The 57,671-nt window shown below is 45.5% G+C and carries 53 protein-coding genes (1 of these 53 only partly in view); 39 read left to right on the plus strand and 14 right to left on the minus strand.

Translation table 11 applies throughout. From position 1 onward, the window contains the following. Positions 1-59: 59 nt before the first annotated feature. From C0033_RS18470 to C0033_RS18480, 3 genes are read left to right on the plus strand one after another with little or no spacing between them, the layout of a single operon-like run. Positions 60-1,586, plus strand: a complete 1,527-nt coding sequence (locus C0033_RS18470; RefSeq protein WP_103229376.1) for a hypothetical protein — start codon at positions 60-62, stop codon at positions 1,584-1,586. Positions 1,587-1,600: 14 nt separating this feature from the next. Next, entirely contained in the window at positions 1,601-2,101 is a 501-nt protein-coding gene (locus C0033_RS18475) for a signal peptidase I (RefSeq protein ID WP_103229377.1), read from the plus strand. A gap of 24 nt (positions 2,102-2,125) precedes the next feature. Continuing rightward, complete coding sequence (locus C0033_RS18480; RefSeq protein WP_103229378.1) at positions 2,126-3,334, plus strand: hypothetical protein; 1,209 nt, start codon at positions 2,126-2,128, stop codon at positions 3,332-3,334. A 43-nt stretch (positions 3,335-3,377) separates the two neighbouring features. Here the strand turns inward: C0033_RS18480 and C0033_RS18485 are convergent, their stop codons facing one another. Continuing rightward, entirely contained in the window at positions 3,378-4,001 is a 624-nt protein-coding gene (locus tag C0033_RS18485; protein ID WP_103229379.1) for an undecaprenyl diphosphate synthase family protein, read from the minus strand. A 238-nt stretch (positions 4,002-4,239) separates the two neighbouring features. Here C0033_RS18485 and C0033_RS18490 point away from each other — a divergent pair, with 238 nt between their 5' ends. Both C0033_RS18490 and C0033_RS18495 read left to right on the plus strand, forming a co-directional pair. Next, entirely contained in the window at positions 4,240-7,542 is a 3,303-nt protein-coding gene (locus C0033_RS18490) for a leucine-rich repeat protein (RefSeq protein WP_180994811.1), read from the plus strand. A 72-nt stretch (positions 7,543-7,614) separates the two neighbouring features. After that, entirely contained in the window at positions 7,615-8,520 is a 906-nt protein-coding gene (locus C0033_RS18495) for a sugar phosphate nucleotidyltransferase (protein ID WP_103229381.1), read from the plus strand. A 115-nt stretch (positions 8,521-8,635) separates the two neighbouring features. On the opposite strand, the gene C0033_RS18500 is transcribed toward C0033_RS18495, so the two are convergent. Further along, a complete protein-coding gene (locus tag C0033_RS18500; protein ID WP_103229382.1) occupies positions 8,636-8,968 on the minus strand; it encodes a hypothetical protein in 333 nt (110 codons plus the stop codon). Positions 8,969-9,222: 254 nt separating this feature from the next. On the opposite strand from C0033_RS18500, the gene C0033_RS18505 reads away from it, so the two are divergent. Continuing rightward, the gene (locus C0033_RS18505) at positions 9,223-9,873 is read left to right on the plus strand and encodes a helix-turn-helix domain-containing protein (RefSeq protein WP_103229383.1); all 651 of its coding nucleotides are present in this window, start codon (positions 9,223-9,225) and stop codon (positions 9,871-9,873) included. Between the two features lie 11 nt (positions 9,874-9,884). Here the strand turns inward: C0033_RS18505 and C0033_RS18510 are convergent, their stop codons facing one another. Genes C0033_RS18510 through C0033_RS18515 form a run of 3 tightly spaced genes read right to left on the minus strand, consistent with a single transcriptional unit; the run spans position 9,885 to position 10,980 of the window. Further along, positions 9,885-10,604: a gamma-glutamyl-gamma-aminobutyrate hydrolase family protein gene (locus C0033_RS18510; RefSeq protein ID WP_103229384.1), complete on the minus strand. Its 720-nt coding sequence runs from the start codon at positions 10,602-10,604 to the stop codon at positions 9,885-9,887. 51 nt (positions 10,605-10,655) lie between these two features. Next, positions 10,656-10,880 (minus strand): hypothetical protein, encoded by a 225-nt coding sequence (locus C0033_RS27165; RefSeq protein ID WP_180994816.1) that lies wholly within the window; start codon positions 10,878-10,880, stop codon positions 10,656-10,658. Beyond that, entirely contained in the window at positions 10,810-10,980 is a 171-nt protein-coding gene (locus C0033_RS18515) for a 4Fe-4S binding protein (RefSeq protein ID WP_103229385.1), read from the minus strand. The genes C0033_RS27165 and C0033_RS18515 overlap by 71 nt, the downstream gene beginning before the upstream one ends. A 283-nt stretch (positions 10,981-11,263) precedes the next feature. Between C0033_RS18515 and C0033_RS18520 the strand changes: the two genes are divergently transcribed. The 17 genes from C0033_RS18520 (at position 11,264) to C0033_RS18600 (ending at position 28,183) form a co-directional block, all read left to right on the plus strand. Further along, on the plus strand, positions 11,264-12,019 hold the full coding sequence (locus tag C0033_RS18520; protein ID WP_103229386.1) for an IclR family transcriptional regulator: 756 nt from the start codon (positions 11,264-11,266) through the stop codon (positions 12,017-12,019). Positions 12,020-12,257: 238 nt separating this feature from the next. After that, on the plus strand, positions 12,258-12,833 hold the full coding sequence (locus C0033_RS18525) for a hypothetical protein (RefSeq protein WP_103229387.1): 576 nt from the start codon (positions 12,258-12,260) through the stop codon (positions 12,831-12,833). Beyond that, positions 12,814-13,779 carry an ABC transporter permease subunit gene (locus C0033_RS18530; protein WP_103229388.1) on the plus strand — a complete coding sequence of 322 codons (966 nt, stop codon included), beginning with the start codon at positions 12,814-12,816 and terminating at the stop codon, positions 13,777-13,779. The genes C0033_RS18525 and C0033_RS18530 overlap by 20 nt, the downstream gene beginning before the upstream one ends. 19 nt (positions 13,780-13,798) lie before the next feature. Then, positions 13,799-14,662: a carbohydrate ABC transporter permease gene (locus C0033_RS18535; protein WP_103229389.1), complete on the plus strand. Its 864-nt coding sequence runs from the start codon at positions 13,799-13,801 to the stop codon at positions 14,660-14,662. Between the two features lie 41 nt (positions 14,663-14,703). Continuing rightward, entirely contained in the window at positions 14,704-16,839 is a 2,136-nt protein-coding gene (locus C0033_RS18540; RefSeq protein WP_103229390.1) for a hypothetical protein, read from the plus strand. A 64-nt stretch (positions 16,840-16,903) separates the two neighbouring features. Next, positions 16,904-17,455 (plus strand): hypothetical protein, encoded by a 552-nt coding sequence (locus C0033_RS18545; RefSeq protein ID WP_103229391.1) that lies wholly within the window; start codon positions 16,904-16,906, stop codon positions 17,453-17,455. Beyond that, entirely contained in the window at positions 17,445-17,906 is a 462-nt protein-coding gene (locus C0033_RS18550; protein WP_103229392.1) for a hypothetical protein, read from the plus strand. Before C0033_RS18545 ends, C0033_RS18550 begins: the two co-directional genes overlap by 11 nt. Positions 17,907-17,910: 4 nt before the next feature. Next, positions 17,911-19,014, plus strand: coding sequence for an ABC transporter ATP-binding protein (locus C0033_RS18555; RefSeq protein ID WP_103229393.1), 1,104 nt, complete (start codon positions 17,911-17,913; stop codon positions 19,012-19,014). Beyond that, the gene (locus tag C0033_RS18560; protein WP_103229394.1) at positions 19,007-19,426 is read left to right on the plus strand and encodes a hypothetical protein; all 420 of its coding nucleotides are present in this window, start codon (positions 19,007-19,009) and stop codon (positions 19,424-19,426) included. Before C0033_RS18555 ends, C0033_RS18560 begins: the two co-directional genes overlap by 8 nt. 15 nt (positions 19,427-19,441) lie before the next feature. Beyond that, positions 19,442-19,960: a hypothetical protein gene (locus C0033_RS18565; RefSeq protein ID WP_103229395.1), complete on the plus strand. Its 519-nt coding sequence runs from the start codon at positions 19,442-19,444 to the stop codon at positions 19,958-19,960. After that, positions 19,953-21,947, plus strand: coding sequence for a DUF4962 domain-containing protein (locus C0033_RS18570; RefSeq protein WP_103229396.1), 1,995 nt, complete (start codon positions 19,953-19,955; stop codon positions 21,945-21,947). The genes C0033_RS18565 and C0033_RS18570 overlap by 8 nt, the downstream gene beginning before the upstream one ends. A gap of 31 nt (positions 21,948-21,978) precedes the next feature. Beyond that, positions 21,979-23,886: a heparinase II/III family protein gene (locus C0033_RS18575; RefSeq protein WP_146043791.1), complete on the plus strand. Its 1,908-nt coding sequence runs from the start codon at positions 21,979-21,981 to the stop codon at positions 23,884-23,886. A gap of 29 nt (positions 23,887-23,915) precedes the next feature. Next, positions 23,916-24,650 carry an SDR family NAD(P)-dependent oxidoreductase gene (locus tag C0033_RS18580; RefSeq protein WP_103229398.1) on the plus strand — a complete coding sequence of 245 codons (735 nt, stop codon included), beginning with the start codon at positions 23,916-23,918 and terminating at the stop codon, positions 24,648-24,650. Positions 24,651-24,765: 115 nt separating this feature from the next. Then, positions 24,766-25,086, plus strand: a complete 321-nt coding sequence (locus C0033_RS18585) for a cupin domain-containing protein (protein ID WP_103229399.1) — start codon at positions 24,766-24,768, stop codon at positions 25,084-25,086. A gap of 102 nt (positions 25,087-25,188) precedes the next feature. Further along, a complete protein-coding gene (locus C0033_RS18590) occupies positions 25,189-26,319 on the plus strand; it encodes a glycoside hydrolase family 88 protein (RefSeq protein ID WP_103229400.1) in 1,131 nt (376 codons plus the stop codon). Positions 26,320-26,355: 36 nt separating this feature from the next. Then, the gene (locus C0033_RS18595; RefSeq protein ID WP_103229401.1) at positions 26,356-27,360 is read left to right on the plus strand and encodes a hydroxyacid dehydrogenase; all 1,005 of its coding nucleotides are present in this window, start codon (positions 26,356-26,358) and stop codon (positions 27,358-27,360) included. Position 27,361: 1 nt separating this feature from the next. Next, a complete protein-coding gene (locus tag C0033_RS18600; RefSeq protein WP_103229402.1) occupies positions 27,362-28,183 on the plus strand; it encodes a sugar phosphate isomerase/epimerase in 822 nt (273 codons plus the stop codon). A gap of 908 nt (positions 28,184-29,091) precedes the next feature. On the opposite strand, the gene pflA is transcribed toward C0033_RS18600, so the two are convergent. From pflA to pflB, 3 genes are all read right to left on the minus strand, one after another. Further along, the gene (pflA, locus tag C0033_RS18610) at positions 29,092-29,844 is read right to left on the minus strand and encodes a pyruvate formate-lyase-activating protein (RefSeq protein WP_103229404.1); all 753 of its coding nucleotides are present in this window, start codon (positions 29,842-29,844) and stop codon (positions 29,092-29,094) included. Positions 29,845-29,979: 135 nt separating this feature from the next. Further along, positions 29,980-30,234, minus strand: a complete 255-nt coding sequence (gene grcA3, locus C0033_RS18615; protein ID WP_103229405.1) for an autonomous glycyl radical cofactor GrcA3 — start codon at positions 30,232-30,234, stop codon at positions 29,980-29,982. A gap of 54 nt (positions 30,235-30,288) precedes the next feature. Further along, entirely contained in the window at positions 30,289-32,409 is a 2,121-nt protein-coding gene (gene pflB / locus C0033_RS18620) for a formate C-acetyltransferase (RefSeq protein WP_103229406.1), read from the minus strand. A gap of 414 nt (positions 32,410-32,823) precedes the next feature. On the opposite strand from pflB, the gene C0033_RS18625 reads away from it, so the two are divergent. Next, positions 32,824-33,024: a DUF1858 domain-containing protein gene (locus C0033_RS18625; RefSeq protein ID WP_103229407.1), complete on the plus strand. Its 201-nt coding sequence runs from the start codon at positions 32,824-32,826 to the stop codon at positions 33,022-33,024. A gap of 193 nt (positions 33,025-33,217) precedes the next feature. Here C0033_RS18625 and C0033_RS18630 read toward each other — a convergent pair whose 3' ends face one another. After that, positions 33,218-33,949, minus strand: coding sequence for an adaptor protein MecA (locus C0033_RS18630; RefSeq protein WP_103229408.1), 732 nt, complete (start codon positions 33,947-33,949; stop codon positions 33,218-33,220). A gap of 161 nt (positions 33,950-34,110) precedes the next feature. Between C0033_RS18630 and C0033_RS18635 the strand changes: the two genes are divergently transcribed. From C0033_RS18635 to C0033_RS18655, 5 genes are all read left to right on the plus strand, one after another. After that, the gene (locus C0033_RS18635; RefSeq protein WP_103229409.1) at positions 34,111-35,586 is read left to right on the plus strand and encodes a serine/threonine-protein kinase; all 1,476 of its coding nucleotides are present in this window, start codon (positions 34,111-34,113) and stop codon (positions 35,584-35,586) included. Continuing rightward, a complete protein-coding gene (locus C0033_RS18640; RefSeq protein WP_146043792.1) occupies positions 35,520-36,137 on the plus strand; it encodes a hypothetical protein in 618 nt (205 codons plus the stop codon). The genes C0033_RS18635 and C0033_RS18640 overlap by 67 nt, the downstream gene beginning before the upstream one ends. A gap of 102 nt (positions 36,138-36,239) precedes the next feature. Further along, complete coding sequence (locus C0033_RS18645) at positions 36,240-36,485, plus strand: hypothetical protein (RefSeq protein ID WP_103229411.1); 246 nt, start codon at positions 36,240-36,242, stop codon at positions 36,483-36,485. 190 nt (positions 36,486-36,675) lie between these two features. Continuing rightward, the gene (locus C0033_RS18650; protein WP_103229412.1) at positions 36,676-38,346 is read left to right on the plus strand and encodes a glycosyl hydrolase family 18 protein; all 1,671 of its coding nucleotides are present in this window, start codon (positions 36,676-36,678) and stop codon (positions 38,344-38,346) included. Further along, positions 38,339-39,778 (plus strand): metallophosphoesterase, encoded by a 1,440-nt coding sequence (locus C0033_RS18655; RefSeq protein WP_103229413.1) that lies wholly within the window; start codon positions 38,339-38,341, stop codon positions 39,776-39,778. The genes C0033_RS18650 and C0033_RS18655 overlap by 8 nt, the downstream gene beginning before the upstream one ends. 10 nt (positions 39,779-39,788) lie before the next feature. Here the strand turns inward: C0033_RS18655 and C0033_RS18660 are convergent, their stop codons facing one another. Further along, entirely contained in the window at positions 39,789-40,214 is a 426-nt protein-coding gene (locus tag C0033_RS18660) for a MarR family transcriptional regulator (protein WP_103229414.1), read from the minus strand. 173 nt (positions 40,215-40,387) lie between these two features. Here C0033_RS18660 and C0033_RS18665 point away from each other — a divergent pair, with 173 nt between their 5' ends. Both C0033_RS18665 and C0033_RS18670 read left to right on the plus strand, forming a co-directional pair. After that, complete coding sequence (locus tag C0033_RS18665; RefSeq protein WP_103229415.1) at positions 40,388-41,383, plus strand: FUSC family protein; 996 nt, start codon at positions 40,388-40,390, stop codon at positions 41,381-41,383. A gap of 65 nt (positions 41,384-41,448) precedes the next feature. Further along, on the plus strand, positions 41,449-42,153 hold the full coding sequence (locus C0033_RS18670) for an N-acetylmuramoyl-L-alanine amidase (protein WP_347501196.1): 705 nt from the start codon (positions 41,449-41,451) through the stop codon (positions 42,151-42,153). 43 nt (positions 42,154-42,196) lie between these two features. Here C0033_RS18670 and C0033_RS18675 read toward each other — a convergent pair whose 3' ends face one another. Together C0033_RS18675 and C0033_RS18680 are read right to left on the minus strand one after the other, a co-directional pair. Beyond that, positions 42,197-43,825 carry a response regulator gene (locus tag C0033_RS18675; protein WP_103229416.1) on the minus strand — a complete coding sequence of 543 codons (1,629 nt, stop codon included), beginning with the start codon at positions 43,823-43,825 and terminating at the stop codon, positions 42,197-42,199. A 12-nt stretch (positions 43,826-43,837) separates the two neighbouring features. Next, positions 43,838-45,523, minus strand: coding sequence for a sensor histidine kinase (locus C0033_RS18680; protein WP_180994812.1), 1,686 nt, complete (start codon positions 45,521-45,523; stop codon positions 43,838-43,840). A gap of 323 nt (positions 45,524-45,846) precedes the next feature. On the opposite strand from C0033_RS18680, the gene C0033_RS18685 reads away from it, so the two are divergent. Genes C0033_RS18685 through C0033_RS18700 form a run of 4 tightly spaced genes read left to right on the plus strand, consistent with a single transcriptional unit; the run spans position 45,847 to position 50,464 of the window. Continuing rightward, a complete protein-coding gene (locus C0033_RS18685; protein WP_103229418.1) occupies positions 45,847-47,247 on the plus strand; it encodes a family 43 glycosylhydrolase in 1,401 nt (466 codons plus the stop codon). Positions 47,248-47,261: 14 nt separating this feature from the next. Continuing rightward, positions 47,262-48,665: an extracellular solute-binding protein gene (locus tag C0033_RS18690; protein WP_103229419.1), complete on the plus strand. Its 1,404-nt coding sequence runs from the start codon at positions 47,262-47,264 to the stop codon at positions 48,663-48,665. A 20-nt stretch (positions 48,666-48,685) separates the two neighbouring features. Next, a complete protein-coding gene (locus C0033_RS18695; RefSeq protein ID WP_103229420.1) occupies positions 48,686-49,564 on the plus strand; it encodes a sugar ABC transporter permease in 879 nt (292 codons plus the stop codon). 48 nt (positions 49,565-49,612) lie between these two features. Then, positions 49,613-50,464, plus strand: coding sequence for a carbohydrate ABC transporter permease (locus tag C0033_RS18700; RefSeq protein ID WP_103229421.1), 852 nt, complete (start codon positions 49,613-49,615; stop codon positions 50,462-50,464). Between the two features lie 174 nt (positions 50,465-50,638). Here C0033_RS18700 and C0033_RS18705 read toward each other — a convergent pair whose 3' ends face one another. After that, the gene (locus C0033_RS18705; RefSeq protein ID WP_103229422.1) at positions 50,639-51,397 is read right to left on the minus strand and encodes an alpha/beta hydrolase family protein; all 759 of its coding nucleotides are present in this window, start codon (positions 51,395-51,397) and stop codon (positions 50,639-50,641) included. A 1-nt stretch (position 51,398) separates the two neighbouring features. Beyond that, positions 51,399-52,928, minus strand: a complete 1,530-nt coding sequence (locus C0033_RS18710; protein ID WP_180994813.1) for an extracellular solute-binding protein — start codon at positions 52,926-52,928, stop codon at positions 51,399-51,401. A gap of 402 nt (positions 52,929-53,330) precedes the next feature. Here C0033_RS18710 and C0033_RS18715 point away from each other — a divergent pair, with 402 nt between their 5' ends. The 4 genes in view from C0033_RS18715 to C0033_RS18730 are tightly spaced (at most 36 nt apart) and all read left to right on the plus strand, a layout consistent with a single transcriptional unit that may run on beyond the window. Next, positions 53,331-54,245 carry an ABC transporter permease subunit gene (locus C0033_RS18715; RefSeq protein WP_242984546.1) on the plus strand — a complete coding sequence of 305 codons (915 nt, stop codon included), beginning with the start codon at positions 53,331-53,333 and terminating at the stop codon, positions 54,243-54,245. Beyond that, positions 54,242-55,123, plus strand: a complete 882-nt coding sequence (locus tag C0033_RS18720; RefSeq protein ID WP_103229425.1) for a carbohydrate ABC transporter permease — start codon at positions 54,242-54,244, stop codon at positions 55,121-55,123. The genes C0033_RS18715 and C0033_RS18720 overlap by 4 nt, the downstream gene beginning before the upstream one ends. Positions 55,124-55,159: 36 nt before the next feature. Then, positions 55,160-57,403: an AraC family transcriptional regulator gene (locus C0033_RS18725; protein WP_103229426.1), complete on the plus strand. Its 2,244-nt coding sequence runs from the start codon at positions 55,160-55,162 to the stop codon at positions 57,401-57,403. Position 57,404: 1 nt separating this feature from the next. After that, positions 57,405-57,671: the beginning of a Gfo/Idh/MocA family oxidoreductase gene (locus tag C0033_RS18730; RefSeq protein ID WP_103229427.1), read on the plus strand. 1,023 nt of this gene lie beyond the right edge of the window; 267 of the gene's 1,290 nt are visible here — the first part of the coding sequence; its start codon is at positions 57,405-57,407; its stop codon lies beyond the right edge, outside the window.

A 57,671-nucleotide genomic window follows, 5' to 3' on the forward strand; every position in this document is an offset into this window, starting at 1 on the left:
GAACAACCTAAACTGCATCAACCACCACAAAGCCAAACAAACAGAGGGGGCAGATTCACATGTCGGAGGACAATAAAAGACCATACGATGCCAATTCCAGTTATGGCCGCCGTAATAGAAAGTTGTGGATATTTCTGCCGATACTTCTGGTATTTGTGTCCATCACATCATTTATAGCAGGAACCCGGATCGGCCAGGACAGCGGCCACAGGCGGGGGCAGATGCTGGATACCATAATCTTGTCGCCCAATGGGGAAACGGTAGATGAAACCCATATTCAATTCAGCGGCCGGATTCTGAATGCAGATGGCACTCCATGTGCGAATCAGCTGCTGGAACTGCATAGTGACCCCATGCGAACCACAACAGATTCGGATGGGATTTTTCATTTTCAAGGAGTGGATATTGGAAATCACCAGCTGATCATGCTGGATGAGTCGGAACAGGTTCTCAGCCAGATTGCGGTCAGCATTAACCGGGATAATGCCGTTTCTTTTGGACAGTTGGAAAATGTTCCTGGTTCCGTCCATCTGGCTGTGTCAGAAAACACCGTAGAACTGCATATTCAGATTCAGCTGAGCGATGACAAAGAGATGAAAGTAGAGCCGGTAGTATATACCAGAAAGCCGGGAGAATCATTTCGGGACAGTTCAGGAGAAGAAAAGGAAGTCCTCGTTTCCCAGGAACCTAAGAATGAGCCGGCAGTGCCGGAATCAGGAGAAGGTCTGGTTAACCAGGAAAATGTATCCGTTCAGACTCAGCCGGAGATAAAGCAGCCGGAACAAAGCCGGGCGGAAGAATCTCATCCAATGGAACTGCAGACAGATCCCAACAACAGGAAACCTTCTGAAACCCAGGCCACAGAGCCGGAAACCGCCCCGACTCAGGAAAGCCAACAGCCGGAAACTGCTGAAAGCCGGAAAAATACGGAAAGCGGCCGGGAAGATAATTCAGGAGGCTCTTCCAACACACGTCCATCCCAATCAGAAACCACAAAAGCGGAGGAACCGACAGAACCGGAGCCGACAGAAACGGAACCGACGAAACCAGAGATAACACCTCCCGAAACAACGGAGCCCGAGACTACACCTCCGGAACCGACAGAGACCCAGCCTACAAAACCGGAAGCCCCTTTAGATGTCAGCGTTCAGGAGAAGGGCGGACCGGTTTGGGCTCAGAATACAACTATCAGCTTATTCGCAGACAGGACGGGAGTCGGCGAAGACCGGAAGCTGGCGCCGGGATCGAAAGGGACCTATGAATTTCTGGTAAGCAATAAAAATACTTACGGAATCATTTATCAGATGAAAATCATGGCGGATAAGGAACAGCTTTTGCTTCCTTTGCATTACCGGCTGAAATCCGGAGGGAAGTATTTGTGCGGAGACAGTAAAACATGGCTGACGGCGGAGCAGCTGGCCTCAGCGTCCGTGAAATTAGATCCGGGAATGGAAAAGGAATATCTTTTAGAGTGGTATTGGCCCTATGAGGGTGGCGATGACGCTTATGATACTTTAATTGGTACTGCCGATAATTTGGAATACCGGCTGATTGTAAATATCGTGATTGAACAGGTTGTATCGTAAGGAGACAGAATATAATGAAACGAGTTGGAGCGATTCTGCGGGGAACCGTGCTTATTTTCCTCGTGGCTGTGATAGCGATGAACGGAATATTATTGATAAAGCGTCTGGTCTATAAAGAAGACCTTCCATCGCTGTTTGGTTATTCCATCGTCACGGTTTTGTCCGGCAGTATGGAACCGGAATTTTCACCTGGAGATATGCTTTTAATAAAGACGCAGAAAAATTATGAGGTGAGCGATATTGTAACCTATGAGGATCAATCCTCCTACGTTACACACCGAATCATTGAAGAGGATCAGGATTCTTACCTGACCAAAGGCGATGCCAATAATGCGCCGGACGGCAAGCGGATTCCCAAGGAAAATATATATGGAGCGGTTCATTTGGTAATACCGGGTGTGGGAAATCTTGTTTTGTTTTTAAAATCGCCATTTGGCATTTTGGTTATGATTATAATATTTTTAGTTTTGACGGAATTGTCTTTCTGGTGGGAGAAAAGAAGGGCAAAGGAATAAAGACACGGGGAAAGAGGGAGCGGCATGTTGAATTCATTTAAGAAAAAACATGAAAAAACAAGCCATCAGACGCGAAAAATGCGTCTGCCTCTGCCTCTGTGGCTTTTTTATATTGGAATATTGAGCATGAGCCTGACCGGCGTGACATTTTCCAAATATTCCACCATCATACATGGAACAATCAGCGTACAGGTAGCCGATTCCTATAACGTGACATTTCTCGACGCGGACGGTGTTACGGAACTTGCTTCTGTCAGAGTATATGACGGCCAAAATATCGAAAATGCACCGGACATGGGCGGCGAAGCGGTTATGCTGTGCTCTGAAGATGAGCTGATCAACGACTTAGAACCGATATTCATCGGCTGGAGCCTGGATGGAGAGATAATCTTGGATTTAGCCGACCTGGTGGTTGACCGGGAGATGCAGCTGATTGCCGTATATGAAAATCCGTTGGATTTGATCGGTGAAGCGACACCGTCAAATGCATTGGAAGAGGTACTGGTAGAAGAACCTAAAGCAGGAGGCGTACAGTCAGGATCATCCGGCCAAAACGGCGGTGGGGCTCAAATACCGGCGGCAGATCAGAATACCGTATTAAATCAAAACGGGACTTCAAATTCAGGCGGAGATACGGCACCACCAGACGCGTTAGATAAACCAGGAGAGAATGTCCAGCCGGACGCTTCCATTCAGCCGGAAGAAAATGGCCAGCCAGGCGGTTCCGGCCAAACCGAGGGCACAGCTGAAGGCACAGACCAGGCCGGATCACAAGACCAGACAGGAACCGGAGATCAGACCGGTTCGTCAGACCAGTCCGAAGCGGCGGGTCAAACAAATCAGGGTGGACAGACAGATACATCCGGCTTAACTGAAGAAAGCGGTCAAACCGATTCTTCCGGTTTATCAGGAGAAAGCGATCAGACCGGTTCCTCCGGATCAGCAGCAGAAGCGGATCAGTCCAGTGGCTCCAATCAGGCAGGAGAGGAGCAGAATAATTCTTCGGATCAGGCGGGAGAAGCAAATCCGTCAGATTCCACGGACCAAACAGGAAGCGGCAGCCAGACTGGTGATGCGGACTTATCGGGAGAATCGGATCTGACAGGTGGATCGGATCTGGCAGATGGATCGGATCAGACGGAGGATTCCGCCTCAACGGATTCATCTTCCCAATCAGAAAGCGGACAGAATGAAAGTACCAATATGTCAGATGGTTCGGGCTTAACAGAATAATCAAATTGTATTAAAAATGCGGTCATTTACAGACCGCATTTTTTTATCCCCCCAACGTCACATCCTGTTTTGCATACCACTCAAGCGCATCCGTCAGATGCTTTGGAGTAAAATCCGGCCAATATTCATCCACCACATAAAAATCCGAATAAACGGACTGAATGGGCAGAAAACCGGACAGCCTTCTTCGTCCGCCCCACCGTATGACCAGATCAATTCTGGATACATCCCGGGAAGCCAGCTCAGCGCCCAGCTTTCCGTTGCGATAGCCAAGATCCCATTCCCAACTGTAATTGATCAAAAAATTGATTTTCATGCCGCCTTTGCCAAAGACATGCCTTGTGGTATAAGGAAGAAGGGCTTCCGGAAACATGGGGGAGTTCGTATTGCCCAGAACCAGCAGCTCCGCATGTTCCTTTGACAGAACCTTCACTGCGTCGATACATGCGTTTGAAAATGCAACCCTTTGCTTAGAAGGGCGTTTCGTGTTGTCCACTGTGAAGCCGTAAAATGTCATTTCTTCAATTCCCATTTCCCTGCACATCCGGTAAAGCGTCATGCCGGGGGCGATTCCATGGATGTAACCGTCCTCTTTCTCCATGTTTTGTCCTAAAGCCCACCGGCGGTTTCCGTCAGGGATAATTCCAATATGTTTTGGTAGTCGCATTTTGCCTCCAATTAGCCGGAATAACCGGCTGATAATGAAATGTATTAATCTTTACCAAGTATTGCCGCATTAAAGCATCTGTAAACCGGAAACATCGAAATTTCCTGATAAAGTCATTCATTTGTTCAGCTTGTTAGTTACAAAAAAATGACTGAAAATATAATAGATAAATAGATTGTAATCATAAAAATACGATAGTATAATGAAAGAAATAAATCGTTTATCAGGGGGATTTGAAGTGAAAAAGAGACTTTTTACAGTTGTGTTAGCCGGAATGGTTGCTGCTTCTTCCTTATATTTTCCGATGCCTCGGCCGTCATTTGCCCAGACAGGCGGAACAGGGGAACGGATCGGCACTGCATCCAATGCAGAATATCCGGAAGAAGATGGGGAAGAGGATAGTGAATTGGAAGATGACGTCAATTTAGCGACGGACAGCGATGCAGAAGAGGAAGAACTTGAAAATGATATCGCAGCTAATGAGGAACTGAAGGATGTACCGGAAAAAACTAAAGTTCAGGTGTATTCGGCCGATGATCTGACTGCCGATGATATGTTTTCTTTCAGTAGGGGAGAGATACAAGGATTTTCAAAAGCATACTTGGAGCAGTTGGAAGAGGATGAAGAAGGATTTTTGTCGGTCGATTTAGTGATTCCGGATGAGATTAACGGGGCAGCTGTAACGGAGATTGGATCACAGGCATTTGACGGCAGTCAATATAAGGACTATAAAAATCTTCGGATACGTTCTATCGATTTGAGCCAGGCATCTGAGCTGACACAGATAAAGAAGTTTGCTTTTGATGCATATAGCTCTTCCACTACTTTATATGCAGATATGGAAGAATGCGAACTGAATTTGCCGGACAGTCTTACTGAAATAGGTGAATGTGCATTCCGGCTTCAAAAAAATTTAAAAGGAGATTTGGATTTAACTACAATTACTAAAATAGGAAGCAGCGCTTTTGAGAAGTGCGGATTTGACGGCAATCTGATGTTGCCGGACAATGAAATATATACTGCGGTAGAGGGTCAGACATTTTATGGATGTTCATTTACTGGAACATTAGAAATTCCGGATCATATAACGGAGATAAAAGGAAATTATGCCTTTTCAGGAAATCATTTTGACAGGGTTATTTTGAATAATAATATAACGCTTATAGGAGGTTCCGCCTTTCAAGATTGTACCCTATTGGAGTCAATATCTGTAAAGGGGAAAAGTTCAATAGAACATGGCGTTACATTACCGGACAATCTAATCACATTGGAAAACCGTATTATTGAAAATTGCGCCCAATTAACTACCAGTTTTGTAATACCGGATGCGACTGTTAAAGTAGGAAGCACTTTATTTGCCGGATCTAATATTAAGACAGTATATGGCGGAAATAATGTCGATACTAAATATGGAGGCAATTTTTTATTTGATTGTAAAGTAACTGCCTTCATATTGCCGTCAAAGGAAGTCTATGATTTAGTTTCGCCCCAGATGACCAGCAGTAAAAAAAGTTTATGCGCTTATCCAATGACCGTAACGTTTACAGGTGAGGAAGGAAACTCTGTTTCAACAATAGAGGCGCTGTATAATCGTCCTATCAATTATAGAAAAAATGAAGAAACACTGGTTTGGGAAGCAGATAATACCTATGTACTGCCTGAGCGAGAGGACAAAAAGATAGGTTTTGATGTGGGCTGGGGCTTTTCCCCGGACGGAACTGCGATAAAAGAGAGCAGTCTTGTAAGCGGTTTAAACCTGTATCCTGTCATTTCACTATCTACACCAACAGTGGTGTTCCAAAAAGATATAGATAAAACATATGATGGAAAGACGTCCTATTTGGAGGTGGAGGCGTTCCAGCCCATTACGAAAGTCGACAGCAGCTATTACCTCTATTATTTCCTTGGATCAGAAGGGGGATTTACTAATATTGTCTATAAGGGAACTGCTCCAATTCATTATGGAATTACCGATGTGGCAGACTCAGGAGTTTATCCGGTACAAATACAATTTCTCCATAAGGAAAATGGCTCCTCTGTAAGAAAGTGGCTTTATAGCGGTGTAGCCTTCATGCCCAGGATAAAAAAAGCAGATGCTACATTGCTGATTCCCGTAACTGTGGATACAGCCGAGTGTCCAACATCTCTTTCCGACATCTCCATCGCCCTCCCGGAAGAATTTCCTTCCGGCAAAATCGAATGGGAAGAGCCCGATCAGCAGCTCACGATCGGAAGCAATCAGTGCGGCTGGATCTATACTCCTGACAACGCCGAGAATTTCACTCAGAGCAGTTACCGCGGAACCACGGAAATTATAGGCGTAAAACGCCCTGAAGTGACAAATGTGACGGTTACTCCCGGACATACGGAAGCAGAACCGGGCCAGTCTATCCGGTTCACAGCCCGGGTGGAAGGCGTGGAAGTCAGCTTACAAGGCGTAAACTGGTCGGTTCAGGGATCATCTTCTGTCGGTACGGTAATCGACTCCGATGGAGTGCTGAAGATCGCTGACAATGAGACTGCCGGACGTTTAACGGTTACCGCTGCTTCAACATATGATTCTACCAAAATAGGAACAGCGGATGTGACTGTCAACCCCAAGGTGATTTTGTACACCCTTACGTTTGACAGCCGCGGCGGCAGCGCCATTGCACCCATATCCGATTTAATACAGGGAACCGTTATAGAACTGCCGGCTCCGTTAAGAGAAGGTTATCAGTTTGACGGTTGGTACTCGGAACCGGATGGAGGAACCAAGTTTGATAAATCTATTACTGTAAGCAGCGATATCACCGTTTATGCTCACTGGACTCTTATAAAAGTACCGGATAACAGCGGCAGTGACGATTCCGACGAAACCGGAGAAATGCAGTCATCCACAGTTTCAATCGGCGTTACGGAAGAAATTGTTTCCGGAAAGGTCAATACCGTGACCGTTCAGGACGGAGGAGTAAAGGCGGTTGTAACGGCGGATGATGTGGATAAGATGATTCAGTCCGTAAAAGCAGGCCAGGATTTGAAAAAAGATGTGATACACATAGCGGTTGCATCCGGTATCCGGAATGCGAATGAGACAGCGGTGTCTCTGCCTCATGAGTTAGACCGTAAAATGCAGGAAAATAATGTCTCCACATTGAAATTGTCCTTTGAAAACCAGGGTTTAGAGATGAACTTAACTCAGAATAAAATACAGGAGATGAACCAGCACGCAAGTGCGGGAATCCGCATATCGGCGCAGAAAATAGACTCTGCAGCGGCATTAACTGCGGATCAGAACATTTTACAGCAGCATTCCTATCATATTGAAGCATTTTATGAAGCCACTGGAAAACCAGTCGTTCTATCCGGCAACGAAGTGGCGGAAATCGCAATCCCTTACGTGTTAAAAGAGGGTGAAACGGCTGATAAGATCATAGCGGTTCAGATTAAAGATGACGGCACGATTCTTTATTTGGAAAACTCCAGATATGACCCGGCAACCAGGAAAATGATCTTTGGAATCACTGAATTTGGAACCTATTCAATCGCCGTAAAACCATAGCCGGAATTTGATTTTTTAATCCGGGTATGCTATATTATACTCAGATTAAATGAACATAGGAGAGCGGCAATTATGAAAGATACGGCATTGGTGATTATGGCGGCCGGCATTGGCAGCCGGTTTGGCGGCGGAATCAAACAGTTGGAGCCGGTTGGGCCAAATGGGGAGATTATCATGGACTATTCCATCCATGATGCATTGGAAGCGGGATTTAATAAGATTGTATTTATAATCCGTAAAGATTTGGAGAAGGATTTTAAAGAGATTATCGGACAGCGGATCGAAAAGATCGCGCCGGTTGAGTATGTATTCCAGGAGTTAGATGATTTGCCGGAAGGTTATAAAAAGCCGGAAGGAAGAACAAAACCATGGGGAACCGGCCAGGCGGTGCTGTGCGTGAAAGGTGTTGTTAAAGATCCGTTCCTCGTTATTAATGCGGATGATTACTACGGTAAAGAAGGATTTAAGAAGATTCATCAGTATTTATCCGAAGAGATGAACGAAGACAGCGATATCTATGATATCTGCATGGGCGGATTCATCCTTTCCAATACTCTGAGTGAAAATGGCGGAGTGACACGGGGAGTTTGTGTATTGAATGAAGACGGTACCTTAAAAGATGTTACGGAGACCTATAATATCGAGATGAAGGGGAACGGATTATTTGCCACGGATGTGGACGGCAATCCGGTAGCAATCAGCCCGAAACAGCATGTTTCCATGAACATGTGGGGACTTCCGCCTAAATTCCTGGATGAACTGGAAGATGGGTTCAAGGAATTTTTGGATAACCAGAAAGAAGGAGATTTGAAATCTGAGTATCTTCTTCCAAGCATTATCGACGGAATGGTGAAATCAGGCCGCGCAAAGGTCGCTGTATTGGAGACTTTGGATAAGTGGTTTGGGGTTACTTATAAAGAAGATAAAGAAGCGGTTGTGAATGCGATTAAGAAATTGATTGCGGATGGGGTTTATTAAAAGAGTTGAATAGGATTTATGTAAAGGACCTGGTCTTTTACATTAAAACGTGAAGGCATTTTTCAAAATGCCTTCACGTTTTACTTTAAATGCATGATTTCACGCGCCCCGTCACCTAAAAATTAAAATCCGAAATCAATATCTTGGCAAACGGATCTGCCAATTCCATATTAAGCACTTCTCTTTCCCCTGACGAAACCGGCATCAGATCGATGGCGCTGACTCTTTTGCTGATCTTTTCCAGCTCACAGCCTTCAGCAACGATTCTGGCCTTCAATTCATCGATCATGGAGCGGAGCAGGGACTCCTTAGCCAGCGCTCCCGGTTCAAAGGACATGATATCACAGAGATTGTGAAGATCTTCCAATGTATATTCATTTTCATTCAAAGACTGAAGAAAGTGGATTCTTTCCATAGTATTGCCGCATTTTGCAAAAGTTCTGATCATAATAATTCCCCTCTTATTCTGCCGTATTAACGGCGTGCTAATGATTATATTATGCCATCCTATGCTGTCAACAGGAATTTTAAGGTTTCAGCGTAAAAAAGTCAATTTGCTAATAACACAAAAAAATTATTGAATTAAGTAAGGTTTTCAGCATAATCTTAATTATTAAGGCATATGATATAAGTAAACAAGTATATTTCAGTGGTAATGATCATTTTTGCCATCTGGATAGGAGCAAGAGGAGAGGATTAGCTATGGATGAGATACATTATTTAATATCAGATGCATCAAAAAAAGTGGATGTAGAGGCGCACGTGCTTCGTTACTGGGAAGATGAATTGGGACTTGAGATTCCGAGAAATGATATGGGACACCGCTATTATACGGAATTACATATTCGCCTGTTCCGCCAGATTAAGGAGTTAAAGGAAAAAGGATATCAGCTGAAAGCGATTAAAACTGCTCTTGACCGGATTATGGACGAGCATAAAGATAGTCAGATAACTGACTGTATACTGGAACAGGATATGACCGAAGTTTTAAAGGAAACTGCGATGGAGACAAGCCTCAGCACTCAAAGCGAAAGCGGAATTTCCGGCATGACGGCGGAAGAGAAGATGGAACAATTCCAGCAGATTATGAACCAGGTGATCGGACGGGCGATAGAAGCCAATAACGAGAAGCTTTCCCAGGACGTGAGCTGTATGGTGGGGGACAAGGTTTTAAAAGAGCTGGAATATCTGATGAGGGTTAAGGATGAAAAAGAGGACGAGCGTTTCAAACAGCTGGACGAGATCATCCGGATCTATCAGAAGGACAACCGCGGGCGCAGCGAAGCGGCGGCATCCAAGATTCCTTTCTTTAAGAAGAAACACTTTGGCCGGAATGTGAAAAAGCTGATCTGAGGGAACTCAGATCAGCTTTTACGGCATGCATCCACAAATGAAGTGAACAGATTTTTAGCTGCCTCATTAAATGGATACAGATATTCAGGGTGCCATTGAACCGCTACAAAATAAGGATAATCCTTCATTTCCACGGCCTCCACCAGTCCGTCGGGGGCATAGCCGGTTACGGTAAGGGACGGCGCCGTTTTTTTAATCGCCTGATGATGCATGCTGTTCACCTGAATGGTGGTGCAGCCGCAGATGGATTCCAATACAGAACCTTTTTCCACTTCAACCGAATGGGAATAGTTTGTATAGTAGAATGGCTGGCGGTGGGCAATCGGGAATTCCGGCGAGGTCTGGCTTGGAATGTCCTGATAGATGGTTCCGCCCAAAGCGATATTTAAAAGCTGGATTCCGCGGCAGATGCCCAGAACCGGCTTTTTTGCGTCTAAGACTTTGGGAAGAAGCGCTATTTCCAGTTTATCTCTGAGAGGGGACACATCGCCGCAGTGAAGATGGGTGGGTTCACCGAAGTAAGACGGATGAACATCAGGTCCGCCTGTGAAGAGAACTCCGTCCACCAGGCCGAGCAGCTGATCTAAATCTTCATCGGCTGCTTCTAATGGAAATACCAGAGGAATTGCTCCTGCATCCCGGATCGCTCTTAAATAAGTAGGGCGCACGGTCAAATCATCTTTTTCCGTATCATGAGAAGGAGTGATACCGATTATTGGTTTTTTCGCCATATTAAAAACCTCATTTCTTTTTTTATTATATGGGATTTCCGTTCAAAGAGTTTATGTAAAGATAATTTCTGTAAAAGAAGAAAATCCTGCAAACAGGAGTTTTTGCCTGCGTAGGACTTTTATATCATAGACACGAGTTCCTATGATATAAAAAATAAATGCCTCTTCCCGTATGGAAGAGGCATTTATGTATTCTAATATCTTATTAGCCTTCGCTAATAGCGCCTGTTGGGCAAGTACCTGCACAAGTACCGCAGTCGATACAGGAATCAGCATCGATAACGTACTGTCCATCTCCTTCAGAAATAGCGCCTACTGGACATTCGCCAGCACAAGCACCACAGCTAACGCAAGAATCACTAATTACATATGCCATAATAAATTACCTCCTTATATTCTATACATTTGTGTTTATTTTATACTATAAATGAGAAATATTCAAGTGGAAAATCTTGTTTATCATGTACCTGGTTAGGAACAATTTCGCGGCGCCGGGAATGGGTTCTGTTTTAGAGAAAAAGAAGAAAAAATCCTGCAATTATGGCCTGAAAATATTTTAAAAGGCCTAAAAACGATTGACAGATCCGGGAGAACGCAATAAAATTATAAGTATAAAACTATGAATCTGGTTTATATATATAAACCATGGAGGGCGTAAAATGAACAGAACAGTGGAACGAACATTTGCAATCCTGCAGTTAATTGCGGATTGTAAAGACGGGATTACGTTACAGGAGATTGCTAATGAGATGGGGATGGCGAAAAGCAGCGCTTTTGTAATTGTTCAGACGCTTTTGGAATTAAACTATATTTCAACGGTAACGAACAATAACAAGAAGTACTGTCTTGGAATCGAAACCTATTCTCTTGGCATGAAATATGTCAATGATATGAGCCTTATCGAACAGTGCGCCATCTATATTCCTCCCATCGCAGAGCGGTATAATAAAACTGCATTTGTAGCGGTGCTGAATGGAACGAAGGTTGTGTATGTATATAAATATGTAGCACATGACGCAAAGCTGGCCTCCTGTGCGCTGGGAACCAGGAAGGATGCATATGCCACATCTCTTGGAAAGGCGATCATCGCATTTTTGCCGGAGGAAGAGCGGAATGCTTTGGTGGATAAGATTGAGTTTAAAGCGCTGACCAATTTCACCATAACGTCTAAGGAACGGTTTATAGAAGAGATCGAGCGGACAAAAGAGCGGGGGTATTCTCTGGATGCGCGGGAATTAGAGAATATTACCAGCTGTTGCGGCGCGCCTATTTTTAACTACAGCGGCGAGGTTATTGCGGCGGTTTCCTTATCCGATATCTATAATGAGGATCTGGATGATGAGAAAGTGGCTGAAGATCTGAAGGAAGTTGCTTTACAGATATCAAAATGCCTGGGATATTTTCCAAAACCGTAAGGTTTTGGAAGAAAGGCGGGTAAATGTAGTGAAATTACAGAGGCGGGATGAAAATAATTGGATAAAAGTGCACAAAAATATTGACAAGCAGTTAACAGAGGTATATACTATAGATAAATTATGAACCTAGTTTATAATTAAGAACTGTAAACGGGCAACACCAGCCGCACAATTTTAGAAGACCTATATTCAACGGGTCTTTAAAAATTACATTGAATCGTGAACGGAGTTCATAAATATGAATAATGGAAAGATTAAGCAGTTTATGTGGTTTGATTTAGCGCTTTTGTCGGCGTTGGCCGCTGTTTCCGAATTCATGGGGAGCGGGTTGCTGAGCGTATGGAACAGCGATTTCTACTTCAGCTTTACGATAGCGGTCAGCCTGATCGCTATGATACGCTGGGGTGCAGTCGGTGTGACAGCCGGTATGATCGGGGGAATCCCCGGAATTATCTTTTCAGACATGACGGTTTGGGGCGGGATTTTGTTTTACGTTCTGGCCAATGCATTTTTAGCGGTTCCGATCCTTTTGTATGGGAGCAGAAACCGGGATATGATTGCTGAGAGCCCGGTGCTTTTGATGCTTTATGTACTGGTCTCCCATATCTGCCTTTCGATCGGCAAGGGAATTGCAATCTTCTTTTTAACAGGGGAGATGACAGGGGCGGTTGATTATTTCGGAGCCACGTTTTTAATTACTGTGATTGATTTAATCGTATGTCTGGTTTTGAGAATGCGCGATGGCCTGATCTGCGATATGAGATTTTATTTTAATCAGGGGGAAGGAGAACGGAATGAAGAATACGGAAATTGAGATGAGAAAACCGCATACCAAACAGCTATGGAGAGCGGTGATAAAGGATTGGCGGCTATATGTGCTGCTGCTTCCGCTGATCCTGTGGTTTGCGGTATGGGCGTACAAACCGATGGGCGGGCTGCTGATTGCGTTCAAGCGCTTTGATCCTCAGTTTGGCGTATGGGGAAGTGAGTTTAAGGGAATTGACAACTTCATCAATCTTGTAACGGGAGTGAATAAGGTGGAGTTTTGGCAGGCGTTTCGAAATACATTTATCATAAGCGCCTACAGCCTGATCTTCGGATTCCCGGTGCCAATTATCCTGGCTCTTCTGTTTGCGGAGATTGGTAATGAAACGGTGAGGAAGTTAGCACAGACAGCTACCTACCTGCCTCATTTCCTTTCGGAAGTTACGATTACCGGCATTACGCTGATGTTAGTGTACAGCGGTGTTCGTTCCAGCGGCGTGATTGCATCCGTGTTCCAGCAGTTAGGGCTGATAGAGCCGGGGGTTTCGATGATGCAGAAGGCCAATTATTTCCGGCCTCTCTATATTCTAGTGGGAATCTGGAAGGAGAGCGGATATAACTCCATTGTTTATTTTGCGGCGATCATGGGGATTTCACCTTCCCTGTATGAAGCGTTGAAAGTGGACGGAGGCAACAAGTTCCAGGAAATCCGTTTTGTCACATTTCCGGGCATGGCGCCTACATTGATAATCATGATTATCATGAGAATCGGCAACATGCTCACCATCGGATATGAAAGAGTTCTGCTTTTGTATAACGCCAATATTTACGTAACCGCAGATGTGCTTTCCACCTTTGAACAGAGAATCGGTATTCTTTCGGGCAATTACGGCGTCGGGGCGGCGGTCAGTTTGTTTAACTCGCTGATTGCATTTGCGTTGGTAATTGGGGCCAACACCATAAGCCGGAATATATCGGATACATCATTATGGTAGAAAAAGAAAGGGTGAAAAGATGGAACGGTTAGATAAAAGCGAAAAGATATTTAAAGTGTTTTCCTATACCATGGTCATTATCTTCGCTCTGCTCGCGCTGTATCCGGTGCTGTATGCGTTCAGCGTGTCCATCAGCGGCAAGGTGGCATATGAGAGCGGCCAGATTGTGCTGCTGCCCAAGGATGTGACGTTTCAGGCTTATGACATGGTGCTTCATAACAAGGGATTCTGGATCGCTTATACCAATACGCTGTTTTATACGGTGCTTGGAACGGCGTGGAGTATGGGCATTTCATTAACAGGCGCTTATGCGCTTCAAAAGTCTAAACTGGTGTTCAGAAGACAATGGAATTTCCTTTTAGTATTTACCATGTGGTTCAGCGCAGGCATGATTCCACTGTATCTGAACTACAAGAATATGGGCGTAGACAACCGCTGGGGCATGATAGTGGCCTTTGGCGTCCAGGCTTATAACATCATTCTTTTGAGGAATTACTTCAGCAGCATTCCTAAGGAGATTGAAGAGGCGGCGATTGTGGACGGAGCCAATGAGTTCCAGCTGTTTGGAAAGATTTACATACCGATGTCAACTGCCAGTATCGCGACCGTAACATTATTCTATGCGATTTCCCGCTGGAATGCATACTACTGGTCCAGAATGCTGCTGGCTGATCCATATGAACAGCCGTTACAGGTGTATTTGCGGCAGTTGATTGAGAATTACCAGAAATTATATGATGAATCGCCGGTGAACCTGACCTATTCGGCGGACAGCCTGGCTTATGCGATCATCATCTGTTCGATTGTACCAGTACTGGTCATTTACCCGTACATTCAGAAATACTTTGCAAAAGGTGTTAACATGGGCGGGGTAAAAGGATAAATGCAATATAGCCAAATAAGGCAGAAGGAGGAAGTTATTTTATGAGAAAGAAAGCATTAAGCTGTTTGATGGCAGCTGTGATGGCAGCATCGGCGTTGACGGGGTGCGGATCTTCAGTTGTAGACCAGGCGGCGTCTCAGCAGGCGTCCCAGCAGAGCACAACGGAAGCCCCTAAGGCAACAACGGAAGCTGCCGGGGAAACAAAAGAGGAAGAGAAAACCGGCCCGGATCTGACGGATACGGTGGAACTCAAGTTTAACTTTGCATTGGGGAATAAATCCAGAACTATGACCTATAACCAGGAGTCACCGCTGACCCTTCCGGACGGCACCGTAGTATCAGCCGGAATGCTGAAACCTATGTGGTCCTATGTGGAGAAAGAGCTGAACAGCAAGTTTACCGACGTAACGGTACAGGATATTAAGGCTACCGATATGATCCAGACAGAATCTACCTCAAACTTTGCGGGCGCTAACATTTTTGGCGGCGAATCCATTGCGGAACGTCTCATGTTCTACGGAACAGAGGGCAAGTTTGTTAACATCTCTGAGAAGATGGAAGAAGGATATATGCCGAACTTTAAGGCATATCTGGAAGCCAATCCGGCAGTGAAATCTGCGATCACCGCATATGACGGAAGCATTTACCATGTTCCTTATATTGCTGAATTAAACCAATTTGCAAGAACATTTAACATCAGGGAAACCTGGGTGACAAAACTGCTGGATGATGAAAACGCTGCTTATGATAAAGCTGATTTTACCGTACATTATGACGGCTTTTACGTAGGGGATAACAAGAGAACGGGCGATAACGGCGGCACTGTTACTCCGAAAGAGGGCGTTGATGTGGTGAAAAAGACAGATCAGAGCATCATCGAGATTCAGAACGGGCTGGATGTGAAGAACGGTGAAACACTCACCAATGCGCTGATCCAGTATATCAAAGACAACTATGATTATGATAATGCGTCTGAACTGTATCTGGGCGAAAAAGCAGCTTATGATATTGACGAGATGATCGCTTTAATGCGGTGTATCAAGGCGAATCCCACACTGCTGACAGACGGAAAGGCAGAAGCGGTATGGCCGCTGTTCGTAAGACAGTCCAGCTACCGTGAAGACCTGATCAGGCTTTCCACCTACTTTGGCGGAATTAAGGCTCATGGCGCCGATTCCTATCTCTCCAGATGGTATATCGATGGGGATGGAAAAATCCAGTATACATACTCGGAAGAAGACATTTACAATGTGCTCAGCTACTTATCAGATATGGAAGCGGAAGGACTGATCTATTCCGATTGCTATGAACTGACCGATAAGACGAATTTCCGTTCTACTTTATGGGGAACTGACGAAGGCGACGCTCCTTCTTATGGATTTATGACATATGACTGGATCGCTTCTTCCACATCTGATTCACTGAATAAGGATACCGTTGTTATTCTTCCTCCTGTAGCGAAGGTGAACGGCGTATGGCAGTATTACATCGACAACGGCAGAGCGATTAAGCCTGACGGATGGGCGATTTCCGTAGCCGGTTCCACAGACGAGCAGATTCAGAGAGCATGTGCGGTAATGGATTACTTCTTCACGGAAGAAGGCGCTGTTGTTCAGAACTATGGCCTTCCGATGACTTTGGAAGAGGGCGAGAAATACCAAGGACCTGACGGAATCCAGTATCCGAAATTCACACCATGGGTTGTTGAGACTGCAGGCGCAGTTGCCAAGGGCGATTTATCCACATTCCTCAGAGACTGGATGGGCTGTCTGATGCCGATCGGATATCAGAAGGAAATTGGTTTTGAATACCAGTATACATCAGAAAGAGGATTTGACGGATGGGCGCTGCTTCAGAATTCCACAACGAACTTTGCGACCTATGCCGGAGAGGGAATGAAAGGGGATAATCCTAATTACTACAAGATGATTCCTCCTGTATTCTCACTGACATCCAGACAGAAAGAAGCAGTTTCTGATTCCACATCCCTTGATTCACAGGATATCGTAGAATTTATGTTCAATGTTGTACGTTACAAAACAAAAGGAAATGCTCCTTCCGGAACTGTAGTGGCTCAGAATTATGAGGAATACCTTGCAGAGTTTGAGAAGAGAGGCCTTGGACTTTATGAAGAAACTTATCAGGCCGCATATGAAGTGATGACATCCGGCAACTGATACAATTAATTTGAGGGAGGGGGATTCCTCCTCCTCCCTTATTAGATAAAGGCGGGAGCTGATTATGCAGAAAATATTTAAAACTCAGAAAATTACTGCCGGGATATATCTGGTTATGGCAGTCGTTGTATTTATCTTTACATTGGTATTCATGACTGAGTATAAGGATCTGTTTGGCCTGAAGTTAAAGCAGAACAGCCAGATTTCATTTTTCCATGATTCCGTACTTCAGACATTTAACAGGCAGATATTTCTGCTTGCGCTGATCGGCATACTTATCGTTTTGTTTTCATTTTTACTTGAAATTTACAGCAAGGTGCCGGACCGGTTTGCCTTGATTATTATGGAAGTTTTACTTTTGGCCTGCTGCGCGGGAGCTGTATATGCGATGACCAATATACAGGCAGTTCAGGCATTTTACAGAACTCTTGATTTCCAGTATTTAAAGCTGGAGGGAATGGTAGACTATAAACCACATTTTACCACATTTCAGATTGGACTTTTAATTTACCTGCTGCAGATCGTTGCCTGCGTCGGTTATGGAATCGCGATGGCTATGAGTCACATAACATTTGTTAAAAATGAGAAGAAGGGGCGCATGGAAAATGAGCAGTAAAATGGATGAAAAAGAAAAAAAGGCATACGTGTCATTATATAAAAAAGACGGATTATCGTATTCGCTGACCTTATTGGCAATTGTAGCTGAACTGGTCTATGTAATCAGCATTTTGGACGTGATAGAAGTCAGCTTTTGGATGGGGCCTGCTGTTATGATCAACATCGTCATGCTGTTTGCCTTATTTACCTGTGCGGTTAAAATGAATATTTACGAGAAAAAACTGGCATTTGCTGCGGTCGGCCTGGGAATTTATATGATCCTGCGCCAGGCGGTATTTGTACCGTTTATTCTGAAGCCTTACAGCAGGCAGATGATAATCATGGCGGCAAATGCGGCAGGAACCTGTCTTTTGGTGGCGGCGGGATTTATCAGTATCCACAGAACCAACAGAAGGCAGAAGCTGCAGGAGAAACTGGACAGTATGGGCGAAGGCCTGGAGATGAGGTGATAAGATGGGCAGCTTGCAGTTTAAGAATGTGAATAAAATATACTCCAATGGGTTCCATGCGGTTCATGACTTCAGCCTGGATGTGAAAGACGGAGAATTTATCGTATTTGTAGGGCCGTCCGGCTGCGGAAAATCTACCGTCCTCAGAATGATTGCAGGTCTGGAAGCCATATCCGGCGGAGAACTGGTTCTGGATGGAAAGGTGATCAACAAATGCCCTCCGGTGGAGCGGGATATCGCAGTGGTATTCCAGGATTATGCGCTATACGGCAACATGTCGGTATATGATAATGTGGGAATGAGCCTCAGGGTCAGACATGAAAAGGATACGGTGATCTATGATAAAGTTCAGGAAGCGTCCGGGATTTTAGGGCTGAAGCCCTTGTTAAAACGTCTTCCGGGCCAGTTGTCGGGAGGCCAGAAACAGAGGGTGGCCTTAGGGCGGTCCGTGGTAAGACAGCCTCAGGTCTTCCTGATGGACGAACCGCTGTCCAATCTGGATGCCAAGTTGAGGACCAGCACCAGGGCCGAGATTGTTAAGCTGCAGCGGGACCTGGGGGTTACGACGATCTATGTAACCCATGACCAGACGGAGGCCATGACCATGGCGGACCGGATGGTGGTCATGAAAGACGGAATTATTCAGCAGGTGGGAACGCCTAAAGAGATCTATTATGAACCGTCCAATATGTTTGTAGCCGGATTTATCGGTTCTCCGCAGATGAATTTCCTGGAAGGAACCATTGAAAACGGAAATTTCATATTCGAAGGAAACCGGCTGAACCTGCCGCCTGATGCGGCTGAGAAACTGAAAGCGTATCACGGTAAGGAACTGGTTATGGGAATCAGGCCGGAACAGTTTTCCGTAGCGAAGGGGCCGGGGGAGAACGTGATTGCGGCTGCGTTGGAAAACCAGGAATTTCTTGGAAATTACTGCATTTTATATGTGACCGCAGGACAATCCGAACTGGTCTGCCGTGTGGACGTGCCGGAATATGAGTTGAAACAGCAGGTTTACATAAAGTTTGAAATGGAAAATATCTATTTCTTTGATAAAGAAACTACACAATTAGTGCTGTATGCAAAAGTGGGCGAAGAAGATGAATAGAAAAAAAGTAGAAGGTTTGGAATTAACGACAATAGCGAATATCATGATCCGAATTATTTCCATTGTGCAATTGATTTTTACCGGCGTTCATGTAAAAGCTCTGCTTTTGCTGGAAAATGAGCTCTGCGGTTTTGGAATGTTTCTGTTTATCCTGTTCGGGCTGGTTACCATGTTCGAAACCACCAGAATCAGGAGCGATAGGATGATGGAAAAGATTTTTACCGCAGTTTTATGTGTTGTGACCTCGGGATTTGGATGTTATCTGACGTCTATTTACCGCTATGCCATAGCGAATCAGAGGTCTTTGGAAACGGCGGCGGTCAGCAAAGCGGCCGGATTCAGCACGGCTGTTATCGCGGTATATCTCATATCATGTGTTTTACTGGTAGTTGACCTTATAAAGCATCGGTAGAGGAATGGAGAGACTATGGGCGGAAAGACTGGACAGAAGAAAAAAATATTTACTGACAACGTAAAAGCCGGGCTTCTCAGATGGTGGATCGCCGGGATGTGCTATTTTTTCATCGGTTTCGGCACCCAGGCGGGACTGTTTCGTGACCCCATCGACCTGATCTTTTTTCTGGGCGTGGGAATCGGGCTGGTTACCATCGTTGTCTATAATCCAATCGCATATGGAATGTTTGACATTGTGAAAAGAGGACAGATTTCCAACAAAGCCTATTATGAACGAAAAGGGTGGCAGAACGCCATATACAGGCTGGCGGAGATATTTAAAAGCATGATTCTCGTAGGTCTTGTTTATCTGACCTATCAGGGGTTCAATCTGCTTTTGAACCAGATCTGCGGACTTCCGGCGGAAACGGTTCTGATTCCGGGAGAGCCGTTTGGGTTTGCCACATTGTATTTAATTTATTACCAGATGGTATCAGGACTGGCGGATACGGTCCGGGAAGCAAGAGGGAAAGGCGGGCAGCAGCATGAATGAGCTGGTTTTTATCGGGGATTTAGCCCCGTATCAGGCGGAAATCGCCGGAAAGAGAAAGAAGCAGTATGAGCGTCTGCTCACACAGGCGGATAGGTATCAGACCGTGGAGCTGCCTGAGGTTCATCCGAAGGAGAGCACCACTTATATGGGTATCGCGATTGTGAATCTGGCGCTGGCCTACCGTCTCTCCGGAGAGGAAAGATACCTTCTGGAGGCGAAACGTTTTATGAATGCGGTATTATCCTATGAGAAATGGGGAAATGCCCATCTGGTAAATGTGGATTTATCGGCATCCTGGATTCTGTTTGGCCTTTCTTTAGGATATGACTGGCTGAAGCCGTATCTGGATGAGGAAGAGAAAAAACGGATATCCCATAAGATCAGCCATCATGCTGAGATTATCTATCAATATAAAAAGGATACATACGGCCACGGCTGGTCAACTAATTTCTATCAGAATCACAACTGGATCAACATGACCGGGCTGGCTGCGGCCGGCTATGCGCTGGCGGGAGAGGACCCGGCGGCGGAAACCTATACAAAAGAGGCCAAAGATAATTTTTCCAGGGTATTTTCCTACCTGGCAAACGACGGTTCCAACTATGAAGGCGTGCCTTACTGGAGATATGGGGGGATGTGGCTGTTCGTATATGCCCATCTGCTGAAAACACAGGAAGGAATTGATTATTTTAAGATCAGCGGTTATCTGAAAAATACATTCTACTACCGTCTGTACCAGTCCGGCGGAGATTTGAAGCAGCAGCTGAATTTCGGCGATTCCCATGACAGGCACAGCGGCCATGCGGCCTGCGTTTATTATAAAACGGCGGCCGAATATGGCGATGGATTCGCTCAGACCTTTGGAAATCTGGTGGTAAATGAATTTCTGATGGAGGAAGCCGCAGAGAGCAAGATCAAACCAGGAATTCTGCCGGAGGCCGCATTCGAATTTTTGTGGTATGATCCGGAAGTTAAAGAAAAAGACTTATCCCAGCTGCCGAAAGTCCGGTACTTTGAAGACTTGGGGCTGCTTTCCATCCGTGAGAATTGGAATCGGGACAGCAAAGTCCTGACCATCAAATGCGGATACCCGGGAGGGAAAAAGCAGTGGATGACCGGTTTTAAACTGCTGAGGGAAGAAGGGCTTGACTGCCTTTCCCTGTCGCATCATCACCCGGATAATCTGTCCTATCTCTTTGCCAGAGGAAGCGAATATCTGACCTGCGAAGACGGATATAACCGGAACATCATGCCGGATAACCACAATGTGATTCTGGTGGACGGCTCATTCACCGATGCAGTGGATGTGAACGATGTATACGTAAAAAGTGTGAAGATGCGCATGGAGCAAGTTGGGGAGTCCTTTGATGAGATGGAGTACGGCGGAAATGTCTCAGCTATGGAAAAGGACGGCTCAATCGTTGTTTACCGCGGAGAAACTACGGGAATCTACCCCAAAGCGCTGAATATGAAGGAAGTGAGCCGTTTGATGTTCACCGACGGACTGGCGTTCTGGATCTTTGTGGACGTGTGCAGGAGCGGGAAACCGCATAAGTATCAACTGATCTCCAACACGGATCAGAGAGCTGTGGAAGTGGAAAAAGGCAGTTATATCTATCCCATGGACACAGGGAATATCCGCTATACGGTATTTTCCGATACGGAGATGGAAACCAGGCAGTATCAGCAGGAAGTGGTCAGCGTGATGACAACTCAGGAACCGGATAAGGTATGTAAAACTGAGATTGAGACTTTAGCATTTGAATCCGGCTCTGCGGTTCAGGAGCAGATATTCTTTGAGTGCTTTACCTTTGAGGAAGAAGAGACCAAGCTTCAGTGGAAGGACAGGACGCTGACGGTGACACACGGGGATAAAACGTATGCCTTCACCTGCGGATCATATCCTGAAGGGGAAGATAAAGCGCTGACGCCGGTTGGAATTATTGTCGGCGGAGAATCAGGAGCTGTTAAAGAGTATCGGTTATAAATGGCATAGAGAGGGCGAAAAGGGCAGTCTTATGAATTATGTAAATGAAAACTTTGACCGGCTTATCAATTCGGTGGAAGAGAACCGGAAGATTATAGAAGCGATGAGAGCGGATGTGGACGGTTTTATGCCGGGCTTTACGGATTCTCCCGAACGGTTAAGCAGGTGGGGACATTATTATTTTTGTGATGACGACGGAGGAAGGCTGATCTTTGACCTGAATTCGCCGAAGAAGCACCGGTGCGAGGTCTGCGGCAAGGTGTATGAAAATGAGATCCTGGACGGAGTGTGGACTTATTTTTACAGAAACCGGGCGGTGGTTATGGCTTTAGTTTCCGCAGTGGTTTATAAAGCGACGAAGGAAAAGAGATATTTTGATTATGCGGTTCAGGTAATGGATTTTTATGCTTCCCATTACCAGGAATTCGTATTACATAACAAAGAAAATGACATCTGTGATTCCTACGATACGATGTCCTGGGGCTGCGGTAAGATGATGCCACAGGGGTTAAATGAATCCATCGTAGCCATCCGTTTTGTGCAGACCATCGAGATTCTGAAAGACGAACTGAGCGCGGAATGGCTGGATATGGTACACCGGAAGATGTTTAAAGAGATGTTTCATCTGCTGGCGCCTCAGGCCACCCGCATCCACAACATCAGCTGCTGGAATCTGTCGGCTATCGGAGTGATGGGTCTGGCCTTTGGGGATCAGGAAATGATCGATTTCACATTTAATAGTGAATACAATATACATGAGCAGCTAAAACGTGGCGTAACTTCCGACTATTTCTGGTATGAAGGTTCCATCCATTATAATTTCTTCCTATTAGAAGGGATCTCCTATCTGTATTTATTCAGCCGGATTTATGATTATGATTTCGGTGAGGAAAGCGGCCGGATCTTGACCAATATGTTCGTACAGGCATATTTCTACGCCTTTGACAACCAGTATCTGCCAAACCCCAACGACGGATGGCCGAACCTGAATCTGAAAACGTTCAGCTATATCTATCACACGGCGGCCCGGGCGGCAGGAGAAGACAGCGAGATCGGCAATATAACGAAGATCATCGAGTCTTCTGAGGAACCGAGGACGATTTTACCTCTGTCGGAACCATACTACTGTCAAAATAAGGTCTGCTTGGAGCAGCTTTTATTCAACATTGACTTTGACTACAGCAGGTTTATCCCGGTTAAAAAGGGTTCCTGTAATTTCCCGAAATCCAATTTCGCGATGTTGAGAAATAAGAACTGGAACGTATTCATGAAGTACGGGCTTAACGGAAAATCTCATGCTCATCCCGATATCATGACCGTGGAAATGATGTACAAGGATCACAGAGTTTCCAGAGATCTTTCCAATGCGGGCTACCGATCCAAACTCTGCAATGAATGGCACCGGAAAACTTTGTCACATAACACGGTTTGTTTTAACGGCACGGATATCACTTCTGTCAGTCCGGGAGAATGCCTGTATTTTGATGACAGCAAGGTGACGGCCAGGGCGAAAGATGTATACGAAGGAATCGATTATACAAGAACCATTGAGCTGGGGGAAAATTGTGTGGAAGACACGTTTTCAGTCAGTGGAGGAAAAGACGGAATTTATGATTATATCTTCCATTTTGAATCCGATTTCAGCTTTGAACATGAATTAGAGCTGGAAGACGGGGATCTTGGGTTTGATAAAAATGGATATCAGCATGTACTTGAGGTGAAAAAAGCCAAAGCCTGCGGGGACAGCGCGGTGCTTTACGGCAGCGCAGGCGACAATAAGTTTAAAGTAACTGTGGACTTAAAGGGACACCAGTTGTATCTATTGAAAACCATGGACAATCCTGTTAATAAAATCAGGTACAGTATTTTAGTAAGGCATGCCGGAGCAGACCCTCAGTATCATCTGAGTATTAAAGAAGCAGGGAATGAAGCGGTGTAATATATAACAGCATAAAGGAGAAATGAATTATGAGAGCAGTAGTGACAGGCGGAACAAGAGGAATCGGTCTCAGCGCAGCAGTAGCGCTTGGTAAAGCCGGATATGACATTATCATCACAGGGATTGATGAGGAGGCGGCGAAAACCGCATTGGAGGAGTTGAAAGCGGAGGGAATCAACAGCGAATTTATCTATGCGGATTCCATGAATGAGGACGACGTAAACAAATGCTTCGAGACAATCGCACAGAAATATGATTCTTTAGATGTTTTAGTTAACAATGTAGGCGGTTTGGGCGGCAGACAGCGTTTTGAGGAAATGGAGACTTCTTTCATGAGACGGGTTATGGCCCTTAACTTTGACAGCGCATTCTTTGCAAGCCGCGCCGCAATCCCGCTTTTAAAAAAGGGAAGCCATCCTTCCATCATCAACTACAGCACCATCGCAGTGACCTCAGGCGGCGGCCCCGGCGCAGGTATCTATGCATCCGCAAAAGCGGCAATTGAAGGTTTGACACGCGCTCTGGCAAAAGACTTAGCAGAATACGGAATCCGTGTAAACGCAGTATCTCCCGGAACCATTGACACTGAATTCCATGCAGCTACCAAACGTGAGATCATGGAAACCTGGAAGGGCGGAATCGTTATGAAACGATTTGGCGAAGCTTCTGAAGTGGCTTCTGTCATCGAATTTTTGGCTTCTGAGAAAGCGTCATTCCTGACAGGCGAGATTATCCAGATTAACGGCGGACAGGCATTTATCTAATATTAACTGTTCAGAGGGAGGAACCTCCGATGCTTCTTTTATGGCCGCAGGCCATGCAGGAAGATGTTATTACTTTGGATAGTTAGTTACATTAAAAACGTGAGGAGAACAGGCTATGGTTTTAAAATATGAAGATATCATCCCAACCAATCCGGAACCGGGCGTTACGAGACGAATCCTGGCCCGCGGCGGCAATATGATGGGAGTGGAAGCGTCATTTGAAAAGGGCGCGGTGGGAAGCGTTCACCGGCATGTGCATGAGCAGGTGAGCTACATTGTGTCAGGTTCCTTTGAATATGTGGCGGATGGAGTGAAATACCATCTGAAAGCGGGAGACAGCTACTATGTGGAACCAAATGTAGCTCATGGAGCCACCGCTTTGGAAGACGCAGTGATTTTAGACATTTTCTCACCACAGAGAGAAGATTTTCTGTAACTGTCAAAACAACTGACCGCAGGGGGTATCTTCTTGTATGGCCGCAGGCCATGCAAGAAGATGCCCCCTCTGAATAGCTACGATTAAGGAAAGGAATTGATTATGGATCAGGAGCTGAAACGATTTGCTGACGAAGTTTTTGAAAAAATTTCGGACAAAATGCGCCTTACGGCAGAGCGGAACCCGGAAAACATTCCCTATACCAGCATCGATGGAAAATTTAATGATTACAGAAACAATATCTGCAAATGGACTAATGGGTTTTGGCCCGGAATGCTCTGGCTGATGTATATGGACACCGGAGAATCCATCTATAAAGAGGTGGCGGAAAGAGCGGAGCAGACCTTGGATAATGCGTTCAGAGAATACGACGGTCTTCACCATGACGTCGGCTTTATGTGGCATATTTCCAGCGGTCTTGATTACCGCCTGACCGGAAACCGCCAGTCCAGAGTCAGAACCCTGTTAGCCGCCAATATGCTGATGGGACGATATAATGTCTCAGGCGAATACATCCGGGCATGGAACGACAGAGGAAACGAAAAAAATATCGGCTGGGCGATTATTGACTGCATGATGAATCTGTCCATTCTCTACTGGGCTTCTGAAGAGATAAAGGACCCAAGGTTTGCATCTTTGGCAAAACGCCATGCGGACAAGACCCTGGCTCATCATGTCAGGGAAGACGGAAGCGTGAAACATATCGTGGTCTATGACAATAATAATGGAGAAGAGCTGGACAATCTGGGCGGCCAGGGCTATGCCGCCGGTTCTTCCTGGAGCAGGGGGCAGGCGTGGGGACTTTACGGTTTCGTGATCAGCTATGAATACACCAAAGACGTCCGCTATCTGAATGCTGCCAAGAGAATCGCCAATTATTTTATCAACTGCGTAAGCTACAGCGGCTGGCTCCCCTTCTGTGATTTCAGAAGTCCGAAAAAGCCTGTGATTTACGATTCTACGGCCGGAGCGATCGCGTCCAGCGGCTTGATCGAGCTGTCCCGCTGTGTTGCGGCGGAAGAAAAGGACATCTATGAATCGGCGGCGGGCAAGATATTGAAGGCCATGGAAAAAGAGTTCTGCAACTGGAAGGAAGAGGAAGACGGCATTTTAATGATGGGAACAGAGCGGTATCACGGTGAAGTTGGACGCCATATTCCAATCATTTACGGGGACTATTTTTTCATTGAAGCAATCAGTAAGCTGAGGGGAAATACATTTCAGATTTGGTAATGGGGATAATAAAACGCTTAGAAAAGGAGTGGTATCATGAAGATTCTGGTAACAGTGGGCGACGGGGAAGTAAAAGAAAGCTTTTTCACCCCGAAAGCAAAAGCGGCCTTGGAAGCGCTGGGCGACGTGGAGTATAACGACACGGGGCGTCAGGCGTATACAAAGGAAGAATTGATCGAACACATCAAAGATGTGGATATTTTAGTGACAGGCTGGAAAACACCAAGAATTGACGAGGATGTCTTAAAGGCGGCCAACCGCCTGAAAATCCATGCTCATACCGGCGGTACGGTGGCCACCATGATCTGTAAGGAAGAATACGACCGTGGAATCATCGTGCTGAGCGGAAATGACCTGTTTGCCAAAAGCGTTGCGGAGGGCTGTCTGGCTTATACGCTCATGTCCCTGAGATGCCTGTATGATGAAGTTAATTCTATCAAAAACAACGGCTGGCGAAGAGTACCTGGAACTAATTCCGGGATAATCGGGAAAAAGATAGGCATTGTCGGATACGGAGCCATTGCAAAATACTATATCGATCTGCTGAAATGGTTTCAGCCCGAGATATTGGTGGCGTCCAGATATATCACTAAAGAAGATGCCAAACAGCGGGGCGTAAGGATCGCATCAGCAGAGGAAATATTTGAAACCTGTGATGTCATATCTCTTCATGCCGCCCTTAACAAGGAAAACAGAGGGATGATCACCGGAGAATTAATGAAGAAAATCAAACCCGGCGCTCTGTTCGTCAACACCGCCCGGGCCGGAATCGTGGAGGAAGAGGCCATGATCCAGGAACTGAAAACCGGAAGGTTCCGCGCAGTTTTAGACGTTTACCACCAGGAACCGCTCCCGGCCGACAGCCAGCTGAGAAATCTGGACAATGTTCTCTTATTCCCGCACATGGCAGGCCCTACCTTCGATATGAGGGAAAAGGTGACCTTAAAGCTGGCCGAAGACATCCGCGCGATTTTGGAGGGCAGGCCGTATGAAGACGGCATTTCCTATGAATATGCGGTCAGAATGACGTCAGGAGGATGAGATGAAACGTAAACTTGCAGTCAGCACTCTGGCATTCCAGGACTGGTCCCTGGAAGATGTAGTAAAAGTATGTAAGGAAAATGGAATTGAGGCCATGGAAATCCGCATGAATTTCCATCCATGGTCCGATACAGCCCTTTCAGACGGAACATACAGAGAGATGTATGAATACTTATGTAAAAATCAAATGAAAGTATCCGATTTAGGCACGAGTATCAGAATCAACCGTTACGATGAACAGGCATTTGAAGAACTCAGACGCTGCTCCCAAATCGCCAATATCCTCCATTGCCGCGGCCTCAGAATCATGATGGGCTTTAAAAAGAAACGCTGGTCAGACGATGTCCCGGAAGTGGACTACGCCGGAGCGGTAAAATGGCTGATTGAAGCGGATGAGATTCTTCAGCAGTACCAAATGGAGATTTGGATAGAAACACACGATGAATTTGCAAAAGGCGAGGTTTTAAGAGAACTGCTGAACCAGCATGAGTTTAAGAATATTAGGCTGCTATGGGATATCATGCATCCGTTAGAAGCCGGAGAACAGCCGCAGGAAACATTGGATTATGTAAAGGACGATCTGGTTCATGTACATATTAAGGATGGTCTGCCATGGGATGACCCGGACCGGAGCAGCTGGAAGTATACCAGAATCGGAGAAGGGGAAGTGCCCATAAAAGAAATTGTGGATATGATCACAGCATCAGGGTATGACGGGTATTTTTCCTTGGAATGGGAAAGAGCCTGGAGGACGGAGCTGAGAGGGGCTGGGTTTGAAGTAGACAAAATGATCCGCCAGTATGCACAATTTATGGACTATTGATATCTTTATTTAATCGACTAAGGTACGCCGGAAAGAAGGGGAAACCTGGGGAGGCGGCGGTAATAGAGAAAGACGGGGGATTCGGGTTACGACCCTAAGTGATACTAGGCCGCCAAGAGCGGAAAAAGGCAGCGCGGCGCCATTCACGATGAACTCTTTATGACTCCATCGTTCAGTGGCGCCTCAAATACTGATTCGGAATTCAGTATTTGTCTGCCTTTTTCCGCTCTTACCGGCCAAGTATCACTAAGGATCTGCACACGATCCCCTGTCTTTCTCTATTACCGCCGCCTCCCCAGCTTTCCCCTTCTTTCCGGCTGTTGCTTGGCTGGCTGAGGATAATAAAGATTTGGTGGATTGCGAGTAAGTTTTTACATCGAGGGTGGGGTCTTTTTGCGAAATGCCTTAATGTTTAAAGTAAAACATGAAGACATTTCTGAAAATACCTTCATGATCTATGCAAATTTAGCCTTACGTAAATACCATTGCATAACATTGTTTTTAACTGGGCTAGCGAAAACCAGCACAGAACCAGGAGGCGGGGCCGGAAGGAATCGACCGGAGGGGGGAACCGGACCGGGGAAGAAAGATACGGACGAATGGGATCGTATGGAACCCCTTTAGAACTACTTAGGCCCGTAAGGGCAGAACGAGGCAGGTAAAAACTGATTTCCGTCTCAGTTTTTAAAGCGCCGCTGAGCAGCGAAGTCATCAAGAGTTCACTGCGAATGGCGCTGGCCTGCCTCGTTCTGTCCTTACGGGCCTTAGTAGTTCTTAGGGGCGAATCCCGAATCCCATTCGTCCGTATCTTTCTTCCCCGGTCCGGTTCCCCCCTCCGGTCGATTCCTTCCGGCCCCGCCTCCTGGTTCTGTGCGTACCTTCCGCCAACTCAGTTAAATAGCAATTTATCATTTCTGCATCAGTCTTTTGTCGTGTATTCCCTTTAGGATATATTTTCGGGCCTCCACCGCCTGATCTTTCGTAGCGGGCGAAACACCCTTTAGAGGATAGGGGATTCCAAGCTTTTCGTATTTCATTTCTCCCATGTTGTGATAGGGAAGCACGTCTAAGGCCTTCACATGCTTTAAGGTGCCGATAAAAAGCCCCAGCTGATAAAGATACCGGTGATCATCCGTAATCCCCGGAACGATCACGTGGCGTATCCACATGGTGATGCCTTTTTCATCCAGATAGCGGGCGAAATCCAGGATATTTTCATTGGGCTGGGCGCAGAGCTTTTCATGTTCGGCCGGATCGATGTGTTTGATATCCAGCATGACCAGATCGGTAACAGCTAAAAGGCGGTCTATTTTTGCGCAGATATCTGCATTGCTGCGGCGGAAGGTGACGCCGGAGGTGTCGAGACAGGTGTGAATGCCTTTTTTATGGGCGGCTTCGAATAATTCGGTGACAAAGCCGATCTGCATTAACGGCTCTCCGCCGGTTACGGTGATTCCGCCCTTGGAATAGAATTCCTTGGACTGATCATATTGGTTCAGGATTTCTTCCACAGTCATGTCCGTACCGCCTGACATGTCCCAAGTGTCCGGGTTGTGGCAGTATTGACAGCGCATGGGACAGCCTTTCGTAAAGACTACCATGCGGATACCGGGACCGTCTACGGTTCCGAAGCTTTCAATGGAATGTATGTGACCTACCATAATTCTCTCCTTTTTAGATGAAGAATTTACATGAAGGGTGAAGGCATTTTTAAAAATGCCTTGAGGTTTTACATTAAAGGGTGAAGGCATTTTCGAAAATGCCTTCACCCTTCATGTAAATCCTCGCGATAATAATTAGATTGACTGATGGAAGGTACGTGAGATAACCTCGTCCTGCTGTTCCTTCGTCAGTTTAATAAAATTAACAGCATATCCGGATACTCTTACTGTCAGCTGTGGATACTGCTCCGGATGAGCCTGAGCATCTAAAAGCGTCTCCTTCGTAAAGACATTAACATTCAGATGATGTCCGCCCTTTTCTGCATATCCATCCAATAAAGCCACTAAGTTATCTACCTGTGCATCACTTGCATGTGTTGTATGTGCCATAAGTTTCCTCCGTTCCGCCGCAGTCTGCGGCTGTAAATGTGTTAATCAGGTTATCTATTCTCTGTCCAATGATTCAAAAATTGTCGGTGAGCTGCATGCTCCGCCGCAGTCGTCATATTCAGGCAGATCTTTTGTATCGATGTCAAGCTCTACGTCGATATCACCCATGAAGATCTGATCCTCTTTACCAAGCGCTCCCGGGATGATGGAGAAGGTATTGGAAATACCGTCCTGGGCATCTTTAAATGGAAGCTTCGCAACGGATGCCAAAGATGCGACAGCGCCGTGGGTATCACGTCTGTGCATTGGGTTTGCGCCCGGTGCAAATGGTTCGCCTGCCTTACGTCCGTCAGGAGTTGACCCTGTAGCTTTACCATAAACGACATTCGAGGTGATTGTCAAGATGGAAGTTGTAGGGATACCTCCGCGGTAGCAGTGGTTGCGTTTGATATAGTTCATAAAGGTGTGTACGATATCGCTTGCGATCTCATCCACGCGGTCGTCGTTGTTGCCGTATTTCGGGAAGTCGCCTTCCACTTCATAGTCGATGACAATGCCATTTTCATCACGGATTGTCTTAACCTTTGCATATTTGATTGCGGATAAAGAATCGGCTACTACGGATAATCCGGCAATACCGGTTGCAAACCAGCGGGTTACTTTATGGTCGTGAAGAGCCATCTGGACTCTTTCATAAGAGTATTTGTCATGCATATAGTGGATGATGTTCAGGCTGTTCACATAAACGCCGGCCAGCCACTGCATCATATCCTGGTAAGCTTCCAGAACCTCGTCGTAATCCAGATATTCGGATGTGATCGGTCTGTATTTCGGTCCAACCTGCTTCTTGCTGACTTCGTCGATACCGCCGTTGATCGCGTACAGAAGACATTTTGCAAGGTTTGCACGTGCACCGAAGAACTGCATCTCCTTGCCCACTCTCATGGAAGATACGCAGCAGGCGATGGCATAGTCGTCTCCGTGGGTTACGCGCATCAGATCGTCATTCTCATACTGAATGGATGAAGATTCGATAGAGGTCTTAGCGCAGAAACGTTTAAAGTTCTGTGGAAGACGTGTGGACCAAAGCACAGTAAGGTTTGGCTCAGGAGCGGTTCCCAAGTTCTGCAGAGTGTGCAGATAACGATAGGACATCTTTGTTACCATATGGCGTCCGTCGATGCCGATACCGCCGATGGATTCCGTTACCCAGGTAGGATCGCCTGAGAACAGGGAATTGTATTCCGGAGTGCGGGCGAATTTTACAAGGCGTAGTTTCATGATGAAATGATCCACGAATTCCTGAATCTGCTCCTCCGTATATCTGCCTTCCTTTAAATCTCTTGCAGAGTAGATATCAATAAATGTAGAAGTACGTCCCAAAGACATAGCCGCGCCGTTCTGCTCCTTAACAGCAGCCAGGTAGCCGAAATAAGTCCACTGAATCGCTTCCTTTACATCGGATGCAGGTTTGGAAATGTCATAGCCGTAGATTTCACCCAGCTTTTTCAGTTCCTTTAAAGCGCGGATCTGCTCTGATAATTCCTCGCGGTCACGGATGATCTCTGAATACATGGTGCTGCGGGTGGTAGCTTTCTGCTCTTCCTTGTCCTCGATCAGACGGTCCACTCCGTAAAGAGCGATACGGCGGTAGTCGCCGATAATACGTCCGCGGCCATAGGCGTCAGGAAGTCCGGTAATGATGTGGCTGGAACGGCAGGCTCTCATCTCAGGTGTATAAGCGTCGAATACGCCTGCATTGTGGGTTTTTCTGTGTGCGGTAAAGAACTCGCTGATCTCAGGGTCAACCTGATAGCCGTTGTCAAGACAGGCTTTTTCCGCCATGCGGATTCCGCCGTAAGGCTGCAGCGAACGTTTAAAAGGCTTGTCTGTCTGGAAACCGACGATGGTTTCTTTTTCTTTATTTAAATAACCTGCATCATGGGAAGTAATGGTTGAAATAATCTTGGTGTCCATATCAAGGACTCCGCCGGCTTCCCGTTCCTCTTTGCTCAGTTCCATAACCTGATCCCAAAGATCTTTGGTATTCTGGGTAGGTCCTGCGAGGAAAGAATCATCACCGTCGTATGGAGTATAGTTCTTCTGGATAAAATCTCTGACGTTGATCTCTTTTTCCCATACGCCGCCGTTAAAATCGCGCCACTCTGTTTTCATTAAGAGTACCTCCTGTTTTTATCTATGGATTATTAGTTAAATTAGTAACGTTCTGTAGTGTTTATTATAGATGCACATTGTATACACGTCAATAGCTATAATTGAGAATTTTTTTAAATAAACCAGTAAATACTTGGTAAAAATAGGGATTCATAGTAAAATACTATGAAAATGAGAAAAAATAATTCTTTACATACTTTTACCACTCCGTATATCCGGAAAAATGAAAGCCTGCTTCCAGAAACCGGAAAGTTCCTGCATACTGCCAAAACCGGCACGGACGGCATAGATCGCCGGGACTGGGAATCGTAACGAACTGCTGCCCAAAATGCAAAACTCGGACAAAATTACCTTGTAAAAATGTTTGAATCGTATTATAGTAAAAATAGTATGTGCAAAAAGGAGGTTATTATCATGACAATCAGTAAAGATATGTTGATCGGTCAGTTAGTTGGTATGGATGAATTAATTCCCCAGATGTTAATGGGAGCAGGTATGCATTGTCTCGGATGCCCATCCGCACAGGGTGAGTCATTAGAAGAAGCATGCTTCGTTCATGGAATTGACTGTGATGATTTAGTGAGCAAGATGAATGAAATTTTAGCTGACAGATAAATCAGAAGATAACAGGTGAGGAGATCGAAAGTCTCCTCACCTGTTTTTTTGTATCATAGGAAGGTACTTCTATGATATAAAAAAGCTCTCCAATACCAACTTTGTTGGCTATGGGAGCGCACTGCGGCGGTAAGGTATAATGCCGTTTACGCGGCCCGCCGCAGGCGAAGAATCCCGCAAGCGGGATTCTTTCTTAAAGATCGGCCAGTTTCTGAAGTGCACTGTTTTTTATGATGACTTCATAATGTTCTTTGTAATAGGCCTCGCTGGCGTATTCCTGCCTGATCTTTGTGCCGTATTCAGCGAGAATATTGCACAGACGGCTGAAACTGAGGGAATTGCTGTCCTTTGTTTTTACCACCAGATAATATTGACGGCTGTCCGGCTTTTTGTAGAGGGTATTGGTTCCGTCGTAGACATGTCCAACAATATGGGCCACTTCACATATACGGTCAAGGCTGTCAAAACTGTAGATGCGGGAAGCCGGAACCGGTGCCTGAGGAGCAGGCGCAACATCATGTGCAGGCGGTTCTTCCAGCGTTTCCTTGATCTCATCCGATAAGAGATTCAACAGCCCATCGGCTCCTTCCAACAATTCATGAGCCAGATCATTCAATCCGTCCTGATCTTCGTCGGACATGGGTGTGAATTTTGAAAAACGAGTGTCCAGCTCTTCCGGGTCTTCTATTTTAGTGATGACTAACATTACGCTTTCATTCGACAGTGGTATCGCTTCTACCATAAGTGGGATATCTTCGGCTTCAAAACCGACTTCGTTGGATGCTTTCTGGATCATCTCGCGAAAAAGACTGCGCGCCTTTTCGCTTCCGTATGCCAGTTCACCCAGGTTCAGATTACGGACGCTTAAATCAAAACTGCTCAGCGTACAACGAATCTGATTTTCATTGATACGTTCTATCTTCATAGGATCACTTCCTTTTCTTTAAAGTCTGCTTCCTCAATCTAACTATACTATATATTATAGCGAAAAGGCAATTCCTATGTGAAATTTTTAGGAATTTTTTAGAGATTTTTTAAATAAAGATTGTAAAAAAGGCATTTATGTATTAGAATGGGCTTCAAGAGATGATATTTACAAAGGAGGTGCGTGTCGTAGAGGACACCGTTTTGTTTGGTAAATATCAGATAAAGGGGATTTTAGGGACAGGACATGCCGGTACCGTGTTTTTGGCGGTGCATATGGAGCTGGAGGAATTCAGGGCCATCAAGCGGGTTTCCAAGTCTTATGTGGATTACCGGCGCTTTAAGAAAGAGGCATTGATCCTCAAGGAACTGCGCCATCCCGGAATACCCATCGTTTATGATTTAGAAGAAGATTCTGAGTACAGCTACCTGATCGAGGAGTACTTGGAAGGCGAATCATTCTATGACTTGATCCACAATCAAGGTCATCTGACTGCGGCAATGACAATCCGATATGGGATTCAGATCTGCCGGTTAGTCAATTACCTGCATTCTGCAGGGGAAATTCCCATTTTATATTTAGATCTTCAGCCCAAGAATTTATTGTTGTGCAATGAAACTGTGAAACTGGTGGATTTTGACCATTCCGCAACCATGATCCAGGCAAATGCTTCCTCAAAGCGCTATGGGACCATCGGATGTGCGGCGCCGGAACAATACAGAACGGACATGAAACTGGATGAACGGACCGACATTTATGCCATTGGTGTTACCTTAATCTACCTGGGAACCGGAAGATATCCTGAAGAATCCCCATCGCCGGGATTGTGCGGATGGACTCCGGAACTGAGGAAAATCGTCAAAACATGTCTGCATTCTGATCCGGATAAACGGTACCAGTCAACAGAAGAATTATGCCGGGATTTAATCCGGCTGGACCAGAAGACAAACGGTGTTTCAAAATTATTTCAAAAAAATCAGATATCATCTCTTACCATTGCTTTCGCGGGAAGCAAATCCGGGGTCGGTACGACTCATCTGGCAATCGGCTTATCAACTTATCTGCGTTTATCAGGCTATCCCAATCTCTATGAAGAACAGAATGACTCAGGTGCAGTACGGCGGCTGGCGCTTTCTTTTGGCGCGCAGTCAGACCGGTTTGGCCGGGTCCGTATCAGGGGATGCAGCATGAAGCCTAAGTACGGGGAAGCCGTGGTTCTGGAAGAAAGCAAAAACCGGATTGTGATCCGGGATTATGGAAATGACCTTAACAGGCTAAAGGAATCCATGGATGTGGACTGCGTCTTTCTCGTCTGTGACGGCAGCCTTTGGGAAGCCGGCGGGGCTGAGAAAGCTGTCCTTGAATTGGAGTCCTGCGCCTGTTTGAGGGTTATCTTCAATCATGTGGCGGCCGGGCTGAGAATCAGGAAAGGCGGGGGTCTGAACCCGGAATACTGTTATAAAGCGCCCTGGCAGCCGGATTCATTTTTACCGGAAAGAAGCCATATGAGATTTTATCAGGCGCTGATGGACAGCCTTGAGATCAGGCCGAAAGGAGGATGGCCGCTGCGATGTTTGAGAAGAGCCGCCGTAAGCGCGGCAGAAAAACTGCTTCGCCCGGGATTAAGGAGCCGGTAGTGACCGGAATCCTGGGAACGTCCAGAGGGGCGGGCACTACTCATTATGCCATATTGCTGGCCAATTATATGGTCGGCGTCTGCGGCTGCAAGTGTGCGGTTTTGGAATGGAATGACCATGGTGATTTTGAGCGGATCGAACGGGTCTGCAAAGGGGCATCCTCGGATAACCGCAGCTTTTCCGTTTTAAAAGCGGACTATTATAAGCGGTCCGGAACAAAAGAACTGCTTTCTTGTATGGCTGCAGGTTATGAGCAGATTATTATTGATTTCGGAAGTGATTTTTTTAACCAAAAAATCGAATTTTTACGATGCCATGAAAAATGCGTCGTTGCAGCGCTGAGCGAATGGCAGGCAGAGGGATTCTTGGAATTTGTACGGGAGATGAAGGGAGAAGCCGGATATAAGAGCTGGAATTATGTCATTTCCTTTGGAAGTGAGGACGCCAGAAGACAGATAAAAAAGAAGCTGGGCCTTCCTGTCGAACGAATTCCTCTTTCAGAAGATCCTTTTGCACTGAACCGCCAGCTGATTGCATATTTTGAAAGATAAAGAAGAATAAGGCGGAGCCGGGAATGATATGTCACGAATACCTTCCGGTCAGCGGCTCCGCCTTAAAAAAGCGCCGGTCATGCGGCAGAACAGGAGGAACGTGTGAGCTCAGAATATGCTTTGTCACAAAGGGAAAGAAAAGAACAGCAGAGAGTGTATCTGGAGGGACTGAAACAGTACCGGGATAAGGGAATTCCCATTATCATCGATGGGGAGGAATTAGAGGAGGAGGACTGGGGTAAAATTTTTGAAGTCTGCGAAAATAAATATTATTACATGAGCGATTTTGTGGGCTTGGAAGATGGAAAGCTAACGGAGATCCATTTTGATAAGGTCTATTACGAATAAGATAAGGGTGGGAGATGCCGCGGGATACCGCTTTCAGCCAAAAGTGATGATTATGCGGCACGGGTGGGATGCAGACGCCGGGAAAAGAACCAAATTTTACGGCTTGTGTGGTAATTTGATGTATTGTATAATTAGCGTACAGATATAGGGGCAGAGTATAACTAACATCCGATAATGCAGGAGGAAATCCATGAAGAAGAAAAAAACACCGCTGGTTATAGCGCTGGTGGCTGTGATATTGCTGGCTGCGGGAGCACTGGGAGTCTGGCTGGCAATCAAGTACATGCCGTCTTTTGAAACGGCAGATTTAACCCAGAGATATGGGGTGACGGAAGATGAAGTAGCAGTTCTGCTGAATGATGAACTGCAGGACGATAAGGGGATTTTTAAGAATAACCAGACGTATTTGCCTCTAACATGGATTAACGGTAAGATTAATGAAAAGTTTTTCTGGGATGAGAATGAAAAGCTTCTTATCTATACGCTTCCGGAAGAGATTGTCTATGCAACAGACCAGACGAAGGGAAGCAATGGATCGCCCCTGCTTATTTTGGAAGAGGATGAGGTTTATCTTGCCCTGGGATTGATTTCGGGATATACCAATATCAGAATCCGGGCGTTTGACGTGGAGACTGAGGTCAGAAGAATTTATATTGATACCAGATGGGAGTCAGAAGATATGGCTCTTATGAAACGAAAAGGCAGGGTGCGCGAAAAAGGCGGAATTAAAAGCCCCATTGTGACCGAAGCCCGGAAGGAAAGCCAGGTACGGGTCATTGAAGCCATGGACGAGTGGTCTAAGGTTATGACTGAGGACGGATATATAGGATATATCCAGAACCGTTTTCTGGCCGCAGATGACAGCTTCCAGCCTAAGAGCACATTTATAGAGCCGGAATATACCAATATTACCATGGATGAAAAAGTATGCCTTTTATGGCATCAGGTTTTATCCAATGATGCCAACAGTACATTGGAAGCCAGAATCGCTAACACAAAAGGGGTGAATGTAGTTGCCCCTACCTGGTTTGCGATGATGGACAACGAAGGAAATTATCAGTCATTTGCCAGCAAAGATTATGTGGACAAGGCGCATGAACTGGGACTTCAGGTGTGGGCGGTTTTAGATAATTTTAATTACAATGGCGGAAAAGACGTGAATACCCAGGTGCTGATGGGAAAAACCTCCACCAGGAAAAAACTGATCGCCAAATTGATGGAAGATGCTGATACGTACGGATTTGACGGCATCAATCTGGACTTTGAAACGCTGAGAGAAGAGGCCGGGCCGTACTATGTGCAGTTTATCCGGGAACTCTCCGTATCCTGCAGAAAGAAAAAACTGGTGCTTTCCGTGGACAACTATGTTCCGGCTTCTTATAATCTGTTTTATAACCGTGCGGAACAGGGCCGCGTTGCGGATTATGTGATCGTGATGGGATATGATGAACATTTTTCCGGCGGAGAGATGGGATCGGTGGCGTCCATTAATTTCGTGAAAAACGGCATTGCGGATACGTTAAAAGAGGTTCCCAAAGAGAAGGTTGTGAATGCGATTCCGTTCTTTACAAGAGTATGGACGGAAGGCGACAACGGAACGTCCTCGTCGGCACTGGGAATTGAAGGTGCCCAGAAGTGGGTGGAGGAAAACAATGTGGAACTGATCTGGCAGGAAGAGCTGGGGCAGTATTACGGCGAACTGTTTACAGATGAAGGCAAAAAGTATATCTGGATGGAGGAAAAAAACTCCATTCAGCTGAAAATGAATCTAATAGAGGAATACGGCCTGGCTGGTGTGGCCTGCTGGAAAGCGGGATTTGAACCAAAAGACATCTGGGACGTGGTGAATTTGAATGAATAAGAAAACAATAGGTTTAATAGCGGCAGGTATGATCATTATGATGGCGGGCTGTACCGTTAAAACGGCACAGGAGCCGGTAACCACAGAGACTCCGGCGGAGAGCAGTGAGGCCAGTACGGAAGCGGTCACAACGGAGCCACCGACGGAAAGCGAATCGGAGACAGAGACTTCTTCTATAGAAGAAACGACGGAGCCGGAGGTTGAAGAGCCGGAAAAAAAGCTGATTATCGCCAGCGACATCCATTATTTAGCCCGTGAACTGACGGATATGGGGCTGGGATTCAATTATATGGTGGATCACGGTGACGGCAAGGTTGTAAATTACATCTGGCAGATAACGGATGCATTTATTGAAGAAGTGATTGCCCAAAAGCCGGAAGCATTGATTCTTAGCGGAGATTTGAGCCTGAATGGAGAATACCAGAGCCATGTGGAATTGGCGGATAAGCTGGAAAAGGTTGAGATAGCCGGAATTCCGGTTCTCGTAATACCCGGCAACCATGACATCAACAATGTGAGCGCGGCCGCTTATGAAGAAGGCGTCCGGTTCCCGGCGGAGAAGACCACGCCAGAGGAATTTGAGAGCATTTACAGCGATTTTGGTTATGATGAGGCCATAAGCAGGGATGAGTATTCCCTTAGCTATGTTTACCAGCTGGATGAGTACAACCGTCTTTTGATGCTGGATACCTGCCAGTATAAGGATCACGCTCTTGTGGGCGGTATGATTAAGACGGAAACCTATGACTGGATCGAACTGCAGATGGAAGACGCCTGGAGCCAGGGAATGAATGTGATACCCATAGCGCACCACAATCTTTTAGATCAGAGCCGCGTCTATATCGACGACTGCACCATCGAGCACAGCAGCCAGCTGATCGACCAGCTGGAAGCCTGGGATGTGGGTATCTTTTTAAGCGGGCACCTTCATGTCCAGCATTACCAGTATGCTGATGATGATCCGGACCGTATCTGTGAGATCGTTACCAGTTCGCTGGCTACGCCGCCGTGTCAATACGGAGTGTTGAAATACACGGACGACGCTACCTATACTTACGATACAAAACCTCTGAATATAGAGGCTTGGGCTTATGATGAAAAGGTGACGGACGACAATCTTCTCGATTTTAATACCTACAAAGGGCCGTTTCTGATGCGGGTGTTCTATAATCAGGCTTATGAAGAGCTGAAGCATATTAAGAATAATGAGCATGAATTTACGGAAGACGAGATGGCTTCCATGTCACAGATGTATGCAAAACTGAATTCTTACTGCTATGCAGGCCTGGCATTAAAAATAAAGGCTGAAACGATGAATGATCCGTCTTATAAGCTTTGGATGGATTATACGTATCCAAGCATATTGATGCAGTACATAGAAGAGATCCTTTTGGATGCGGATGCGGACTATAATCATGTGAAGATTCAGTAGGTCCGACAGTTTAATCCAGTTTAGGAAGTATTTCAAGCAGAGTTGCCATCGCATCTTCCAGTCTTTTTACATCTTCTTTGCCGATTTTTTCCTCCAGCTGGAGGGGAAAATCGGTATTTTTATAAATATTTTCTTCGATATATTGAATTGCGGAATCCGATACGCAGATTCTGATATACCGTCTGTCCCGTTCGTTATATTTCCGTTCAATAAAATGATGTTGGTTCAGGGTATCAATGATTTTAGTGGCCTGCTGTTTGCTGATCTTTAAGCGGGCGGCTAAGTCGGTCATGGTCATGGAACCGTCCTGCTGAAGAATCTGGAGACAGTAATAGGTTTCCAGGCTCATCTTATCTTTTAAAGACATTTTAAATGGTTTTTCTATCTTATAGTACCAATAGGGCAGCAGTTTCAGCATCATTTCTGTAAAATTCATGTTCTTATCATATCCTTTCCCTTAAATGTAAATAAGATTGATGGTTGACAAATGGAAATCATTCTATATATAATTAATAGTAAACTATAGTGTACTATTAATAAAAGTGTACTTATGTAGTTTACAATAGATCAACCTGAAAATCAAGCATTTGGCGGAAATGGAGTGTTTATATGAACATAGAAAAATCAAAGGAAATGGCGCGGCTGATTATAAAAAATGCGCTCAGTTTTGCATTTAACCTGGCATTTGTTTTTGTATTCCAGATTCTTTTCGGAACGATGAATGTGCTTCCCGGAGTGGCGATCGGCGTGGGTCTGACCATGTTTCCGGTGGGATATATTGGAGTCAGGCCGTTAACTATGGCGGGAATTATCGTTGCCTTATATACCGGCAGTGTGCTGGCAGGGCAGTCGGCGCTGCTGTCACCATGGCTTGCATTTGGGATCAATTTTTTATTTGTCCTTCTTATCATGATTTTAACCTGTGAACCGGCCATGTATAAGCCTGCGATCAGTTTTTTGCTCTGCTTTGTGTTCTCCCAGGCCACGCCAACTGCTCCTGAGGCTTTTTCGTCAAGGCTGGTCGGTGCAGTTATGGGCGGAATTGTGGTGGCTGCGGCAACGATTTTCAAATGGAAGCAGCAGGGTCACTGGGATGACGGAAGAAAATTGAAAGAGCAGATTGAGCTTTGCATAACCCGCAGGGGATATATCATGAGAATGTCGCTGGGAATTGCCGCAGCCATGTTCGTAGGTATGGTATTGGGACTGAAAAAGCCGTTATGGATCAGCATCGTGGTGATGTCCCTGACCCAGCTCCATTATCATGAAACATTGGAGCGGATTCGTCACCGTCTATTCGGCAATGTGGTTGGAATCGTCTTCTTTTTAATCGTTTTTAAACTGCTGATTCCTGAAAAATATGCGTTTGCCATGGTATTATTCCTCGGATATATCAGTTTCTTTACCTCCGAGTACAAATACAAACAGATAGTCAATGCCGTGTGCGCGATCAATGCTTCCCTTGTGCTTTTGGATACCTCCACGGCGGTGCAGAACCGCCTGTTCTGTCTGGCAGGCGGCGCGGCCATCGTCCTGATCTTATACTTGGTTCAGAAATGGACCAGAACGCTCCATCATCATATGACCTGTGAAGGGAATGTCTGAAAGCGGGTCTATTTTCGAAAAGCGGCGGATATATTAGAGTAAGTAAATAATTTGGATGATTGAATTTGAAGAAGATAAAAATGGAAACATGGATGGGCTTTTGCATGCTGATTCTTGTTTTTGCTGTTTCTCATTACCCGTTATTTGGAGGGGGATTCGGAATTGCCGCATCCGGGGAGGCGAAAGGAACGCAAAAGAAGACGGTTGTTTTGGATGTCGGCCACGGCGGCAATGATCCCGGGAAAATCGGAGTGGACGGCAGCCTGGAAAAGGACATCAATCTGGCAATCGCAAAACGTCTGAAGACTTATCTGGAAGCTTCCGATGTGGAAGTCATCCTGACCCGGGACAGCGATACCGGACTTTACGGTGAGAAGGACAACCGGAAAAAGATGGCCGACATGAAGAAGAGGTGTGAGATCATCGATGAGATCAAGCCTGAAATCGTGGTCAGCATTCATCAGAACAGCTACCATCAGGAAGAGATCTCAGGAGGCCAGGTTTTCTATTATAAAGGATCGGATAAAGGAAAAAAGCTGGCCGAGATTCTTCAAAAGAGATTTGATTACGTGCTGGGGGAGGCCAACCGCAGGCAGGCAAAGGCCAATGACAATTATTACCTTCTGCTGCACGTGAAACAGCCTATCGTGATCGTGGAATGCGGGTTTTTGAGTAACTGGAAAGAGGCGGCCATGCTGAATTCCGAGGAATACCAGGACCGGCTGGCGTGGACGATTCATATGGGGATTATGGAATACCTGAATCAATAGGCCTGTAGTTTTAAGCCCTTTTTACTTCGCCTTCAGAATCCGGTTAGATTTGGATGATATTCCGGTATTCATTGGGCGTGGCCCCGTATTTTTTCTTGAACGACTGAATGAAATAGCTGGTATCGTGATATCCCACGGCTTTTCCGATATCCGCTGTTTTCATTCCGCTGTTTTGGAGCAGATTTTTGGCTTCATTTAACCGGGTATTGCTGAGAATTTCGGTGAAATTTATTCCATAGGATCTGCGTATCAAACGGCTTATGTAAGTGGTGCTGAAATGAAAATGTTCCGACAAGAGATCAAGGGACAGGTCGCTGGCATAATTCTCCTTTATATACTCCACAATTTGATTGGCAGTTCCATCGTAATGGGAGAGTGTATTCTTACATCCTTCTGAGATAAGGTTGTTTAAAAATTTTTCCGCATAAGTCATCAGCTCTTCTAAGGTTTGACAATCCAATATCTGATAAATCCAGGCCATGCTCTGATCAAATGAAGAGGAAGGAAGCTGGGATTTTTCGTTGGTTATCTGCACCGCCTGGAGAAGAGTGGCGATAATCAGGTGCTTACAGCGGTTCATATCAGGATACTTCATGGTCATGAACAGATGGGACAGGTGCTGCATATAACTCAGCGCTTCTTCTCTGTTCCCAATTCTTATACTCCTTTCAAATACTTCTTTTCTGGCTTCCGGAATATAATAATCCTCATTTTCAGACGACTGTACATCCTTAAAATACAGGGTAGGGTCATCATTAAAGAAACAGCACTGGTTGAGAGAGAATGTGGCCTGATAGTGCAGAGTGGGTATTTCTGTTAAGCAATGTCCCAGATTGCTGATTCCAAAGGACAGATGAACCCCAAGTTCGGATAAAATCGCCTTTTTGGCCTTATGGGTACCCAGCTGGACAATTGCCATGCAGTCTGTTTCTGTGATGGATTCAGAAAATATAAGCAGAAAATGAATCCTGTCCGCAGAATGAAAGGTCAATGTATCCGCAGTGTAGTTCTTAAAAGTTTCTTTACAGATATTGCTGATGGTCACAGAGGCCATATAATTTTCCAGAACCTTCTGGCGGCAGTCGTTGAGCGGCGGGGTATCCCCTGTAAAAAATGCGATGGAAATTACAATATATTGTCCTACCGGTATTTCAAACAGGCGGAAGGTGTCCAATGCGGGCTCTTCTGAAACATACCGCCCTGCTACCAGATCAGAAAACAGATTGGAACGCAGGGTGGGAAGCGCAGTCTGAAACTGGGCTTTCAATTTCTGAAATTGGGCTTCTTTGTTTTTTCTGATGTGTATGGCCTTGGAGATCTTATTCAATGCTTTTAACAGGGTTTCCTGATCCGTGGGCTTTAACAGATACTCGTCTACATGAAGGTGAAGGGCCTGTTTAACCAGTGCTAATTCATCAAAGCCGGTGAGCAGGATGACATAGACGGACGGATAGTTTTTCTTGATCTCCTGTGTTAAATGGAGTCCGTCCATCACGGGCATCTTTATATCGCTGATGATGATATCGGGTGACAGAACCCGGGTCATTAACAGCGCCTCTTCGCCATTTTCGGCCTGTCCCACCAGCTCATATCCGTTTTCTTTCCATGGAAAGGCGGCCAGCCCTTTTCTTATCATGATTTCATCGTCTGCTATCAATACTTTTGTCATCATATAATCACATCCTCACTGTTCTTTTCTGAGATCCGGCAGGGAAATATAGGGTATCCGGATCGTTACGGTGGTTCCGCTGTTTGGCTGGGATTTGATATCCAATCCGTATTCTGTTCCATAGACATACTGAATCCGGTTATGGACATTTAAAAAGCCGAGCCCGGTGTGGGTGCTGTTGGCGTCGGAGTGGCTGCCCCAGATCTCTGCTAAGCGCTCCGGAGAGATGCCGATACCGTTATCTTTAATGGTAAATATGACCATATTCTCAGACAGTTCCCCTTTCACAAGAATCAATCCGGTGCCGCCTTTCCCTTCTAAACCATGTACAATTGCATTTTCTACCAATGGCTCCAGAATCAGCTTGGGGATGACCAGATCATTCAGGCGGTCGTCCACATCGATGATGGCGCTTATTTTATCCTGATATCTGATTTTTTGAATCAGGAGGTAATCCTGCACGCAGGCCAGTTCCTCTTTCAATGTGATATTTTGATCTTTGTTGATGCTGATCCGCATTAAACGGCTGAGAGAAGACGCCATTTTCGAGATTTCCGGCATACCGTTTAACTGAACGGTCCAGCTGATTGTGTCCAGGACATTATAGATGAAATGGGGATTAATCTGGGCCTGAAGCATTTTGAATTCGGCATCCTTGTACAGGAGCTCCTTTTTATAAACGTTATCGATCAGGCTGTTTATCTTTTGGACCATGGAGTTGAAATGATGGCTTAACTGACCGATTTCATCGTCACTTTCTATGGGAAGGGATACGCTGAAATCACCTTTTGCTGCGATATCCATGAAATGAGCCATTTTGCGGAGCGGACGAACCAGGGATTCGGAAAAGAAGATCACTACCAGGGACACGACACCGGTCATGATTACCACAAAAGAGGCGATCCATCTGAACAGCTGGTTTATCTGCCCATAGAGGGCGTCTTCCGATATGAGGCCGTAAACGACCAGGCCTTTGTCGGGAAGAGCGTTGGCGGTTACAAGAAACGGAGAATTTTCATACTCAATATTTGAAAATGTGGAGGAAGAGGAGTCCAGTTCTGACAAATCACGGTATAAGACGGGAGCATAGGTTTTCCCGCAGATATAGTTTCCCTGTTGATCCAATATGACCAGATTTCCTTTTCCTGCAAAAAAGGACTGGGTGATGCTGCGGTCCAGATAGTCTTTTTTGACGGAAATTGCCAGTGCGCCCAGATTTCTTGTGGTAGTAATGTTGCGAATCTCTTTTAAAAGGCATAATTCCTTTCCTCTCAGAAAATACCATGAGATTCTGCCGCTGTGAGACTCCGACAATTTCTTGATTTCCTGTATTTCGTCGGAATCAAAGGTAGGAATCCTGTTGGGAACTTCGAAAATCATGCCATTGTCCGCAAATATATTGATCGTATTCAATTTATTGGAGGAATAGTTGGTGATCAGTACCCGTTCGGCGGCTGAGAAATAGGAAGGGGGAACCTCGTCGTAGCTATTGTAGGGATCGTCCAGTTTCTCCGTCAATATGGACTGGATTTCCGTACTGTATGATATAAAATCCGCCATATAACAAATGCTGTTTAACGTATTATCCAAAGCGGTGGAGGTCTGGATGACAGCGTCAATGGCCTGCTGCTGTGTGCTGCCCCGTAAGATGGACAAGGTCTTCATATAAATCGGCAGGAAAACAAAAATACTGATCAGCACGATTATAAGAAAAAAATAGGACAGCAGCTTACTTCGTATGGACAGGTTCCTAAAAAAAAGAAGGTTTTTTTTCATAGTCAGCACCCATTTCCTTTGTTGGACGTGTTGATAAAAAAATATTGCTTTTATTATAATGAAATAGTACAAAAATGTTTTCCTAATGTCAAATTAATCGTGCACTATAGATAAGAATATCATATGAAAGGACAAAATAATTATATAAAACCACGGGAAAAAGTGGATAAATACTTTGGATTTCATCGGCCATACCGCTCTGTTATAATGAACTCAGAAATTAACAGAGGGAAGGAGTTTATGAGATTATGCAGAAACTATATTATCAGCCTGAGGACCATTGGTTTGGAGACTGTATGCCGTTTGGACATGATGGAAAATTCTATGTATTTCATCAAAGGGATACGAGAAATCCAAAACCGCTGCGGGAGGGACAGCCCTTTGGCTGGTCTTTGGCAATAACAGATGATTTTATCCATTTTGAAGATTATGGAGAAGTGCTGAAGCGGGGGGCTTACGAGGCACAGGACCAGTACATCTATGCCGGAAGCATTTTTGAAGCGATGGGTAAATTCCATGCGTTTTATACCGGATTTAACCGGGAATATGAGGCGCAGGGGAAGCCGTCCCAGGTTTTAATGCATGCGGTCAGTGACGATCTCATTCACTGGAATAAAACGGAAGACAAGCTCCGGTTTACTCCGCAGCCGGGATATGACCAGAATGACTGGAGAGATCCCTTTGTATTCTGGAATGAAGAAGAAAAGCAGTATTGGCTGATTCTGGGAGCCAGAAAATTGAACGGCAAAAAAATGATTAACGGCTGCAATGTCTATTTTACTTCTGAGGATCTGGAGCAATGGGAATTTAAAGGCGATTTTTGGGCTCCGGGGATTTTTACCATGCACGAGATGCCGGATCTTTTTAAAGAAGGGGAATGGTGGTACCTGTTAAACTCAGAGTACAGTGACAAGAAGAAAATTGTTTACCGTATGAGCAAAAGCCTTTCAGGCCCATGGATAGCTCCTGTGGACGATGCATTTGACGGCAGGGCGTATTATGCGGGCCGAACTTTTAAAGTGGGAGATCAAAGGATTCTGTTCGGCTGGGTCCCTACAAGGGAGGAAAATGACGACAGGAACCAGTTCCAATGGGGAGGCGTTTTGGTGGCTCATGAAGTGTTCCAGAGAGAAGACGGAACCTTAGGCGTAAAGGCTCCCGATACCGTATGGAAGGCATTTGGCAGCGAGGAAAAGGCAGAACAGGATTGGCTGCTTGAAACGGTGGATTCCAGGCAGGAAGCGGTGATCGGACGCCGGTGCGGCCAGCTCTTCCGGATGGAGGCAGACGTAACATTTGAAAATGGAACCCGGGATTTTGCGGTGCGCCTGTATGAAGACGAAGAGACGGGAACCGCATATGAATTCAAGTTCCTGGTTGGGGAAAACAGATTGGTATTTGAAAAAACGCCTAACTTTCCGTGGCCCCAATGTATGAACATAGGTCTGGAACGGACGATTGCGCTGAATCCCGGTGAGAATTACAATATCCGCCTGATCGTGGACGATACGATTGCAACCATTTATGTTAATGGTGTGGCTTTAAATGCGAGGATGTACCAAAAACCTGGTGAAAGTCTGGCCTTTAACGTGACGGACGGTCGGCTGAAGATAAAGAATGTAACCATAGCAAGGGGACTGAAAGAATAATAGGAGGAGAATGTATGAAGAAAAGACGTTTCGTATCATGGGGATTGGCTGCTGCTATGCTGATTAGTACGATTTCAGGGTGTTCTGCAAAAACTCAGACAAAAGAGCCGGCTAAGACGGGAACTGAAACGGCTGCAAACACAGAATCTGCAGCTGCACAGCCTGCGACGGCAGCGGAGAACAGTTCAAAAGACGGCGGAAATGAAGAAAAGGTCAAGCGCCATGTCAAAATCTACACCCAGCTGACGGAGGCGAACGCGAGTTACTGGGTATGGGACGATGCGCTGAAAGCCTATCAGGCCGAGGTAAATCCTAATTTTACATGGGAAGTGGAGACGATTCCGGATCATGACCAGTATTTGAACAAACTGAAATTATACATTGCCGGAGGGGAGCTGCCCGATATGTTCCAGATTCCAAACGGAACGCTTTCGGCGGAACTGGCCGGAGACGGTAAGATGGTGAACATTGAAGAAGAGCTGAAGCGGATGGGAATGTATGATAAATTTAATGCCGGATGTCTGGATTTCCTCAAGTTTGACGACGGCAGCCTGTATCTGTATCCGGATGGAAGGTATTGCGAACTGTTCTGGTACTGGAAGGACACATTTGATAAGTACGGTCTGGAAGTTCCTGTGACCTGGGATGACTTCCTGAACTGCTGTAAGGTATTAAAGGAAAACGGAGAGACTCCCATCTCTTTAGCGGGCTCCCAGTCCTGGCTGAATCTGCGGTTCATCTCATTTATTCCGTGGGTGAGCGGCGGCGGAGAATTTATAAACCAGTTTAAAAAGGGCGATATCAAATATGAGGAAGACCAGAATGCAGTTGACGGAGTGAACCTGATGTATGAACTGGCATCCAACAAATATTTTATCAAAGGTTTTGAAAATTTAGCATTTGCAGACTGTGTGAACGCATTTGCAAGCAAACAGGCGGCAATCGTGTATACAGGATTTAACAATGTGACCGACAGCATGAAAGACGCATACGCCAACGGAGAAATCGGATATTTCCAGGTTCCGTATCCGACCAATTATACGGGAGATACGGTATCCATACCGGTACATACAGGCAAAGCATGGGGAATCAGCCAGAGCGCCTACGACCCGGAACTGCAGAATTTCTTCGAATATTTTGTCAGCCATCATACCCAGTACGCTTATGCCCATCAATTATTCTCTCCGTTAGACGAAGAGATAACCGAGGATCTTCCTGTAGTCATGAAGGATATCTATAAAGATCTGGTAGGCGTGGAACAGGGCTGGATTTCATGGGATGACAAATTTGACCCGGCGACAATCGTAACCAGCGGAGAGCTTGCTATCGAACTTTCACAGGCGCTCATCAAGCCGGAGGAATTTATGAAGAGGATGAATGAATCCGTGGAAAAGAATGCCGGTGAGTATTTTAAATAGACAGAAAAGAGGGAATCTGCATGATATTAGGTAAAAGTAAATGGAAAACGGTGCTGTTTTTCGTCTCTCCCGCAGTGATTCTCTATACTTTGATTGTTTTTGTGCCGATCATATGGTCTTCGGCTTACAGTATGGTGAACTGGAATGGAATCGGGACCATAAAATTTGTGGGACTGGATAATTTTGTGGAGTTATTTGCCCACGACAGGGAGTTTTTCGCGGCTCTCCGCCATACGATCATCTATACCGTACTTCAGATCCTGCTTCAGGTATTTGTGGGATTACTGCTGGCCTTCCTTTTATCAGCGCTTCCTAAGTTCAGAACCGGATTTCAGACGCTTTGTTATCTTCCGGTTATCATATCATCAGTGGCGATCTGCCAGATTTTTGAGAAGCTGATGTCTTTACAGCCAATTGGACTCATTAACTCTCTGTTGGCTAAGATAAACCCCGCATGGGCAGACATAGCCTGGCTGACGGATGTCAGGCTGTGCCTGGGCAGCGCCGCCTTTGTGGAAGGCTATAAATATATGGGAATGTACATGGTGATCTTTTATGCGGCCCTTTTGAGCGTGCCCGCCGATATGATAGAAGCGGCTAAGATCGACGGCGCAAACCGCTTTCAGATCAGCTGGAATATCACGATTCCATATATCAGAGGGATTATCGTTGCGAACTGTGTGCTGGTATTAAACGGTTCTTTAAGGGCATATGACATTCCATTTCTGCTCACAAAAGGCGGGCCGGGAAACTGTGCTCAGCTGATTGCGCCTTATATGTATAAACAGGCGTTCAGCAGCATGAAATATGGATATGGAAGCGCGGTGGCCGTGATGATAGTGATTATTTGCTTTTCTTTTGCCACCGTATTCAGAAAGATATTTGAGAGGGATGAATAAAATGAAGAAGATAAAAGCGCTGTTTTTGCAGCAGGAGGGAGGAAGCTTATGGAAAAAAAGAGCGGACTGAAACGGCCCGGATGGATGGACCTGTTGGTTTATGCGATCGCGGCAGTTGTGCTTGTGATTATGGTGTATCCGTTTTTTTATACGGTGATGTCGGCGTTTAAGACCCCGCTGGAATTTGAACAGAAGCCGCAGTATTCCCTTCCGTCCGGCCTGTATCTGGAGAATATTAAATATGTGCTGATTGAATCTTCCATTCCCAGATACTTTTTAAACAGCATTATCATTTTAGTATGTGTACTGGTTCCAACCCTTTTATTCGGTTCCATGGCGGCATTTGCAATCTGCAAAATACAGTTCAGGGGACAGAAAAAGCTGCTTTCGTATTTCCTTACAGGACTTATGATACCGTTGCAGGTGTGCCTGCTTCCCCTGTATCTGACGTTCAGTAAATTGGGATGGACCGACAGCTTTGCAGGCGTGATTCTGCCTCAAATCGCCTTTCGTTTTCCATATACCATCTACCTGTTCACTAATTTTTTCCGGTTTTTACCGGATGATGTGCTGGAATCCTGTATATTGGACGGATGCAGCCCGATGAAGATGTTTGTTAACATCGTCGTTCCGATGTCGAAAAATGTGTTTTTGACGTTGGCGACGATGAATGGAATTTTTTGCTGGAATGAGTTTTTATTCGCCTATACATTTACGAGCTCTAAGAAGCTGCAGACAATCACGCTGGGGCTTAGGGATTTCGTGGGGATGTATGGAGCTACGGATTGGGGAAGAACATTTACGACAATTGCGCTGACAATTATACCGACGTTGTTTCTGTATTTCTTTTTGAGTAAATATATGCTGGCGGGGATGACGGACGGGGCTGTAAAAGGATAGAGATTTAAAGTAAAACGTGAAGGCATTTCTGAAAATGCCTTCAGGGTTGATGTAAAAAAAGTATGATTCTAAATCCAATCCAGCGAAAACCACCATAAAAGAGGAATCCCATCGGAGATTCCTCTTTTATGCGTCACGTCCCTGAAAATTAAATATATTCTGCCACTTCCCATCTCAGGTATCTGGGAAAAAATGGTCCATCATCCGTTTAACAGCCTCATCCCAAAATACCCAGTCGTGGATACCCTCCCACTCCTCATAAGTCAGTTGATAAGGCAAAGCCCTCAGAAAATCACGGAAACGCATAGTTTCCGGGTAAAGATGGTCTTCTGTGCCGCAGGCCATATAAAACTCCGGTTTTTTCGCCAAACATGCACATTTTTGAGCCATATGATACATATCATCGTCCGGCGAAATCTCCAGATCGGTTCCGAAAATACCTTGAAATTCCTGTCTTTTCGGATTGGTTTCCGGCGTGTCGGCGATGTGCTGCCTGATGTCGGTTACTGCGGAGATCATTCCGCAGGCGGCATACCGGTCGGGATGGGACAGGGCGGTTTTCAGCGCCCCGTAGCCGCCCATGGACATCCCTGCGATAAAACGGTCTTCCGGATTTTTGCTTATCCGGAACATGGACTCACACAGATCCGGAAGTTCTTCGGAAACATAAGTCTGATAATTAACTCCATACCGCATATCGGTGTAAAAACTCCGGTTGACTTCAGGCATGATGACCGCTGCGTGATGGACCTCTGCATACCGTTCCAGATTGGTGTACCGGGTCCACACCAAGTAATTATGCGATCTTCCGTGCAGCAGATATAGAGTTTTAACCGGTTTTTCCCCATCGTATGTATCGTGAGGAAGGATGGCGCAGACAGAAGTCACCATGCGGATGGATTTTGCGTTTATTTCACAGTGGAGAAGCGCCATATTAATGATTTGCCTTGTACTGTTCTGTATATTCTTTGATGATCTGATCTCCGCCTGCTGCCTTCCAGTCTTCGATCGCCGCTTTCCATCCGTCCAAATCCAATTCGCCGATTACATATTTGATCTTGGCGTCGGCAATCTGAGTATCCAAATCGCCGCCGGTTTCAATATTAGTGTCGGAAATATAAGGAAGCACGACATTGTGAACCGCATACTGGGCGTTTTCATTCATCAGCTGGACGATTTTCTGGTTTAATTCCGGCTGGTTGTTGGCTTTCAAATGCTGTGTGGTGTAGAACGGTGTGATCTGGCGGATATCGTTATATTTACGGCCGTAGATTTCAGACTGTTCTTTTGTCTGCTCAACGCCGCCGTCTTTGACGGTATAAGATTCCCCTTCGATTCCCCAGTTCATGCCGTCTGCCATTTCCGGGTCACCCAGTTTATCCAGGAAGGATAAGAGGGATAAAAGCTCTTCCTCTGTTTTTACAGAAGTCTTTGAAAAAGCCAGGCCTCCGGTATATCCCTGATAACCGGTGATGTGATAAGGTTCATCCGGGTCATTCTTTAATAATTGGAAGATGTCTGTGGAAGCATCGGGAAATACGGCATTTAAGTCGGTGACGCGGGTTGCGGCGTCCTCTAAGTTGCCCAGGAACAGCATGCCGGCGGCGCCGGAGGTGAAGTTCTGCATCTCGTCTTTACAGATCGGGAAATCCTGGTTGAACAGTTTTTCTGAATAGGCCTGTCTGAACCATGTTAAGGATTCCGTATAGGTATCAAAGTAAAATTCAGGAACCACATTGCCTTCTTCATCGATGCCCCAGGTGTTCGGTCCTCCCATATAGATGCTGAGGAGTGTGGAGAAACGGGGAAGGGCATTGTATTTTAAAGAGAAACCATAGGTATCGTCTACACCATTTTGATCAGGATCATTATAGGTAAATGCATAGAGTATGTCGTGAAGCTCATCCAATGTGGTGGGCATCTGAAGTCCTAAGTTATCCAGCCAGTCCTGGCGGATCAGCCCGCCTTCTCTGGCAACGTCCCTGACTTTCGGAATCAGGAACTGCTGGCCGTCTATCTGAACATTCTTTAAAATGGTAGGATCGATTTGACTCAGGTTTGGAAAACGGTCTATGTAAGGAGCCACATCCCAGAACATGCCGGAGCGGGCTGCATTAACGAAACCGGAACCCTTAACTTCGCGGATCGTTGTGATCTGGGGAAGATCCTTGGAAGCGATCAAGGTGTTCAGCTTTTCATTGTAGGCCGATTGGGGAACCCATATGATCTTTGGCATGGAGCCTGTATATTCTGCAATTTTAAGTACCAGAGGATTATCATCTGTAGGAGCTTCTGCTCCCGTGTAGTTTACCATTAAAGTAATAGTATCCAATACGGCAGGAGCTTCTGTTTCTGCACCGGTGCCGGAAGCTTCGGTCTGTCCGGACTGTGGGGCGCCTGTTGTCTGTGCCGGAGCGGCCGTATTCTTAGAACCGGAGCCGCAGGCTGTCATTGAAACGAGCATACTTCCTGTTAAGAAGGCGGATAAGAAAATCCTGCCTTTTTTGTTTTTCTGTAAATATGATAATAAACCCATGAAATAACCTCCCAATGTTTAATTTTTATTTGATGCCGGTCTTGTGTACACAATTAAATTGTACGTTTGGGGAATCGATAAAGCAATACTCATTTTCTAGCCGGAATTTTGGGCCCGGAGAGGGAAAAAGGGCGGCCGATGCTCACCTTACCCAATGCTCATCTCTTTACATTCCTACCATGTCATAAAATGAGCATTCTGTGGTTTGGGCGCATAAAATACCTGTTAAAACCGCATAAAACAGCAGGAAATATGATTATTGAGTTATTAAAAATGCACAAATATAATTGAATTATAAAAAGCAGGATGCAAATCCGGAAAGGAGAAGAGATGAAAGATCAAAAAAGCTGTTGGAAAAAAATAAAGACTTATAAGTGGCTGTACATCATGCTGATCCCTGGAGTGATTTACTATCTTCTATTTAAATTCGGCCCCATGTTCGGGCTGATTGCGGCATTTAAGAACTACCAGCCATTTTTAGGATTCTTTGACAGTGAGTGGGTAGGATTTAAATATTTTATCCGTTTCTTTACAGACAAGTCGTTTGGAAAGCTGTTGGGAAATACATTGCTGCTGTCGCTGCTCAATTTGGCGTTTTTCTTTCCAATGCCAATCATTGTAGCTTTGCTTCTTAATGAAGTAAAAGCCAACTGGTTCAAACGGACCGTTCAAAGTGTTGTTTATCTGCCTCATTTTTTATCATGGGTTGTAATTGTAGGTATTTCTTATACCTTATTTACATCGGATGGAGGTATTATAACGGAGGCGCTGAAAAATCTGGGATTTGGACAGATTAATTTTCTCACAAGCCCCGCCTGGTTCCGGCCGATGGTGGTGATGCAGAATATGTGGAAAGAAACAGGATGGGGGACGATCATCTTTCTGGCTGCATTAGCCGGGGTTAATGTGGAGATGTACGAAGCGGCCAAGCTGGATGGCGCGAGCCGTTTCCAGCAAATACTCTATATCACGCTGCCGGCCATCCGAACCACAATCATAACGATGCTGATTCTGAGACTGGGTCACGTTATGGAGTCGGGATTCGACCAGCTTTACAATATGCAGAACGCTATGAACAGGGATGTTGCGGATGTATTTGACACCTATGTATATAGAATGGGCCTTGTAAACGGGCAGCTGAGCTATTCCATCGCCGTGGGCATGTTCAAATCTTTAGTAGGGCTCATATTAGTGCTGACGGCTGATAAGCTGTCTAAAAAAGTAGGGGAGGAGGGAATCTTATGAAAACTGGAAAAAGATCATATGGCGATAAGATATTTGATTCCATCGTGTATGCGGTGCTGGCAATTATAACGCTTGTCACATTTTTCCCCATCCTCTATATCATTGCAGGTTCCTTTGCTTCTGTTAAAGAGCTGGCGGTTAACCGGTTTTTGCTGATTCCCAAAGAACCGACTCTGGATGCGTATAGATATATCTTTTCCACAAGCACCCTGATGCGCAGCATGTTTGTTACGATTATGGTAACTGTAGTCGGTACCATTGTCAATTTATTCATGACCTGCCTGATGGCGTATCCCTTGTCCAGAAAAGAGCTGCCGGGAAGAAAATATCTGATGTATGGGGTGACATTTACTCTGGTATTCAGCGGCGGCATGATTCCAACCTATCTGGTGGTCAATGCGCTGGGGCTGATCGATTCCTATGCATCTCTCATCATACCGGGAGCCATCAGCAGCTTTAACCTGATTTTAGTAAAGAATTTCTTTCAGGAGATTCCGCAGGATTTGATCGATTCCGCGAAAATTGACGGGTGCAATGAAGTAGCCGTTCTTGGGAAGATCGTACTTCCGCTGTCAAAACCAGCTTTGGCTACCTTTACCATGTTTTATGCCGTTGGACATTGGAATACGTTTTTAACCGCATTGCTTTATTTGAATGATTCGAAAAAATGGACGATCCAGGTGCTGTTAAGGCAGATTGTCATCCTTGCACAGGGCGGAATCGGGGACGAGGCGTCCATGGGAATGGAATTTGTGATCCCTTCCCAAAGTGTGAAAATGGCAGTAATCGTGGTGGCGACGCTGCCAATCGTCCTGTTCTATCCGTTTATGCAGAAATATTTTGAGAAAGGTGTGATGGTGGGATCGATTAAGGGATAAATTCATTTATAATAGTACTGTGAAAGGGGTGGGAAAATGAAATTAATAAGAGATTTGTATTTTAAAAGAATTTTCGCAGTGCTGTTATTAATCGGAATTATCCCGGTCATTACATTGATGGCCGCGGTCAGCGGGATGACATCCGCTCAAAATGATTTTTTATATGAGGTGCAAAGCTCTTCGATTGTAAACCAGAAGAGGCAGATAGAGGTTTCGCTGGAATATGTGAATAGTTCCATGATCAGGGCCGGTTTATCCGGCACGCTGACCAGCGGAGTCAGAGAAAAGAGAGAGGCTAAGAATTTCCAGAGTTTTAATCTGATAAATGCCCAGCTGAAACTTTTAAACTCGTCAATATTCCCGGTTAACGACATCATTCTCGTGAGCCTGCAGCAGGACTGGGTCATGAATCCGGAAACATTTACAACCATTGAAAACTCGGAATATAAGCTGCTGGTGGAGCAGCTGGCGGGGGTTAAGCAGTCTTCCTTCTGGCACTATGAGGACGATTTCATCTACCTGATCGAGAGGATTCCGGTCAATTCCCTTTCGGGTAACAGCATGCTGATCTCCAAGATTGATAAAAAGATCCTCCAGTATGAACTGGACGGCGACAGTCTGGACGAGGGAGTGGTGATTCTGGATGAAAACGGGCATTTCCTGGTGGGAAGGCCGGAACTGGCGGCCATCGTGGAATATGTAAAAGCCTCTGAGAAAAAATGGGAGCAGCTTCAGGAAGGACAGGCGATACAGACCGCATTTCATCATGAAAACTATCTCTGCGCCGCATCCAAATCAGATCTTAACGGCTGGACTTACATATCGGTCGTGCTCAACTCGGATTTAAAGCAGGGGGTGGAATCCGTTTACCATACGATGTGGATCGTCATTTTCAGCGTTCTCATCATCATTTTAAGCCTGGTTTTCTGGTTTTCGAAGTTTCTGTACCATCCCATCGGGGAATTAAATGAGCTGGTGGACAGCAATCTTTCAGACAGGGAAGAAGAACTTCAGGATGAAGATGAATCCATCGCTTCAAAGGTCAATTATCTGGTGAAAAAGAATGTAGAGCTGAAGAAAAAGCTTTCGGACAGAGAGGAATACGAGCGGGAAATATATCTGAGAAAGATATATAGGAATGAACTGAAGGAGATCACATCTGAGGAGCTTATAAACCATGGAGTGATTACCAGCCCCATTGACGGGTATTACATACACGTGATCGGTATCAAATATTATCATAAAGCCGAGCAGAAAGAAAATTTGGAAGTCTTTTTATTCGGGCTGAAAAATATCATAACAGAACTGATCGGAATAGAGAATATATTTGCACCGGTTGTCATAGACCATGTGATCTATGTCACCCATTATGAACAGTATATGTCCGCAGAAGGAGCCATGCTCCAGCTGAACCGGACATGTGAAATGATTATCTCAGCAGTGGCGCAGTACATGGGAATCGGAATCAATATCGGCGTAAGCCGTCCTGTTTTCGACACGGCCGGGATTCCTGAGGCGGTGGAAGAATGCAATATCGCCCTGCGCCGGGTGATCGGACAGTTTGGAGCCTGCGTTTTCTGGGGCGCCAATGAAGAAAAACATGTGGCCCTGTCTGAAATCAAGATCAAGCAGAAACGCCTTCAGATCATACAGTCATTGCTGGAGGGAAAAGAGGAGCTGTGCAGAAAATATCTGGACGAGTACTTTGAAAAAATGGACGGGGTGGAATACTACCTGTTTAAGCTGGAAGTGAATAAGCTTCTGTCGGATATTTTAGACTGTTACAACGAATATTCCATTCAGCCTGATTATACCAAGATGAAGGAAATCACGGATTTTGATATCACAAAAGACATCGATTCCGTGGAAAAGTTAAAGAGACATTTATGGAACCATTTCCTCCAGCCGTTTAATGAGAAAATCAAGGAGCCGGTGGAAAACCAGAAGGTGATTTCCGAGATCGCGGAATATCTAAATGAACATATCGAACAGGATATCTCTTTAGACCAGTGCGCCAGATATTTTAACTATAATCCCAATTATCTGAGCAGAATGTTTAAGAAGCTGTTCGGGAAGACCTATACGGAGTATATGATTGATAAAAAATTAGAAAGATGTAAGGAACTGCTGTCTGAGACGGATTTAAGCATTAATGAAATTTCAGCCAGGCTGGGCTATAACAGCCCACAGAATTTTATACGGGTATTTAAGAAATATACGCTCATGACTCCGGGACAATATCGGAATCAGCAGAATTTGAAAAAGGAAGGGAAGAATTGATATGGAAAAAGTGAGATATGCACAGGTTGGAACCGGCGGACGGGCCAGAATGTATTATGAGGCCCTCAGCTCTACATATAAAGACCATTGCGAACTGGCCGCTTTCTGCGACTTGAGCCAGACCCGAATGGATTATGCAAACCGGATGATCGGTGAAAAATTCGGCGCTGAGCCGGTGCCGACCTATCATTATACAAAATTTGAGGAAATGCTGCGCACGGAAAAGCCGGATGTGGTCATCGTAACAACCGTTGACCGGACTCATGAC

Origin of the sequence: Clostridium sp. chh4-2, from assembly GCF_002899675.1 — a bacterium.
Lineage (GTDB): Bacteria > Bacillota > Clostridia > Lachnospirales > Lachnospiraceae > CHH4-2.

Coding starts and splice junctions, on each gene's coding strand:
- C0033_RS18520 (WP_103229386.1), top strand. CDS start 11,264: ATGAACAGAACAGTGGAACGAACATTTGCAATCCTGCAGTTAATTGCG.
- C0033_RS18495 (WP_103229381.1), top strand. CDS start 7,615: ATGAAAGATACGGCATTGGTGATTATGGCGGCCGGCATTGGCAGCCGG.
- C0033_RS18660 (WP_103229414.1), bottom strand. CDS start 40,214: ATGAATTTTACAGAAATGATGCTGAAACTGCTGCCCTATTGGTACTAT.
- C0033_RS18710 (WP_180994813.1), bottom strand. CDS start 52,928: ATGCTCGTTTCAATGACAGCCTGCGGCTCCGGTTCTAAGAATACGGCC.
- C0033_RS18720 (WP_103229425.1), top strand. CDS start 54,242: ATGAAAACTGGAAAAAGATCATATGGCGATAAGATATTTGATTCCATC.
- C0033_RS18635 (WP_103229409.1), top strand. CDS start 34,111: ATGATATTTACAAAGGAGGTGCGTGTCGTAGAGGACACCGTTTTGTTT.
- C0033_RS18485 (WP_103229379.1), bottom strand. CDS start 4,001: ATGCGACTACCAAAACATATTGGAATTATCCCTGACGGAAACCGCCGG.
- C0033_RS18540 (WP_103229390.1), top strand. CDS start 14,704: ATGAGAAAGAAAGCATTAAGCTGTTTGATGGCAGCTGTGATGGCAGCA.
- C0033_RS18595 (WP_103229401.1), top strand. CDS start 26,356: ATGAAGATTCTGGTAACAGTGGGCGACGGGGAAGTAAAAGAAAGCTTT.
- C0033_RS18665 (WP_103229415.1), top strand. CDS start 40,388: ATGAACATAGAAAAATCAAAGGAAATGGCGCGGCTGATTATAAAAAAT.
- C0033_RS18525 (WP_103229387.1), top strand. CDS start 12,258: ATGAATAATGGAAAGATTAAGCAGTTTATGTGGTTTGATTTAGCGCTT.
- C0033_RS18570 (WP_103229396.1), top strand. CDS start 19,953: ATGAATGAGCTGGTTTTTATCGGGGATTTAGCCCCGTATCAGGCGGAA.
- C0033_RS18715 (WP_242984546.1), top strand. CDS start 53,331: ATGAAAGATCAAAAAAGCTGTTGGAAAAAAATAAAGACTTATAAGTGG.
- C0033_RS18585 (WP_103229399.1), top strand. CDS start 24,766: ATGGTTTTAAAATATGAAGATATCATCCCAACCAATCCGGAACCGGGC.
- C0033_RS18630 (WP_103229408.1), bottom strand. CDS start 33,949: ATGAAGATAGAACGTATCAATGAAAATCAGATTCGTTGTACGCTGAGC.
- grcA3 (WP_103229405.1), bottom strand. CDS start 30,234: ATGGCACATACAACACATGCAAGTGATGCACAGGTAGATAACTTAGTG.
- C0033_RS27165 (WP_180994816.1), bottom strand. CDS start 10,880: ATGCTGATTCCTGTATCGACTGCGGTACTTGTGCAGGTACTTGCCCAA.
- C0033_RS18690 (WP_103229419.1), top strand. CDS start 47,262: ATGAAGAAAAGACGTTTCGTATCATGGGGATTGGCTGCTGCTATGCTG.
- C0033_RS18600 (WP_103229402.1), top strand. CDS start 27,362: ATGAAACGTAAACTTGCAGTCAGCACTCTGGCATTCCAGGACTGGTCC.
- pflA (WP_103229404.1), bottom strand. CDS start 29,844: ATGGTAGGTCACATACATTCCATTGAAAGCTTCGGAACCGTAGACGGT.
- C0033_RS18655 (WP_103229413.1), top strand. CDS start 38,339: ATGAATAAGAAAACAATAGGTTTAATAGCGGCAGGTATGATCATTATG.
- C0033_RS18505 (WP_103229383.1), top strand. CDS start 9,223: ATGGATGAGATACATTATTTAATATCAGATGCATCAAAAAAAGTGGAT.
- C0033_RS18560 (WP_103229394.1), top strand. CDS start 19,007: ATGAATAGAAAAAAAGTAGAAGGTTTGGAATTAACGACAATAGCGAAT.
- C0033_RS18565 (WP_103229395.1), top strand. CDS start 19,442: ATGGGCGGAAAGACTGGACAGAAGAAAAAAATATTTACTGACAACGTA.
- C0033_RS18480 (WP_103229378.1), top strand. CDS start 2,126: ATGTTGAATTCATTTAAGAAAAAACATGAAAAAACAAGCCATCAGACG.
- C0033_RS18625 (WP_103229407.1), top strand. CDS start 32,824: ATGACAATCAGTAAAGATATGTTGATCGGTCAGTTAGTTGGTATGGAT.
- C0033_RS18470 (WP_103229376.1), top strand. CDS start 60: ATGTCGGAGGACAATAAAAGACCATACGATGCCAATTCCAGTTATGGC.
- C0033_RS18640 (WP_146043792.1), top strand. CDS start 35,520: ATGTTTGAGAAGAGCCGCCGTAAGCGCGGCAGAAAAACTGCTTCGCCC.
- C0033_RS18550 (WP_103229392.1), top strand. CDS start 17,445: ATGAGCAGTAAAATGGATGAAAAAGAAAAAAAGGCATACGTGTCATTA.
- C0033_RS18725 (WP_103229426.1), top strand. CDS start 55,160: ATGAAATTAATAAGAGATTTGTATTTTAAAAGAATTTTCGCAGTGCTG.
- C0033_RS18555 (WP_103229393.1), top strand. CDS start 17,911: ATGGGCAGCTTGCAGTTTAAGAATGTGAATAAAATATACTCCAATGGG.
- C0033_RS18575 (WP_146043791.1), top strand. CDS start 21,979: ATGAATTATGTAAATGAAAACTTTGACCGGCTTATCAATTCGGTGGAA.
- C0033_RS18685 (WP_103229418.1), top strand. CDS start 45,847: ATGCAGAAACTATATTATCAGCCTGAGGACCATTGGTTTGGAGACTGT.
- C0033_RS18705 (WP_103229422.1), bottom strand. CDS start 51,397: ATGGCGCTTCTCCACTGTGAAATAAACGCAAAATCCATCCGCATGGTG.
- C0033_RS18475 (WP_103229377.1), top strand. CDS start 1,601: ATGAAACGAGTTGGAGCGATTCTGCGGGGAACCGTGCTTATTTTCCTC.
- C0033_RS18530 (WP_103229388.1), top strand. CDS start 12,814: ATGAAGAATACGGAAATTGAGATGAGAAAACCGCATACCAAACAGCTA.
- C0033_RS18510 (WP_103229384.1), bottom strand. CDS start 10,604: ATGGCGAAAAAACCAATAATCGGTATCACTCCTTCTCATGATACGGAA.
- C0033_RS18695 (WP_103229420.1), top strand. CDS start 48,686: ATGATATTAGGTAAAAGTAAATGGAAAACGGTGCTGTTTTTCGTCTCT.
- C0033_RS18650 (WP_103229412.1), top strand. CDS start 36,676: ATGAAGAAGAAAAAAACACCGCTGGTTATAGCGCTGGTGGCTGTGATA.
- C0033_RS18700 (WP_103229421.1), top strand. CDS start 49,613: ATGGAAAAAAAGAGCGGACTGAAACGGCCCGGATGGATGGACCTGTTG.
- C0033_RS18580 (WP_103229398.1), top strand. CDS start 23,916: ATGAGAGCAGTAGTGACAGGCGGAACAAGAGGAATCGGTCTCAGCGCA.
- C0033_RS18675 (WP_103229416.1), bottom strand. CDS start 43,825: ATGATGACAAAAGTATTGATAGCAGACGATGAAATCATGATAAGAAAA.
- pflB (WP_103229406.1), bottom strand. CDS start 32,409: ATGAAAACAGAGTGGCGCGATTTTAACGGCGGCGTATGGGAAAAAGAG.
- C0033_RS18590 (WP_103229400.1), top strand. CDS start 25,189: ATGGATCAGGAGCTGAAACGATTTGCTGACGAAGTTTTTGAAAAAATT.
- C0033_RS18515 (WP_103229385.1), bottom strand. CDS start 10,980: ATGGCATATGTAATTAGTGATTCTTGCGTTAGCTGTGGTGCTTGTGCT.
- C0033_RS18500 (WP_103229382.1), bottom strand. CDS start 8,968: ATGATCAGAACTTTTGCAAAATGCGGCAATACTATGGAAAGAATCCAC.
- C0033_RS18545 (WP_103229391.1), top strand. CDS start 16,904: ATGCAGAAAATATTTAAAACTCAGAAAATTACTGCCGGGATATATCTG.
- C0033_RS18535 (WP_103229389.1), top strand. CDS start 13,799: ATGGAACGGTTAGATAAAAGCGAAAAGATATTTAAAGTGTTTTCCTAT.